Annotated in this window: 57 protein-coding genes and 2 tRNA genes (2 of these 59 cut by a window edge); 18 read left to right on the top strand and 41 right to left on the bottom strand. The window is 50.9% G+C overall.

The genetic code is table 11. From position 1 onward, the window contains the following. The 6 genes from METLU_RS0117270 to adk all read right to left on the bottom strand — a co-directional run. Positions 1-2,397, bottom strand: partial view of a FimV/HubP family polar landmark protein gene (locus METLU_RS0117270; protein WP_231383636.1) — the 5' portion only. Its footprint begins 240 nt before the window's first position; only the first 2,397 of its 2,637 coding nucleotides appear in the window; it begins with the start codon at positions 2,395-2,397; the stop codon falls past the left edge of the window. Between the two features lie 68 nt (positions 2,398-2,465). Beyond that, the gene (locus METLU_RS0117265; protein ID WP_027159312.1) at positions 2,466-3,488 is read right to left on the bottom strand and encodes an aspartate-semialdehyde dehydrogenase; all 1,023 of its coding nucleotides are present in this window, start codon (positions 3,486-3,488) and stop codon (positions 2,466-2,468) included. Continuing rightward, the gene (gene leuB / locus METLU_RS0117260) at positions 3,489-4,574 is read right to left on the bottom strand and encodes a 3-isopropylmalate dehydrogenase (RefSeq protein WP_027159311.1); all 1,086 of its coding nucleotides are present in this window, start codon (positions 4,572-4,574) and stop codon (positions 3,489-3,491) included. Positions 4,575-4,624: 50 nt separating this feature from the next. Beyond that, positions 4,625-5,260, bottom strand: coding sequence for a 3-isopropylmalate dehydratase small subunit (gene leuD, locus METLU_RS0117255; RefSeq protein WP_027159310.1), 636 nt, complete (start codon positions 5,258-5,260; stop codon positions 4,625-4,627). 1 nt (position 5,261) lies between these two features. Then, positions 5,262-6,674, bottom strand: coding sequence for a 3-isopropylmalate dehydratase large subunit (gene leuC / locus METLU_RS0117250; RefSeq protein WP_027159309.1), 1,413 nt, complete (start codon positions 6,672-6,674; stop codon positions 5,262-5,264). A 61-nt stretch (positions 6,675-6,735) separates the two neighbouring features. Further along, positions 6,736-7,374 (bottom strand): adenylate kinase, encoded by a 639-nt coding sequence (gene adk, locus METLU_RS0117245; RefSeq protein ID WP_027159308.1) that lies wholly within the window; start codon positions 7,372-7,374, stop codon positions 6,736-6,738. A 158-nt stretch (positions 7,375-7,532) separates the two neighbouring features. Here adk and METLU_RS0117240 point away from each other — a divergent pair, with 158 nt between their 5' ends. Together METLU_RS0117240 and METLU_RS0117235 are read left to right on the top strand one after the other, a co-directional pair. Continuing rightward, positions 7,533-7,979 (top strand): CBS domain-containing protein, encoded by a 447-nt coding sequence (locus tag METLU_RS0117240; RefSeq protein WP_027159307.1) that lies wholly within the window; start codon positions 7,533-7,535, stop codon positions 7,977-7,979. 5 nt (positions 7,980-7,984) lie between these two features. Next, positions 7,985-8,545 carry a DUF1415 domain-containing protein gene (locus METLU_RS0117235; RefSeq protein WP_027159306.1) on the top strand — a complete coding sequence of 187 codons (561 nt, stop codon included), beginning with the start codon at positions 7,985-7,987 and terminating at the stop codon, positions 8,543-8,545. 76 nt (positions 8,546-8,621) lie between these two features. Here the strand turns inward: METLU_RS0117235 and METLU_RS0117230 are convergent, their stop codons facing one another. Next, entirely contained in the window at positions 8,622-9,401 is a 780-nt protein-coding gene (locus METLU_RS0117230) for a TPR end-of-group domain-containing protein (protein WP_027159305.1), read from the bottom strand. Positions 9,402-9,523: 122 nt separating this feature from the next. On the opposite strand from METLU_RS0117230, the gene METLU_RS0117225 reads away from it, so the two are divergent. Next, on the top strand, positions 9,524-9,820 hold the full coding sequence (locus tag METLU_RS0117225; RefSeq protein WP_027159304.1) for a DUF2288 domain-containing protein: 297 nt from the start codon (positions 9,524-9,526) through the stop codon (positions 9,818-9,820). 3 nt (positions 9,821-9,823) lie between these two features. Here METLU_RS0117225 and METLU_RS0117220 read toward each other — a convergent pair whose 3' ends face one another. From METLU_RS0117220 to METLU_RS25730, 3 genes are all read right to left on the bottom strand, one after another. After that, positions 9,824-11,128 (bottom strand): DEAD/DEAH box helicase, encoded by a 1,305-nt coding sequence (locus tag METLU_RS0117220; protein WP_027159303.1) that lies wholly within the window; start codon positions 11,126-11,128, stop codon positions 9,824-9,826. A gap of 63 nt (positions 11,129-11,191) precedes the next feature. Continuing rightward, on the bottom strand, positions 11,192-12,199 hold the full coding sequence (gene moaA / locus METLU_RS0117215; protein ID WP_027159302.1) for a GTP 3',8-cyclase MoaA: 1,008 nt from the start codon (positions 12,197-12,199) through the stop codon (positions 11,192-11,194). Between the two features lie 142 nt (positions 12,200-12,341). Further along, on the bottom strand, positions 12,342-13,670 hold the full coding sequence (locus METLU_RS25730) for a PepSY-associated TM helix domain-containing protein (RefSeq protein ID WP_036243229.1): 1,329 nt from the start codon (positions 13,668-13,670) through the stop codon (positions 12,342-12,344). A gap of 170 nt (positions 13,671-13,840) precedes the next feature. On the opposite strand from METLU_RS25730, the gene METLU_RS0117205 reads away from it, so the two are divergent. From METLU_RS0117205 to METLU_RS0117180, 6 genes are all read left to right on the top strand, one after another. After that, positions 13,841-14,809, top strand: a complete 969-nt coding sequence (locus METLU_RS0117205) for an ABC transporter substrate-binding protein (RefSeq protein WP_027159301.1) — start codon at positions 13,841-13,843, stop codon at positions 14,807-14,809. Between the two features lie 12 nt (positions 14,810-14,821). Beyond that, positions 14,822-15,568 (top strand): ABC transporter permease, encoded by a 747-nt coding sequence (locus tag METLU_RS0117200; RefSeq protein ID WP_027159300.1) that lies wholly within the window; start codon positions 14,822-14,824, stop codon positions 15,566-15,568. Then, a complete protein-coding gene (locus tag METLU_RS0117195) occupies positions 15,565-16,305 on the top strand; it encodes an ABC transporter ATP-binding protein (protein ID WP_027159299.1) in 741 nt (246 codons plus the stop codon). Before METLU_RS0117200 ends, METLU_RS0117195 begins: the two co-directional genes overlap by 4 nt. 97 nt (positions 16,306-16,402) lie before the next feature. After that, on the top strand, positions 16,403-16,666 hold the full coding sequence (locus tag METLU_RS0117190) for a hypothetical protein (protein ID WP_027159298.1): 264 nt from the start codon (positions 16,403-16,405) through the stop codon (positions 16,664-16,666). 411 nt (positions 16,667-17,077) lie between these two features. Beyond that, a tRNA-Arg gene (locus METLU_RS0117185) sits at positions 17,078-17,154 on the top strand. Positions 17,155-17,324: 170 nt separating this feature from the next. After that, the gene (locus METLU_RS0117180) at positions 17,325-18,608 is read left to right on the top strand and encodes a DEAD/DEAH box helicase (protein WP_027159297.1); all 1,284 of its coding nucleotides are present in this window, start codon (positions 17,325-17,327) and stop codon (positions 18,606-18,608) included. Positions 18,609-18,657: 49 nt separating this feature from the next. Here the strand turns inward: METLU_RS0117180 and dbpA are convergent, their stop codons facing one another. From dbpA to ffh, 9 genes are all read right to left on the bottom strand, one after another. After that, positions 18,658-20,040 (bottom strand): ATP-dependent RNA helicase DbpA, encoded by a 1,383-nt coding sequence (dbpA, locus tag METLU_RS0117175; protein WP_027159296.1) that lies wholly within the window; start codon positions 20,038-20,040, stop codon positions 18,658-18,660. Between the two features lie 249 nt (positions 20,041-20,289). Then, positions 20,290-21,063, bottom strand: a complete 774-nt coding sequence (gene lpxA, locus METLU_RS0117170) for an acyl-ACP--UDP-N-acetylglucosamine O-acyltransferase (RefSeq protein WP_027159295.1) — start codon at positions 21,061-21,063, stop codon at positions 20,290-20,292. A 6-nt stretch (positions 21,064-21,069) separates the two neighbouring features. Then, positions 21,070-21,954, bottom strand: a complete 885-nt coding sequence (xerD, locus tag METLU_RS0117165; protein WP_027159294.1) for a site-specific tyrosine recombinase XerD — start codon at positions 21,952-21,954, stop codon at positions 21,070-21,072. Next, on the bottom strand, positions 21,951-22,460 hold the full coding sequence (locus tag METLU_RS0117160) for a methylated-DNA--[protein]-cysteine S-methyltransferase (RefSeq protein ID WP_027159293.1): 510 nt from the start codon (positions 22,458-22,460) through the stop codon (positions 21,951-21,953). The genes xerD and METLU_RS0117160 overlap by 4 nt, the downstream gene beginning before the upstream one ends. 134 nt (positions 22,461-22,594) lie before the next feature. Next, complete coding sequence (gene rplS, locus METLU_RS0117155) at positions 22,595-22,936, bottom strand: 50S ribosomal protein L19 (RefSeq protein ID WP_027159292.1); 342 nt, start codon at positions 22,934-22,936, stop codon at positions 22,595-22,597. A 9-nt stretch (positions 22,937-22,945) separates the two neighbouring features. Continuing rightward, positions 22,946-23,689: a tRNA (guanosine(37)-N1)-methyltransferase TrmD gene (gene trmD, locus METLU_RS0117150; protein ID WP_027159291.1), complete on the bottom strand. Its 744-nt coding sequence runs from the start codon at positions 23,687-23,689 to the stop codon at positions 22,946-22,948. Between the two features lie 9 nt (positions 23,690-23,698). Further along, on the bottom strand, positions 23,699-24,205 hold the full coding sequence (gene rimM, locus METLU_RS0117145; RefSeq protein ID WP_027159290.1) for a ribosome maturation factor RimM: 507 nt from the start codon (positions 24,203-24,205) through the stop codon (positions 23,699-23,701). Between the two features lie 5 nt (positions 24,206-24,210). Then, entirely contained in the window at positions 24,211-24,462 is a 252-nt protein-coding gene (rpsP, locus tag METLU_RS0117140) for a 30S ribosomal protein S16 (protein WP_027159289.1), read from the bottom strand. A gap of 185 nt (positions 24,463-24,647) precedes the next feature. Continuing rightward, positions 24,648-26,003 (bottom strand): signal recognition particle protein, encoded by a 1,356-nt coding sequence (gene ffh / locus METLU_RS0117135; protein ID WP_027159288.1) that lies wholly within the window; start codon positions 26,001-26,003, stop codon positions 24,648-24,650. A gap of 403 nt (positions 26,004-26,406) precedes the next feature. Between ffh and METLU_RS0117130 the strand changes: the two genes are divergently transcribed. Next, entirely contained in the window at positions 26,407-27,204 is a 798-nt protein-coding gene (locus METLU_RS0117130) for a cytochrome C assembly family protein (protein WP_027159287.1), read from the top strand. Between the two features lie 99 nt (positions 27,205-27,303). Here METLU_RS0117130 and soxB read toward each other — a convergent pair whose 3' ends face one another. From soxB to dnaB, 4 genes are all read right to left on the bottom strand, one after another. Next, positions 27,304-28,974, bottom strand: a complete 1,671-nt coding sequence (gene soxB, locus METLU_RS0117125; RefSeq protein WP_027159286.1) for a thiosulfohydrolase SoxB — start codon at positions 28,972-28,974, stop codon at positions 27,304-27,306. A 9-nt stretch (positions 28,975-28,983) separates the two neighbouring features. Further along, complete coding sequence (locus METLU_RS0117120; RefSeq protein ID WP_027159285.1) at positions 28,984-30,402, bottom strand: MBL fold metallo-hydrolase RNA specificity domain-containing protein; 1,419 nt, start codon at positions 30,400-30,402, stop codon at positions 28,984-28,986. Positions 30,403-30,609: 207 nt separating this feature from the next. After that, a complete protein-coding gene (gene alr, locus METLU_RS0117115) occupies positions 30,610-31,707 on the bottom strand; it encodes an alanine racemase (protein ID WP_027159284.1) in 1,098 nt (365 codons plus the stop codon). A 33-nt stretch (positions 31,708-31,740) separates the two neighbouring features. After that, complete coding sequence (gene dnaB, locus METLU_RS0117110) at positions 31,741-33,132, bottom strand: replicative DNA helicase (RefSeq protein ID WP_027159283.1); 1,392 nt, start codon at positions 33,130-33,132, stop codon at positions 31,741-31,743. 348 nt (positions 33,133-33,480) lie between these two features. Between dnaB and METLU_RS26880 the strand changes: the two genes are divergently transcribed. The 3 genes from METLU_RS26880 (at position 33,481) to METLU_RS0117095 (ending at position 36,448) form a co-directional block, all read left to right on the top strand. Then, positions 33,481-35,535, top strand: coding sequence for a Clp1/GlmU family protein (locus METLU_RS26880; protein WP_231383635.1), 2,055 nt, complete (start codon positions 33,481-33,483; stop codon positions 35,533-35,535). Between the two features lie 96 nt (positions 35,536-35,631). After that, positions 35,632-36,207, top strand: a complete 576-nt coding sequence (locus METLU_RS25720; RefSeq protein WP_036243225.1) for a DUF2452 domain-containing protein — start codon at positions 35,632-35,634, stop codon at positions 36,205-36,207. Positions 36,208-36,259: 52 nt separating this feature from the next. Beyond that, positions 36,260-36,448, top strand: coding sequence for a hypothetical protein (locus METLU_RS0117095; protein WP_027159281.1), 189 nt, complete (start codon positions 36,260-36,262; stop codon positions 36,446-36,448). A gap of 251 nt (positions 36,449-36,699) precedes the next feature. Here the strand turns inward: METLU_RS0117095 and METLU_RS28450 are convergent, their stop codons facing one another. From METLU_RS28450 to METLU_RS0117070, 5 genes are all read right to left on the bottom strand, one after another. After that, positions 36,700-37,029, bottom strand: coding sequence for a hypothetical protein (locus tag METLU_RS28450; RefSeq protein ID WP_196806557.1), 330 nt, complete (start codon positions 37,027-37,029; stop codon positions 36,700-36,702). A gap of 680 nt (positions 37,030-37,709) precedes the next feature. Beyond that, a tRNA-Ser gene (locus METLU_RS0117085) sits at positions 37,710-37,797 on the bottom strand. Positions 37,798-37,867: 70 nt separating this feature from the next. Further along, on the bottom strand, positions 37,868-39,772 hold the full coding sequence (locus tag METLU_RS0117080; protein ID WP_027159279.1) for an ATP-binding cassette domain-containing protein: 1,905 nt from the start codon (positions 39,770-39,772) through the stop codon (positions 37,868-37,870). A 1-nt stretch (position 39,773) separates the two neighbouring features. Beyond that, positions 39,774-41,000, bottom strand: a complete 1,227-nt coding sequence (locus METLU_RS0117075) for a competence/damage-inducible protein A (RefSeq protein WP_027159278.1) — start codon at positions 40,998-41,000, stop codon at positions 39,774-39,776. A 9-nt stretch (positions 41,001-41,009) separates the two neighbouring features. Continuing rightward, positions 41,010-41,933: an AEC family transporter gene (locus METLU_RS0117070; protein ID WP_027159277.1), complete on the bottom strand. Its 924-nt coding sequence runs from the start codon at positions 41,931-41,933 to the stop codon at positions 41,010-41,012. 139 nt (positions 41,934-42,072) lie between these two features. Here METLU_RS0117070 and pyrF point away from each other — a divergent pair, with 139 nt between their 5' ends. The 4 genes from pyrF to METLU_RS0117055 all read left to right on the top strand — a co-directional run bounded on the left by pyrF (position 42,073) and on the right by METLU_RS0117055 (position 44,680). Next, positions 42,073-42,804 (top strand): orotidine-5'-phosphate decarboxylase, encoded by a 732-nt coding sequence (gene pyrF / locus METLU_RS0117065; RefSeq protein WP_027159276.1) that lies wholly within the window; start codon positions 42,073-42,075, stop codon positions 42,802-42,804. Between the two features lie 179 nt (positions 42,805-42,983). Beyond that, positions 42,984-43,175 (top strand): urease accessory protein UreH domain-containing protein, encoded by a 192-nt coding sequence (locus METLU_RS29215; RefSeq protein WP_407939095.1) that lies wholly within the window; start codon positions 42,984-42,986, stop codon positions 43,173-43,175. Further along, the gene (locus METLU_RS25715) at positions 43,169-43,714 is read left to right on the top strand and encodes a sulfite exporter TauE/SafE family protein (RefSeq protein ID WP_407939117.1); all 546 of its coding nucleotides are present in this window, start codon (positions 43,169-43,171) and stop codon (positions 43,712-43,714) included. The genes METLU_RS29215 and METLU_RS25715 overlap by 7 nt, the downstream gene beginning before the upstream one ends. Positions 43,715-43,723: 9 nt before the next feature. Next, positions 43,724-44,680, top strand: a complete 957-nt coding sequence (locus METLU_RS0117055) for a sigma-54 interaction domain-containing protein (RefSeq protein WP_027159275.1) — start codon at positions 43,724-43,726, stop codon at positions 44,678-44,680. Positions 44,681-44,768: 88 nt separating this feature from the next. On the opposite strand, the gene METLU_RS0117050 is transcribed toward METLU_RS0117055, so the two are convergent. The 12 genes from METLU_RS0117050 to rpoE all read right to left on the bottom strand — a co-directional run bounded on the left by METLU_RS0117050 (position 44,769) and on the right by rpoE (position 55,525). Then, positions 44,769-45,503 (bottom strand): PP2C family protein-serine/threonine phosphatase, encoded by a 735-nt coding sequence (locus METLU_RS0117050; protein ID WP_027159274.1) that lies wholly within the window; start codon positions 45,501-45,503, stop codon positions 44,769-44,771. Then, positions 45,504-46,262: a pyridoxine 5'-phosphate synthase gene (pdxJ, locus tag METLU_RS0117045; RefSeq protein ID WP_027159273.1), complete on the bottom strand. Its 759-nt coding sequence runs from the start codon at positions 46,260-46,262 to the stop codon at positions 45,504-45,506. Beyond that, entirely contained in the window at positions 46,255-46,968 is a 714-nt protein-coding gene (recO, locus tag METLU_RS0117040; protein WP_027159272.1) for a DNA repair protein RecO, read from the bottom strand. Before recO ends, pdxJ begins: the two co-directional genes overlap by 8 nt. Continuing rightward, positions 46,961-47,842 carry a GTPase Era gene (gene era / locus METLU_RS0117035; RefSeq protein WP_027159271.1) on the bottom strand — a complete coding sequence of 294 codons (882 nt, stop codon included), beginning with the start codon at positions 47,840-47,842 and terminating at the stop codon, positions 46,961-46,963. Before era ends, recO begins: the two co-directional genes overlap by 8 nt. After that, complete coding sequence (gene rnc / locus METLU_RS0117030) at positions 47,839-48,522, bottom strand: ribonuclease III (RefSeq protein WP_027159270.1); 684 nt, start codon at positions 48,520-48,522, stop codon at positions 47,839-47,841. The genes era and rnc overlap by 4 nt, the downstream gene beginning before the upstream one ends. Then, positions 48,519-48,896: a DUF4845 domain-containing protein gene (locus tag METLU_RS0117025; protein WP_027159269.1), complete on the bottom strand. Its 378-nt coding sequence runs from the start codon at positions 48,894-48,896 to the stop codon at positions 48,519-48,521. Before METLU_RS0117025 ends, rnc begins: the two co-directional genes overlap by 4 nt. A 43-nt stretch (positions 48,897-48,939) precedes the next feature. Continuing rightward, entirely contained in the window at positions 48,940-49,716 is a 777-nt protein-coding gene (gene lepB, locus METLU_RS0117020; RefSeq protein ID WP_027159268.1) for a signal peptidase I, read from the bottom strand. A gap of 33 nt (positions 49,717-49,749) precedes the next feature. After that, entirely contained in the window at positions 49,750-51,549 is a 1,800-nt protein-coding gene (gene lepA, locus METLU_RS0117015) for a translation elongation factor 4 (protein WP_027159267.1), read from the bottom strand. A gap of 3 nt (positions 51,550-51,552) precedes the next feature. Beyond that, the gene (locus METLU_RS0117010) at positions 51,553-52,953 is read right to left on the bottom strand and encodes a DegQ family serine endoprotease (RefSeq protein WP_027159266.1); all 1,401 of its coding nucleotides are present in this window, start codon (positions 52,951-52,953) and stop codon (positions 51,553-51,555) included. 472 nt (positions 52,954-53,425) lie between these two features. Next, complete coding sequence (locus tag METLU_RS0117005; RefSeq protein WP_231383634.1) at positions 53,426-54,373, bottom strand: MucB/RseB C-terminal domain-containing protein; 948 nt, start codon at positions 54,371-54,373, stop codon at positions 53,426-53,428. A 5-nt stretch (positions 54,374-54,378) separates the two neighbouring features. Further along, on the bottom strand, positions 54,379-54,921 hold the full coding sequence (locus METLU_RS0117000) for a sigma-E factor negative regulatory protein (RefSeq protein ID WP_081679130.1): 543 nt from the start codon (positions 54,919-54,921) through the stop codon (positions 54,379-54,381). Positions 54,922-54,934: 13 nt separating this feature from the next. Continuing rightward, a complete protein-coding gene (gene rpoE / locus METLU_RS0116995) occupies positions 54,935-55,525 on the bottom strand; it encodes an RNA polymerase sigma factor RpoE (protein WP_027159263.1) in 591 nt (196 codons plus the stop codon). 179 nt (positions 55,526-55,704) lie between these two features. Between rpoE and nadB the strand changes: the two genes are divergently transcribed. Beyond that, positions 55,705-57,312, top strand: a complete 1,608-nt coding sequence (gene nadB / locus METLU_RS0116990) for an L-aspartate oxidase (protein ID WP_027159262.1) — start codon at positions 55,705-55,707, stop codon at positions 57,310-57,312. A gap of 25 nt (positions 57,313-57,337) precedes the next feature. Here the strand turns inward: nadB and METLU_RS0116985 are convergent, their stop codons facing one another. After that, positions 57,338-57,671, bottom strand: the 3' portion of a protein-coding gene (locus METLU_RS0116985; RefSeq protein ID WP_231383633.1) for a hypothetical protein. It continues 101 nt past the right edge of the window; only the last 334 of its 435 coding nucleotides appear in the window; its start codon lies off the right edge, out of view — the gene reads right to left on this strand; it ends in the stop codon at positions 57,338-57,340.

Genomic DNA, 57,671 nt, shown 5'->3' with positions numbered 1-57,671 from the left:
AAAGGCCTCTTTGTCCGAACCTGATAAATTACTGGCAGAAAGGTCAAAATCTTCAAAATTTCCCGTCGCATCGTCCAAAGCGCTTAGATCAAATTCAAGACTGTCATTATTCTTCTGATCGTCTTCAACTTCAAAAGCGATCATGTCAAAATCAGACCTGGAATCCTTGAGGTCTTCCGTTTTCTGATCCGACGATGTTTCAAAAGCGGTCAAATCAAAATCCAGTACAGCATCCTTGGGTTCTTCCGCTTTCTGATCCGACGATGTTTCGTAAGCGACCAAATCAAAATCCAGTACAGCATCCTTGGGCTCGGCCATTTCCTGATCAGAGGAGGCTTCAAAAGCCGCTATATCAAAGTTCGATACGTTTTCTTCCGGCTCGGCAGCTTCCTGGGCTGATGCTGACTCAAACGCAAACGTGTCAAAATCCATCGCACCAGCATTGTCCGCTTCCACGACAGTATTGTCATCATGTGTTAAATCGACATGACTATTTTTTTCAACGGCTGTGCTTTCATTTGAAGCAGATTCGGAAGAAAATAGCGCGGAATCAGGACAGATTTCACTACCCATCTCAACAACTTTTGCCCAGAAATCAGGCTCGTCTTTTTTGCCTGCCGCGGCTAATTCACCGGCATAAGTCTCAAAAGCCTGTTTGTTTTCATTAGCGTAGAAAATTTCCAGCAATTTCAGCATGCATTCATCACGGTCCGGCTGATCTTTAATAGCATGCCGCATGAGCTCTTCCGCTTGTTGGTATCTGCCATAGGCCAGATAAACATCGGCTTCGGAAATCGGATCAATTTCACTCTGATCTGTGTCGAATGCTCCAAAATCGCTAGGGGTAAATTCACTTAAGAAAGAACTTTCGCCGACTGTGCCGACATTATAGGACGTGCTTTCGTCAACAACCGGCACAGCGAGATTTTCAACAGCCTCCGTTCTGTTCCTCCAACTGGACGACGCGAACATACTCTCCGCATTCAATTCCTCATCAGCCTTGCGTTTGCGCCACCATAGCCAGCCCAGCAAGGATAAAATGCCAGCACCCGCGCCACCGACACCCAGGTAATATAAATCATCGGACTCAGATTCCGTTTGAGCAACTGGATTAGGCTTAGGCGATGCTTTGGCCGTCTCAGCGGCCGCTGGTGGCTGCGCGGGCTGTTGCTGTGCAATCGGGCTGGCTGGCTGATTCTGCAAGGAGGCCAGCTGCTCATCTTTTAGAGCCAGCAGTCTTTCCATTGTAGCCAGCTTATTTTCAAGCTCCGCCAATCTTTGTTGCGTCGCCGCATCCGCAGCTCCCGCATCATCCGTACCTGCAGGAGCAGCCGCTGCTTCAACCTTTGTCTGCTGTGCATCGGTTGATGGCTTATCAGCTGTGGGTTGATCGCTCTTTGCAGCTATTGCCACATTTTCAGTCACTGTTGCCTCGGTCGGCGCAACCAGTTTTAAGTGATTATCGCCAGCGGTTTCCTTAGCAACTTCTGCCGCGACAGGAGCTGGCTTCTCAACAGAAGCAGCCTTCTCCACAGGTGCAGGTTTTTCAACAGGTGCAGGCTTCTCAACAGAAGCGACCTTCTCGACAGGAGCTGGCGCATCGGCGCGATTTTTCCAGGCCTCTTTTTGCTGATTGAATTCAGCCAATGCCTCTTTTTTGGATAATTTCAGAATGGCCTCTTTTTCCGGAATTTTCAGCTTCTTTCCGGCGATCAGAGCATTTACATTCTGTTTATAGAATGCATCAGGATTTTGTTGATACATTGCCATCATCATCTGTTCCATAGACACACCGCGATGACTGTTCACGCGCTTGGCCACATTCCAGAGCGAGTCATTTCTATTGACAATGACATACCCTCTCTCAACGCCCGCAGCACGCCGGGGACTTGCCTGCGGCCTCGGCGCCTGTTGACGTTGAGGGGTAAAATCCTGCTCCTGCTCCGGCTCGTAAGGCTCGTAGCTTTCGACGCGGGTAGAAACAGGGATCGTGGCTTGGCTATATGCGGCAGGAGGATCCACCAGAACGGTAAATTCCCGGTATAGATTGCCTTTAGGCCAGCTTACTTCGAGCAGCAGATCCAGAACGGGTTCTTTTAATGCTTCTCTTGAACTGAGCTTGATAACAACCGAACCGTTAGGGCCAACAGTCGGTTCAAACTTGATTTTCGACAGGAAATACGACCACGGCACGCCCGCTTCGTCAAATTTGTCAGGTGGCGCCAAATTTACTTTGATATCAGCAGCATTTTCGCCTGCCGAAACAACCAAGGGAATCTCAGCATTCAGATTCTGATTAAGGGCTGAGTGCAATTTAATATCGCCAATCCCCAACGGATGAGCACTAGCTGGTGCCAGTAACGATACAACCGCTAAAGTTCTAGTTAAATTGCGCACATTGCCTCCTCCACAAATATTTACCACAGTCTCTTACCGTGAACAGTCAAATTACAGATAAGCTTAGTCTAGATGTAATTTTTTACCAGCACTTCGGCTATTTGTACGCTATTTAATGCGGCACCTTTGCGGACATTGTCGCCAACGACCCATAAATCGATTCCTTGAGGGTGTGAGATGTCTTCTCTGATGCGCCCGACGAAGACATCATCGTGGCCAGATGATTCGGTCACGGCCGTCGGATAGCCGCCATCCTTGCGCTCATCGATCACTTTGACGCCTGGCGCTTTTTCAAGCAGCGCCCTGACTGTCGCGATATCGATTTTCTTGTGCGTTTCAATATGCACGGCCTCGGAATGACCGTAGAAAACCGGTACCCGTACCGCCGTGGCGTTAACTTTGACACTGTCATCACCGAGGATCTTGCGCGTTTCCCACACCATTTTCATCTCTTCCTTGGTGTAGCCATTGTCCTGGAAGACATCGATTTGCGGCAATACATTGAAAGCGATCTGTTTCGGATAAACGCTGGATTCAGCAGGCTTGCCATTCAACAGTTGCGCTGTCTGCCTGGCCAGTTCCTCGATAGCGTCCTTGCCGGTACCGGAAACGGCCTGGTAAGTGCAGACGTTGATCCGGTCGATGCCGGCTGCATCATAAATCGGCTTCAACGCCACCAGCATCTGGATCGTCGAGCAGTTCGGGTTCGCGATGATGCCGCGGTTCTTGTACTCGGCGATTTTTTCAGGGTTGACTTCGGGCACGACCAGCGGAATATCGTCGTCGTAACGGAACTGCGATGTGTTATCGATCACGATACAGCCGGCAGCCGCCGCTTTCGGCGCATATTCGGCCGATACCGAGGCGCCAGGCGAAAACAGGCCGATCTGCGCCTTGGAGAAATCAAACTCGGCCAGATCCTGCACTTTCAAAGTGCCGCCTTTGAATGGAATGCGCTTGCCGACTGAATTGCTGCTTGCCAAGGCATATACCTCGCCGACCGGAAAATTGCGTTCTTCCAGAATGGACAGCATCGCCTCACCGACCGCACCGGTCGCGCCGACGACTGCCACGTTATAAAGCTTGCTCATTTATACCCCCGCTCTTAAAGCTGAAACCACGGCATCGCCCATCTGCGCCGTGCTGACTTTGTTCATACCGTCGGAATAGATATCGGCGGTACGAACCCTGGCATCCAGCGCCGCATTGACCGCTTTTTCGATGCGGTCGGCCGCTTCGGCCTGATTGAAGGTGTAACGCAACATCATGCCTGCCGACAAAATGGTCGCCAGCGGATTGGCGATGCCTTTGCCGGCGATATCAGGCGCCGACCCGTGAATCGGCTCGTACATGCCTTTGCCGTTGGCATCGAGCGAAGCGGATGGCAGCATGCCAATTGAACCAGTCAGCATGGATGCCGCATCGGACAGGATATCGCCGAACATGTTGGTCGTCACAAGCACGTCGAACTGCTTGGGCGCGCGCACCAGTTGCATGGCCGCGTTATCGACATACATATGGCTGAGCTCGACATCCGGGTATTGCTTGCCGACCTCGATCACGACTTCGCGCCATAACTCGGTGCACTCGAGCACGTTGGCCTTATCGACCGAGCACAGACGACGGTTGCGTTTTTGCGCGATACGGAACGCGGAATGGGCAATACGACGGATTTCGGACTCGCTATAGACCAGCGTGTTAAAACCCTGCCGTTCGCCGTTTTCAAGGATTCTGATGCCGCGCGGCTGGCCGAAATAAATGCCGCCGGTCAGCTCGCGCACAATCATGATATCGAGACCCGCCACAACTTCCGGCTTCAAGGTGGAGGCATCGGCCAGCTGCGGATACAGAATGGCCGGACGCAGGTTCGAGAACAGTTCCAGTTCCGAACGCAATCCGAGCAGGCCTTTCTCGGGGCGCACCGAAATATCCAGCGACTCCCATTTCGGGCCGCCGACCGCGCCGAGCAGCACGGCATCAGCCTGTTTGGCCAGACCGAGCGTCTGTTGCGGGAACGGCGTGCCATGCACATCATAAGCGGCGCCGCCGATCAGACCATTTTCAAAAACCAGACCCAGATTCATCTCGGCGTTCAGGCACTCCAGCACTTTAATCGCTTCCGCGACAATCTCAGGACCGATGCCGTCACCGGGCAACACTGCAATTTTCTTTGTCATTAACTTTAAAACCTTCTTTTTAGATTATGAATACGTTTAAATTGCCGGCATTATTCGGCAAACAGCCAGGGCGCCCTTTTCGCACGCACCGCTTCGTAGGCTTTAATCTCATCAGCATGCTGTAACGTTAAGCCGATGTCATCGAGGCCGTTCAACAAGCGGTATTTGCGGTTTTCATCGACGTCAAACCCGATTTCCCGGCCGGATGGCGTGGTGATTTTTTGCGCGGCCAGATCAATGGTCAATTGATAGCCTTCCGTCAATTCCTTAAACAGACTGTCGACCACGTCGGCCGGCAAGGCAATCGGCAGCAAGCCGTTCTTGAAGCAGTTGTTATAGAAGATATCGGCGAAGCTGGGCGCGATGATGGCTCTGAAACCGAAATCCTCCAGCGCCCAGGGCGCATGCTCGCGCGAGGAGCCGCAGCCGAAATTCTCGCGCGTCAGCAAAATCTCGGCACCCTGGTATTCGGGTTTGTTCAGGATGAAATCCTTGTTAAGCGGACGATGCGAGCAGTCCATGTCCGGCTCGCCGTGATCCAGATAGCGCCATTCATCGAACAGATACGGGCCGAAGCCGGCGCGGCGTATTGATTTCAGGAATTGTTTCGGAATAATCGCATCAGTATCGACATTGGCACGATCCAGCGGCGCGACTAAAGCCGTGATTTTAGTAAAGGCTTTCATATTACTGACCCTCCCAGGTGCTGACATCGACAAAATGGCCGGCAATCGCTGCCGCGGCGGCCATCGCGGGGCTGACCAGATGCGTGCGGCCGCCATAGCCCTGCCTGCCTTCAAAATTGCGGTTCGAAGTCGACGCGCAACGCTCGCCCGGTTCCAACCGGTCGGCATTCATGGCCAGGCACATGGAACAGCCCGGATCGCGCCATTCGAAGCCGGCCTCGATAAAGATTTTGTCCAGACCCTCCGATTCCGCCTGACTTTTTATCAGGCCGGAACCCGGCACCACCAACGCCTGCTTGATGTTGCCCGCGACTTTTCTGCCTTTGGCGATGGCCGCGGCGGCGCGCAGGTCTTCAATGCGCGAGTTGGTGCAGGAGCCGATAAAGACCTTGTCGAGCCTGATATCGGTAATTGCCTGGCCGGCCTTCAGGTCCATGTATTCGAGCGCGCGGGTCATGCTCTGCTGCTTGACCGGATCGGTTTCCAGCGCCGGATCGGGAATGTTTTCGTCGACGGCGACGACCAGTTCCGGCGAAGTGCCCCAGGTCACTTGCGGCTTGATAGTAGTTGCATCGATGTCGACCACTTTGTCGAACACGGCATCGGTATCGGAATGCAGTCGCTGCCACATGCGCTGGGCCATGAACCAATCCGAGCCTTTGGGCGAATAAGGCCGCCCGCGGTAGTAATCGATCGTGACATCATCGACGGCAATCAGACCGGCGCGGGCGCCGGCTTCTATCGCCATATTGCAGACCGTCATGCGGCCTTCCATCGACAGCGCCCGTATGGCACTGCCTGCGAATTCGATCGTATAACCGGTGCCGCCGGCCGTGCCGATCTTGCCGATAATCGCCAGTACGATATCTTTGGCCGTCACGCCGAGGCCGGTTTGACCATTCACGTTGATCAGCATGTTTTTGGCTTTTTTCTGCATCAGGCATTGCGTGGCCAACACATGCTCGACCTCGGATGTGCCGATGCCGAAAGCCAGCGCGCCGGAGGCGCCATGCGTAGAGGTGTGCGAATCGCCGCAAACGACCGTCATGCCGGGCAAAGTCGCGCCCTGCTCGGGACCGACCACATGCACGATACCCTGACGTACATCAGCCATATCAAATTCGGTGATGCCGAACTCGGCGCAGTTTTGATCCAGTGTTTCCACTTGCAGACGCGAAACCGGATCGGCGATGCCTTGATCGCGGTCGGTCGTCGGCACGTTATGGTCGGCCACGGCGAGATTGCGGGATTGCCGCCAAGGCTTTCTGCCTGCCAACCGCAAACCTTCAAAAGCCTGAGGCGAGGTGACCTCATGCACTAAATGGCGATCGATATAGATCAGCGAAGAACCGTCATCTTCGGTATAAACGACGTGGTCTTCCCATAATTTGTCATATAAAGTTTTACCTGACATAGCTCTCTGGTAGGGTTAAGCCGCCCCGGGCGGCTACATTAATGTGAATTGTCCTGATTGTTCAGCCTAAAATCTCGAAAACCTGGGCCGTGATGTCCTCGACCGATCCGACGCCGCTGATCGATGCGAATTTAACGGGGCGTCCTTCGGCGGAATAATAACCGACCAGCGGTTTGGTTTGTTCGTGATAGACGCTGAGGCGCTTGCGCACGGTTTCTTCTTTGTCATCGTCGCGCTGGATCAAGGCTTCGCCGGTAACATCATCGACGTTATCGGCTTTGGGCGGATTGAATTCGATATGATAGGTGCGGCCTGAAGCCAAGTGCACGCGTCGGCCGGCCATGCGTTTGACGATTTCCTCATCAGCGACGACGATTTCGATGACGGTATCGATCGTCACGCCCATCGCTTCCAATCCTTCGGCCTGGGCAATCGTGCGCGGAAAGCCGTCCAGCAAAAAGCCATTGACGCAGTCGGGTTGGGCTATGCGCTCCTTGATCAGTCCTAGGATGATGTCGTCGGACACCAGGCCGCCGGCATCCATGACTTTTTTAGCTTCCACACCCAGCGGCGTGCCCATCCGTACCGCCGCCCTGAGCATATCGCCGGTGGAAATCTGCGGAATGCCGTATTTTTCAGTGATAAACTGAGCTTGAGTGCCCTTACCTGAACCGGGGCTCCCTAAAAGGATGATGCGCATAAAATACTCCAAGTGTGCCGCCATGAAACCTGTCACTGGTTTTGTGGCCAAATAATATTAGAACCGCCTATTTTATAACACAACCTACTAAATCTCTTGTAAAAATGCGGCTGAATCCCTATTCTTGGCCGTAATCCTTAACTTCAGGGAGAAATTCGATGCGTGTTGAAGAATTGATGACCTCAAAAGTATTTACCGTCGAACAACAGGACCTGATTGACCGGGCTTTTTTCTTGATTCACTACGAAAAAATTCGCCACTTGCCGGTCGTTAAAAAAGGCAAAGTGATCGGCATCGTCTCCGACCGGGACCTGTACAAGGCACTCGGCCCCAAAAACAACTCCAACGCCATTGAAGCAGGGGCCACCGAGTTGCATGTGATTCCGAAGAAAATACAAAACATCATGCGCCGCGGCGTACTGACCGTTAACCCGGACACCTATGCTTCGGAAGCCGCCGCTATAATGGCCGATAACAAAGTTGGCGCGCTGCCTGTCGTCAATAAGGACAATAAACTGGTAGGCATACTGTCCGCTACCGACGTTCTGCGGTTTTTCTCAAAAATCGAGAAAAACCGCGAAAAAACCATGAGCGGCAATGAATAATGTCCATGCAGCAACTTACCGATCAACAAATCATCAGCGCCACACAAGCCTGGATAGACTCGTTCATCATCGGCTACAACATTTGCCCTTTCGCAAAACGCGAACGGGACCGCGGCAGCATTTATTACACCGTCAACCGCACTGCGGATATTGAGTATTTTTTGGAGCATCTGATACAGGAATGCGAACGGCTGGATAGCGATGACGGCATTGAAACCACACTGCTGATTTACCCGGATGCTTTTACAGCTTTCGCTGATTACCTGGATTACCTGGATATCGCCGAGCGTCTGTTGATCGAGCAGGGCTATGAAGGCATTTATCAACTGGCGAGCTTCCATCCCGGCTACTGTTTTGAAGGCGCGGCGTCGGATGACCCAGCCAATTATACAAACCGCTCGCCGTATCCGCTGCTCCACCTGATACGGGAAGAGAGCATTGAGCGGGCCGTGGCCGCCTACCCGCATCCTGAAAATATCCCCGAGCGCAATATTGAACTGACGCGACGTTTAGGCCTGGCCAAAATGCAGGCCTTATTGTCAGCTTGTTATCAGACGGATCAGTAGCACAAGCAGCAGGCCAATAAAAGGCTGCGCATAAGGTGTAAGCGATACCTTACACCTTATGCCGGATCTGGAACGATTATTTGGCTTCTTCGCCAGTAGAAGGAGATTCTTCCTTGCTTGCTTCCTCTTCGGCAGGCGTCTCTTCCTTGGCAGGAGGCTCATGGCCCTCCATGCGAACCTCTTCTTCAACCGGAGGCTCTTCGCTAGCTTTAGTTTCAGGCGTAGCGGGTTCTTCAGGCACGGCTTCTTTTTTCGCCTTCACCGCTTCCATAAACTCAACAAACCAGCCCTGCCCTCTGACTGCCGCCATGTCCGGATCATTCGTAACATCCTCGGCATTAGGCAAACTGCCCCTGTCCCTGGAATCCTCCAGCGCGCTCAGGCAAGCGGTTTCATCGCCGCGCAAGGCATAAATGCAGGCCAGATTATAGGCAGCCGACCCAGCCTGAATGGCATTGGCTTTTTCAAACTGCTCCTCGGCCATGTCATACAAGTGATCCTCGGGCTTGACGCCTTTAACCCGGGCCAGATCCATATAAGCCACGCCACCGTCTATGGCCGCGCCCAGATAATGGGGCTCAAGCGTCAGGCAAAAAGCGAATTTCGAGATGGCTTCCTGATAAAGAGCCACAGCTTCTTCGCCGGACTTCAGTTTCGCATGGTGCAATAAAGCAAATCCCCAGTTATACAAGGCCTCGGCAAGCATGGGATGATCGCTTACGACTTCGGCATAACCTTGATAGACTCTTTTAAACAATTGATCAGCCTTACCGGCTTCGCTTTTACGCGCCTCAGCTGTTTGTTTAATGGCTGAATTCAGTTTAGCTCTTTTTGCAAACGCCCCGAATAACGACATGCGCCTATCTCCTCATCTTGTGGGTTATAATTATGTTGTTGATACAGCAACCTCGCATTCTAATGCTCCGATTCAATGTGTCAATAAACACATGACCGAAAGACAACCAAGAGAACGCTTTAATGAATCACGCTGAAATCGATCTGACCCGGGAGAAAGTCAACCTGGAAACCTCGCAAATAGCCTGGAAAGAGCTGCAACGCTTCTTCGCCAACGGTACGGCCGTCTATGTGGCGCCTGACCTGGATCTGGTTGAAGTCGCCTATCAGTTTTCGATCGACAACAAGCCCCAGGTCGAGCAATGGATGCAAAACGGCCAACTGGGCCTGGTATCGGATCAGCAGGCCATCAGCTGGCTTGAAGCGGACGCCCAGGTCTGGGCCGTAGTGGTCAAGCCCTGGATACTGGTACAGGGCTAGCGCTTATCGTGCGCCTCGGGTCCTGCCTCTTGAGCCTGTTTTGACTTCTTTGCCTGCGCTGCTGCCGGGTTTAGCCCGGCGCCTGTCGGTGCTTTTCTTATGCCGATAATCCTTTTTGCCGGTATTTGTATTCGGCGCGCTCTTTTTAGGCATATCCACGACCTTTAGCGACACAGGCTCATAACCGGTGTCGGCAACGCGCGGGATCTGGCGTTTCAGGAATTTTTCTATTTCCGCCAGCAGATAGGCTTCTTCGGGGCAGACCAGCGATAGCGCCTCGCCGCTTGAACCGGCACGACCTGTGCGGCCGATGCGGTGCACGTAATCCTCGGCCACCTGCGGCAAATCGTAATTAACCACATGCGGCAACTGGTCGATATCCAGGCCTCGTGCGGCAATGTCGGTCGCGACCAGCACAGCGATTTTGCCGGTTTTAAAATACTCCAGCACCTTGTTGCGTGCGCCTTGCGTCTTATCGCCATGCAAGGCGCCGGCCCGAATGCCGTCCTGCTGCAGCTGTTTTTCCAGCCGGTCCGCGCCATGCTTGGTCCGCACAAAAACCAGAACCTGCTTCCAGTTGCCGCTGCCGATCAGATAAGACAGCAATTCTCGCTTGTACTCGCGATTGATGCCGTAAACTCGCTCAGTTATGGTGTCCGCCGTCGCATTCTGCCTCGCGACTTCAACTTCGACAGGATCACGCAGCACGGACGTAGCCAGCGCCCTGATTTCGCTCGAATACGTGGCCGAAAACAGGAGATTCTGACGCTCTGCGGGCATCCACGAAATGATCTTGCGGATATCGGGCATGAACCCCATATCGAGCATGCGATCGGCCTCGTCGAGCACCAGTATCTCCACTTTGGACAGGTCGACGTTTTTCTGCAGTACATGATCGATCAGGCGGCCCGGCGTAGCGATGATGATATCGCAACCCTTGCGCAAATTGCGTATCTGCGCATTGATATTGACGCCGCCGTATATCGCTTCGGCATAAAGCGGCAAATATTTGCCGTAGGTTTTGACGCTCTCATGGACCTGAACGGCCAGTTCGCGCGTCGGCGCCAGAATCAGCGCTCGCACGGGACGCGGTTTTTGCGGCCGCGTCGAATTGGCTGCCAAGCGCTGTAGCAAAGGCAGGGTAAAACCGGCCGTTTTTCCGGTGCCGGTCTGAGCGCCGGCCAGCACATCGCGGCCTTCCAGAATCAGGGGAATGGCCTGCTGCTGAACAGGGGTAGGCGTGGTATAGCCTTGATCGGCAACAGCTTTAAGGAGTTCCTCGGTTAAACCGAGCTGTTCAAAAGACATGGAAAAACCTCTGACAAGAGAAATCGTTTAGAAAAGAAAAGGAAGATGCGTAACGGGGGACCGTTATCCGCCCGTTACGCTCATGTGCCGCAAGATGATCGGCTGCTCGTGAATATTGAATTCGTGCTTTTCTGGCTTGATCGACATCGCATCGATAATAGCCTGTTTCAGAACTTTGCTATCGCCGGGATGCGCCCGGAGGACTTTTTTCAAATCGACCGAATGCTCATTGCCAAGACACAGCAGCAAGCGGCCTTCCACAGTCAAACGCACGCGGTTGCAAGTGCTGCAAAAGTTCTCACTGTGCGGCGAAATGAAACCGACACGGGTTCGGCTGCCGGCCACCTTGAAATAACGTGAGGGACCGCCGGTTTTCTCGGTCGAGGCGATCAATGAAAACTCGCGCGCCAGATCGGTCTTGATCAGATCGCTGGCATAATAGGCTTCCGAGCGGTCATGCTGACTGATGACGCCCAGCGGCATTTCCTCGATAAAGCTGATGTCGATGTCGTTATCGACGGCAAACCGCACCAGATCGCAGACTTCCAGATGATTCCGGTTTTTCAGGATGACCGCATTGATCTTCAGTCGCTCAAACCCTGCCGCCTTGGCGGCCTGAATGCCTTTCAGAACTTGCTGAAGATCACCGGTCCGCGTTATGGCCTTGAACTTGTCGGCATTGAGCGTATCGAGGCTGATATTGATGCGCTTTACGCCGGCCTTCTTCAACGGGGCCGCCATCGACGCCAAATGAGAACCGTTAGTCGTGATGACCAGCTCATCCAGGCTTTCAATTTTACCGATATCCTCCAGTAAGCCCAGCACGCCGTTTCTGACCAGCGGCTCGCCGCCCGTCACGCGGATTTTCCTGACGCCCAGTTCGGCAAACGCCTTGGCCAGGGTATAAATCTCTTCCAGCGTCAGAATCTGCGCGCGCGGCAAAAACGTCATGTCTTCCGCCATGCAATAGACGCAGCGGAAATCACAGCGGTCGGTAATGGAAATTCTCAGGTAATCGACTTTTCTGCCGAAGCGATCGATCAATTGAGTGGAATCAGACGATTGACTCATATAACTTAGGGTAAGCAAATCCAAGGCGACTATATTACCATATTGTCTCTGCAAACGTTGCCGGCCGTTTTATAAAAAACAACGCTACATTAGAGCCAACATGCAGCCGGTCTATCCAGTTATCTGTGCATTTACGCGAATTTTAATGGCCTATGCGCCTCTGCCGATTCGCCATGGCGGCGCGCAATCTGTCAAACTGCTGCAATAGCAGGGCAACTCCGATTGCAACGAATGGCCTGGCCTTCTGCGCCAACAAGACAAGGTAGCGGAAAAGCATCAAGCCGATGCGATGACTATTATGGGCCAGCCGGTCAAGAAACGGTCGCAGCGTAGCAAAATCAACCTTTCTGTCACGGATCTTGCCGCGCCGATACAACCAGTGCAGCAGGCCGCTGACATAGAGAACGAAAAGGCTCTGGCCGGCCAGGAACCAGAGGAACCGGCCTGTGCCATTCAATGCCTCGCCGGTGTGTAGCGGCCATACCCAGCTCGCCAATGTCTCGCCTGCTGAAAAATCAGCGGGATTGCGCACTTCTTTGATCTGGCCGCTCCAGCGGTCTACCCAGACTGTGGTATACGGATGCCGCTGATTGATTTCGCCGGGCTGGCGCAAATTGACGCGGTAGATGCCGCTATCGCCGACCGGCGTCGTGATACGCCTGAGTTCGGCGTGCGGAAACGGCCCCTGGGCCATGAATGTCGCCGCCGCCAGACCGGTGGGGTGATTGTTGGGAACCGCCGTGCTGATGATATTGCGGCCAGTTTCGCCATGCGCCATGCCCGATGCGCCGGCCAGGGATTCCAGCACCGCCGGATAACTCAGCAGAATGCCCGTGAATGCCAGCACCAGCAAGGCAGCAGCACTAAACAGTCCAATAAAGCGGTGCAGATCGAAAGCCAGTCGGACCATGCCGGCATCATGGCGAATCGTAAACGCTTGCCGAAGCTGCCGCGTATCCGGCCACCATAAATACAGTCCGGTGCCGATCGAAACCATCAGCAGCAACCCCATAATACCCACCGTATTCCAGCCGAAACGATCGAGCCGAAGCTGGGTATGCAGATCCAGCAGCCAGGTCGTCACGGTCTGCCCCCAGAAACGGCTGCCGACGACTTCCGCCGTATAGGGATTGACCGACACCATCAGCGGTGCATGCAACTCGAAGAACGTCTCCCTCGGTTTATCGTACCAGGCCGTCGCCATGCCGTACGGCGACCTTGGCATTTCCAGCGTCCAGGCCCCGTGCCGGTCCGGGTGCGCCTGCCGCACCGAGGCCATGATCCGGTCCAGCGACTGATACTTACCCTGGGGCAGCTCGATGACCAGTTGCGGATTCAGCAGTTCGTCCAGTTCTTCACGGTATACGCTGATGCTGCCGGTCAGGCCCATCAGGGCGAAAAAAAATCCTGCGATCAGCGCCAGATAAAGATGAATTTTAAGCCAGGTTTGCCGAGTCAGTGTGCGTTGCATGGGATGATAATGGCCATGGAAGAAATAAGGGCATTATCCCACAGGCGCCAGGTATTGTCCCGGCAGGTTAGGCGGGCCAACTAAATTCGCTCGCCGCGCTAAATCCTCGCACGAAAATCCGCATACAGATAGAATATAAGGCTTTGCAAACTCATATCGGGAGAGACGCCATGAAATTCAAAGCCTTGTTTATCGGCCTGTGCATGTTGGTATCCTGCAACGGATTCGCTGCGGAAAAAACCAAGATTCGCATCGGCGTGCTTGCGTTTGGCACTGTCGACTGGGAATTGTCGGCTATACAAAATGACCCGGCAACCGCATCGGCGGATTTTCAACTGGACATCCAGCGCCTGGCCAATCCCGAAGCCGGCAAGATCGCGCTGCAATCGGGCTCCGTCGATATGATCGTCTCCGACTGGATCTGGGTGTCGAAACTGCGCGCAACGGGCTCCGATTTCACATTCTACCCTTATTCAACAACGTCTGGCGCGCTGGTCGTAGCTGATGCGAGCCCTATCCGTACACTGAAGGATCTGAAAGGCAAACGCCTGGGCATTGCCGGCGGCGAACTGGACAAAAACTGGCTGTTGCTGCAGGCCCTGGCCAAAAAGGATCAGCTTGATCTGAATTCGGATGTAGACAAGGTCTTCGGCGCGCCTCCTCTGCTGAACGAGCAGATCAGGCAAAACCGCATCGATGCCGTGCTCAATTACTGGCATTTCGCGGCCCGGTTGGAAGCGGAGGGCTACCGGCAGATCATCGATGGCAAAGGCATCGTCAACGCGCTGGGTATTAATGAAGACGTGCCCACCCTCGGCTACGTGTTCAAGCACAGCTGGGCTATGAACCATAAAAACGCCGTCAACGCTTTCCTGAAGGCCAGCCAGCACGCCAAAGACCAAATTTGCACGTCCGATGCGGTCTGGCAACAAGTCATCCCGCTGACTCAGACGAAAGATACATCAACCCAAAACAAACTGCGGCAGCGCTATTGTGAAGGGCAAATCAAGCATTGGGGCGAGCAGGAACAGCAGGCGGCCGGCCGTATTTATGCCATGCTGCGCACGCTGAGCAACAAACAACTGACAGGTGATTCGGAAACCCTGCAGCCCGGCACCTTCTGGTCGATTGAGCAATAAAGGTCCGAGCATTTGAGTAGTCGTCAAAAACTTTTGCCCGCCTTGTCACTGCTCGCCTTTCTGGCGCTCTGGCAGGGCCTGGCCGTTTATTTAAGCAGCAGTGCGCTGCCGACGCCCGAAATGGTGGCCCATGTTTTCTGGCGCGAAACCATATCGGGACAACTGCCCTATCACCTGGGCGTTACCTTGCTCCGACTCGTAGTCAGCTTTGCCATCGCCATGCTGCTCGGCTGCGCGATTGGCATCGTTCTGGGCAGGCATAAAAAGCTTGATGCATTCTTCGACAACTGGCTGGTCATTTTTCTGAACATTCCGGCACTGGTCACGATTATCCTGTGCTATGTCTGGTTCGGCCTGATCGAATCGGCCGCGATACTGGCTGTAGTCATCAACAAGCTGCCTAACGTCGTCGTGACGATCCGCGAAGGCACGCGGGCGCTGGATCAGGATTTGCTGGAAATGGCCCGCTGCTATCATTTCGGCCGGCGCAAAACGCTGGCGCATGTGATCTGGCCGCAATTGCACCCGTTCATCATGAGCGCGACGCGCTCGGGTCTGGCATTGATCTGGAAAATCATTCTGGTGGTCGAATTACTGGGCCGCGGCAACGGCATGGGTTATCAGCTGCATTTGTTTTTCCAGCTGTTCGATGTGGCCGGCATTCTGGCTTATACGATTGCCTTCGTGGCCGTCATCCAACTGATAGAACTGATGATCCTGAAACCTCTGGATAGAAAATCGCAGCGGTGGCGCCGATGACCGACATTCGAATCCGCATCGACAGCAAGACCTATCCGGCCATAGGCCAGGCGGGCCAGTATCAGGCCATCGCCAATCTCGATCTGTCACTGAAAGCCGGCGAGTTCGTCTGCCTGGTCGGTCCTTCCGGCTGCGGCAAGACCACGCTGTTAAACATTATTGCCGACCTGGACCATGATTACGATGGCGAGATTCTGCTGGGCTCGCAGCACATGCATCCCAGGATCGGCTATGTATTCCAGAATCCGCGCCTCCTGCCATGGCGGACGGTCAGGGAAAACATTGAGCTGGCTCTGGACAGCCATCAATCTCCGGAGCTGATCGATCCGCTGCTGGAATCCATGCAGCTGACCCGGGCGCAGCATGTTTATCCTGAACGCCTGTCGCTGGGAATGAGCCGCCGCGCAGCCATCATTCGCGCGTTTGCCGTTGATCCTGACGTGTTGTTGATGGACGAGCCTTTTGTCTCGCTCGATGCGCCGACGGCCAGGCAGGTCCGGGATCTGTTGCTGAAACTGTGGCGGCAACGTCCGCATACGGTTTTGTTTGTCACGCACGATCTGCGCGAGGCCATTACGCTGGCAGACCGGCTGATTTTCCTGTCCGCATCCCCCATGCACGTGCTGAGTGAAATCACCGTACCCATTGCCAGGGAAGAACGCCATAATGAGACGCTGATCGAATCCTACAGACAGGCATTGATGAAGGATTACCCTGAAATAAGACAGCTTTTGTAGTTGGCATCAACCTTGAAATCAACGGTCAAATATCCGATACTTAGGTTTTTTAAGCCTTAGCCGGGCTTGCCATATACCCAATGGGAGCTAACGAAGCATGAACAAAAAAATTATCCTGGGATGGGCAATTGCTGCAATTGCCTTAAGTCCATTAACCGCATCGGCAACCAGCGGCGACGAGCAATACCCTGCCGCCAATTTCCAGCCTAAGGTTATCTATCTCGATAAAGAGGCTGCCAAGAAAGAGCCCTGCGAGAAACCATCAGCGAAACCTGAAAGAAAGAAAGCCGAGTTCGACCCTAAATACCCGGCGGCGAATTTCGAACCCAAAGTCATATTCCCCGCTCCAGCAGCAGAATAAGCTTTCCCGGACAGCCGGGGTTTGATCAGGATTGTTTTATCAATCCTGATCAAACCCCGGCTTTATCAGGCGCCGGACTAACCGGCAACTGAACCTGACTGATATCTCCGCCTGTCAAAGCCACTTACCGAACGAACAAATCGACGCCAGCACCGACCTCTTGGCCCGCCATATAAAATATTCGTTGCATATTTTGAAGAGCAGGTCCCGGATTTCTATGTCCTATAGCCCGATAGTTCAAACTGGAGCGACAATTTTATCCGTTCCGTGATTTCAGTATCATCTTTATAAATGCGCTTGCGGGAATTCTGCCAGCCTGTCGCCGGTAAGGACTGAAGAGTCACATTTCCGCTCGAAAAGAAAACAAAAAAGAATTAAATCCCCGGCTTATGGTAAAATTGTTTTTATTATGCCCCGATAGCTCAGCAGGATAGAGCGGTCCCCTCCTAAGGGACAGGCCGGTGGTTCAAATCCGCCTCGGGGCGCCATTAACTCCAATAACTATCGTCGTAGCGATACTCCACTAACCCCATCACTAAAAACGTCGATAAACACCTGACTGTAATCATCATTTTCTTGACGCGTTTTTATTAAAATTATTTCTTTACCCAGCGCTGTAAGACTTACGTCGACATCAGCTTTTATTGAGACCTTTATTATGCCATTCTCCACTCTCGGTTTATCCGACCCACTCTTGCGCGCCATTGCCGATGCAGGCTATACCAAGCCCTCGCCGATTCAGTCGCAGGCTATTCCTGCCGTGCTGGAAGGCCGCGATCTTCTGGCCGCCGCACAAACCGGCACCGGAAAAACCGCAGGATTTACGTTACCCATCCTGCATCGCCTGTCACAAAAGTCTTACAGTACCAATCGCCCGATAAGAGTATTAATACTGACCCCCACCCGTGAGCTTGCCGCCCAGGTCGGCGAATCGGTTACCAAATACGGTGCGCACCTGCATCCGCGCCTAAAGTCGGAAGTCGTTTTTGGCGGTGTCAAAATCAATCCGCAAATGATGCGCTTAAGAGGCGGAGTGGATGTGCTGGTGGCAACGCCGGGCCGCCTGCTGGACCTGGTCAGCCAGAATGCGGTTAAGCTCGACAAAGTGGAAACACTGGTACTCGATGAAGCCGACCGCATGCTGGACATGGGCTTTATCCGCGACATCCGTAAAGTTATCGCCCTGCTGCCGAAAAAGCGGCAAAATCTGCTGTTTTCGGCGACCTTTTCCGACGACATTCGCAAACTCACGACCGGCCTGCTGGTCAATCCCGTGAAAATCGAAGTGGCCCCGCGCAATACCGCCGCCGAACTGGTTGAGCAGATTGTCTACACCGTCAACAAAACCCAGAAAGCCGAACTGCTTTGCCACCTGGTAAAGGAAAATGACTGGCGGCAGGTATTGGTGTTTACCAGCACCAAGCATGGCGCCAACCGGCTCACTGAAAAACTCAACAAAGTTGATATCAAGGCCGCCGCTATTCATGGCAACAAGAGCCAGGGAGCCAGAACCAGCGCCCTCGCAGGCTTTAAAGCCGGTGAACTGCGCGTACTGGTTGCGACCGATGTAGCGGCGCGCGGCATCGATATCGCGCAGCTGCCGCATGTAATCAATTTTGAACTGCCCCGCTCGCCGGCCGATTATGTTCACAGAATCGGCCGTACCGGGCGCGCCGGCGAAGAAGGACAAGCCATATCATTAGTCTCGCATGACGAATACAGCGCTCTGCGACTCATTGAGAAGTTGATCGGTAAGTCCATTAAACGCGAGCAGATCAATGGCTTTGAAGCGTCTGAAGTCGCGCCGCCAGAACCACCTGCCCAACCACGCGGACCGCGTCCCGGCAGAAATTCAAACCAGCCGCGCAGAAACTCAAGCCAGCCCCGCAGACCTTCAGGCGCTCAGCCAAAAAGTCCATCCCGGGCCAGAAGCTATGCCTGATTAAAAATGCGGTGGTCGAAGCGCCTACTTTGGGTAGGCGCCCGTACGTTTAGCTGGCTTTGCGCACTTTAAAGCTGCGCCCTTTTATCTTTCCCGCCTTTAATCTCGCCAGCGCTCTTTCAACACTGCCACGCTGGACAGCAACGAAAGATTGCAGATCAAAAATATCAATCTTTCCCACTTCGCTGCCGGCCAGACCTGCTTCGCCGGTTAATGCCCCCAGAATATCGCCCGGGCGCACTTTATGCTTACGTCCACCGTCAATATGCAAAGTCACCATAGGCGGCGCGAACCGATGTTCATGCTTCATCTGAAAAGGCGCTACTTCATCCCAAATCGCGGGCTTATTTTGATAGTCTTCAATGGCTTTTACCCGACTGGTTTCCTGCTGCGCGCATAAACTGAGCGCCAAACCTTTTTTCCCGGCGCGCCCCGTTCGGCCGATCCGGTGCACATACACTTCAGGGTCCCAGGGCAATTCATAATTGATCACCGCTTGCAGATCCTTAATATCCAGGCCTCGGGCGGCCACGTCAGTGGCCACCAGAATCGAGCAGCTTTTATTGGCAAAGCGCACCAACACCTTGTCCCGATCCTTTTGTTCCAAATCGCCATGAAGGCACTGAACGGAAAAACCGCTTGATTCAAGTTCGTTCGCCAGATTTTGGCAGTCTTTTTTGGTATTGCAGAAAACCACTGTCGATTCAGGCCGATGGTAGGCCAAAAGATAGCCCAGCGCATTGGCTCTGCCCGCTTTCTCTATCTGATAAAAGCGTTGCTCGATATCGCTGTCATGATGATGGGCCTCGATGCTGACTGTAACCGGCTTATACTGATAATGCCGGCTCATTTCCCGTATCGGGTCGGAATAAGTTGCGGAAAACAACAAGGTTTGCCGATGATTCGGCGCATACGAGATCACATCGGATATGGCGTCTTCAAAGCCCATGTCCAGCATCCGGTCCGCCTCATCCAGCACCAGTACCTTGAGATTGCTCAAGCGCAAACTGCCTTTGCGCAGATGTTCCTGTAATCGTCCGGGCGTGCCGACAACAATATGCACACCATGCTCCAACGAACCGACTTGAGGACCAAACGGCACACCGCCGCACAAGGCTTGCACCTTGATATTTTGGGTAAAGCGAGCCAGCCTGCGAATTTCCTTGCAAACCTGATCGGCCAGTTCCCGGGTAGGGCAAACAACCAAGGCTTGAACCCTGAAACTGCTCAAATCCAATCGAGATAACAGGCCAATGCCAAAGGCAGCAGTCTTGCCGCTGCCTGTCTTAGCCTGCGCGATGACGTCCTTGCCTTCGAGAATATGCGGCAGGCTTTCGGCCTGGATGGGTGTCAATTTGCTGTAGCCTAGGGATTCGATATTATCAAGTAAGGCGGGTTTTAAGGGTAAAGCTGAAAATTCGGCAGTGTTCACAAGGACTCTTTATAACGCGAATGACGACGGAAATGCCGCCATTGAATTGACTATGGTAACAGATCCGAGGATGCCAGACCTGATAAGGTTAGTTATGTGCTTTGAAATAACTCAAATGCGCCTTATTGTTACTGGGCGGGAAGGCATTCATCTGACTTGAAAAATACCATCCCGTCCAATATAACGGCGCAGAATTATCTGCTGTTGATAGACCAACTTACGGAGCCGATCTTAATGAGGCTAATTCAATTAAATCGAAATATCGACAAACCCATGCACGCCGCGTTTGGATTTAACCGCCAGCCATTCCTTCAGTTGCTTCAGTTCTTCGGTTTCTTCCAACGAATCCAGGCTTTGCTTGTTTTTTAACAGGCGGAATGCCGCTGAAAGTACGTTATAGCGGTCGCCGGTAATACCGGCTCGCCGTAAACCCACCGTGTTCAATTTATAATGCCGGGCAGGACGTCCGCCGATCAGCATAAAAGGCATGACATCCATATTAAGTCCCGTTGTGCCCTGCACAATCGCGTACGAACCGATCCGGCAGAACTGGTGCGCAACTACGGCCCCACCCATGAAAACCCGGTCACCGACTTCAACATGGCCGCCAATGGCAACATTGTTAGCGAAAATCGTATTGTTGCCGATCTTGCAATCGTGCGCGACATGGCTGTTATTCATAAAGAAACAACCCGAGCCTATGCGCGTTTCGCCGTTTTCCTTCGAAGCGCGATGCGCCGTAAAGCCTTCCCTGAACACATTGTTGTCGCCGATTTTAAGCCAGGAAACCGTTTCGGGTTTAAAGCTGACATCCTGCGGCAATCCGCCCAGAACGGCATGGGGATGTAAAATATTGCCGTCACCCATTTTCACATACTGCTGCACGACGGCATGGGCGCCAATCTGACATGCCCGCCCCATCTCAACACCCGATTCAATAACGGCAAAAGGGCCTATCGTCACGTCTTCTGGTAATGATACATCCGGTGCTATATAGGCAGTCGGGTGAATATTTTGTGCCATGTTTAGTTATCCTCTAGGATGATATTTTGAATGTAAATCTTTTAGTCTTTCGCGGGCTATATGCGTGTAGATCTGCGTAGTGGATAAATCGGAATGCCCCAGCAATAATTGCACTACGCGTAAATCCGCGCCATGATTCAGCAGATGCGTTGCGAAGGCGTGCCTGAGCGTATGCGGTGACAGCTCTTTTTTAATGCCGGCTTTTTTGGCATGGCGCTTGATAATATGCCAGAAGGCCTGCCGCGTCATACCGGTGGCGCGATTGGTCACGAACAGATAATCGCATTGCCGTTCACCCAGAAGGGTCTTCCGGGCCTCACTCATGTAGTTTTCCAGCCAGCTCATCGCTTCTTCGCCGACCGGCACCAGCCGCTCCTTATTACCTTTGCCGGTGATTCTGACCACGCCCTGTCTGAAACTGACCTGCTCAAACTTCAAACCGACCAGCTCCGATACCCTAAGTCCTGTAGCATAAAGCATTTCCAGCATGGTTTTATCCCTGAATCCGAGCGCATGCGTTATTTCGGGCGCACCTAGCAATAATTCAACATCGTTTTCGGACAGGGATACCGGCAATGGTCGACCGATATGCGGCGATTCAATCAGCGCAGTCGGGTCAATCGTTATACTATTTTCTCTGAGATAATAACCATAAAATCGCCGCAAGCTGGACAGAATACGCGCCGACGATCTATTGCCTATGCCGTCTTTAAAACGACTCGCCAGAAACCTTGATATATCGCTACCGTCGACGTCCAGCATGGATTTCCCGGCCAGCCATTGGGCAAAAATCCGCAAATCACTGCCATAGGCCGACAGCGTATTTTCGCTCAAGCCCTGTTCTACCCAGGCCGCATCCAGAAATTGATCTATGAAACCCGTTGAATTCATTTCTTATGGGCGGCTTCAAATGCCAGCAACTTGGATTTTATCGCCATGAAATCCCCTTCTGTCTGACCGGAGTAACCACCCATACCAGAAACGGACACCACCCGGTGGCAAGGAATGATTAGCGGAAAAGGGTTATCCCGACAGGCATTACCGACAGCCCGCGCAGCCGATCCTATTCTGCGGGCCAGCGCCGAATAAGTAATCGTTTCTCCGAACGGTATGCGGCACAGTTCAGCCCAGACTTTATTTCTAAAATCACTACCCTGCTTTAACAGCTTCAGGTGAATGGGCTTTTCCGGAGTTAACCAATACTCACCTAATTGTCGCTGTATGTCATGTTCACCAGCGACTTGAATAGTTTGAGCCGGACTACTCGCAAATTCCCAGTCAGCCTGAAACAACACATCGCCATGAACAAATAAAATCAGATTGCCGACAGGTGTTTGAACGTTTAACACCTCCTCAGGTCCTGAACCGGTTTCAACCCAGTGAATGACGAATGACATAGTGAAACCTACATTGGTTAAATGGTGCTTAGGCCGAATGAATTCGGCCCTACACATGGGTAGAAGCTTGATATCTCAGGCATAAAAAAGGCAGCCCAAAGCTGCCTTTTTTATAATGTGCACTAAAAAACCGATTACAGTTTTTCTTTGATACGAGCCGCTTTACCGGTCAGATCACGCAGATAATACAATTTGGCACGACGAACATCACCGCGACGTTTAACATTGATTTCGCTGATCATAGGACTGTGAGTTTGAAAAACACGCTCAACGCCTGTACCGTGAGAAATCTTTCTTACTGTGAAAGCAGAGTTTAAACCGCGATTACGTTTCGCAATCACTATGCCTTCAAAAGCCTGAATTCTTTCACGTTCGCCTTCTTTTACTTTAACCTGTACAACAACTGTGTCGCCTGGACCAAAGTCAGGAATCTGTTTCAGCTGTTCTGCTTCCAATACATCAATAATATTGCTCATTGCCACACCCTATTTAACATCAACTTCAATTTTAAACTCGTTCAGCAGTTTTTCCTGCTCTGCATTTAAATTCTTTTTTTTCAATAAATCCGGCCGTCTCAGCCAGGTTCTTCCTAAAGCCTGCTTCATACGCCAGCGGTTTATGTCCGCGTGATTGCCGCCCAATAAAACCTCCGGCACCGAATGTCCCTCAAGCTGCTCCGGCCGCGTAAAATGCGGATAATCAAGCAAGCCGTTCATATGGGAGTCCTGCAGGGCGGAGTCCTCGTCCCCGAGCACACCGGGCAATAAACGGGTCACTGCATCTACCACTATCAGTGCCGCCAGTTCACCGCCGCTGATGACATAGTCTCCAATAGACCATTCATCATCGCAATCCAGCTCGACAAAGCGCTCATCAATTCCCTCATAGCGCCCTGCCACTAAAATCAATTGAGAAACATGGCAAGCTTCTGACAGCAAAGCCTGTGTAATCGGTTTGCCTTGCGGGCTCAAATAAACTACCTTGGTAGTCCCACCGCCTGCCTGTTTAGCATTACAAACAGCATCATGCAGCGGCTGGTATTTCATGACCATGCCGGGACCGCCACCATAAGGCCGGTCATCGACCGTTTTGTGCCTGTCGTGCGTGTAATCGCGCGGATTCCATACAAATAGATCAACTATGCCGCGATCAATAGCCCGACCTGTCACACCATAACCGGCAGCCGCTGTCACCATGTCCGGAAATAACGTTACGACATCAAATCGCATACTACATAATTAAAATTCTGGATCCCAATCGACAATAATACTGCCGGCATCCAAATCAATATTAATTATGGTCTGTCCCTGTAAAAACGGAATCGCCCGCTCTCGTCCACCCTGAACGACTAGCACATCATTTGCTCCGGTCTCCAGCAGGCTATCGACCACACCTAACTGGACACCCTCAACGGTTTCAACTTTCAATCCGATCAGATCGGACCAGTAATATTCACCTTCGGTCGTTTCCGGCAACTGGGCATGGGTTATAAAAATATCCCATCCAATTAGTCCGGCAGCCTGGTCTCTATCATTGACACCATCAAGCAGAGCGATTACGGCCTTACCATGAAGGCTTCCGTCAATGACATCAAGTTGCCTGGCTTCACTACCTTTTTTCAGCAGCCATGGAGAATAACTTAAAATATTCTCTCTCGGATCGGTAAAAGAAAAGACCTTAAGCCACCCTTTTACACCAAAAACGCCGGAAATCCTGCCAACGTTTATATCTTTCTGCGCTGACAAACAGATTACGCAGCCGATTTCTGTGCGTCTTTAATTAATTTTGCAACGCGGTCAGAAGGCTGTGCGCCATTGGCTGTCCAATATTCAACACGAGCGCAATCCAGACGTAATTTTTCTTCATTGCCGCGAGCTATCGGATTGAAAAAACCAAGACGCTCAATATAACGGCCATCACGGCTGTTTCTGCTGTCAGTCACAATCACATGATAAAAAGGACGATTTTTTGCGCCGCTTCTAGCAAGACGAATGGTTACCATTTAAGTTCCTCAAAAAACATTTAGTCAAAATTTAATCTGCCTATTTTACGCGATTTTCCATATAAGTGAAGAATAAATTCATCCATTGTTTTCGATATCGCTTAAAAGGCTATAAAAATATACAGCAAGCCATGGCTATCAACGACAAAAATACAGTCATTTCAAGTACCGATGGCTAGCATAAATTACATTCTCATACCGCGAAGATTGCTTTTCATGCCGCGTATCATATTGGCCATATTGCCTTTCTTGAAACGCTTCATCATTTTTTCCATCAACTTGAATTGCTTCAGAATCCGATTAACGTCGTGTAACTGTTGTCCGCAGCCCTCTGCAATACGTTTTTTCCGATTGCCTTTAATCAAATCAGGGAAACGGCGCTCCTGCATCGTCATGGAACTAATTACGGCGATCTGGCGTGCCAATTCCTTATCATTGACCTTATCTTTCATTTCCTGTGGAACACTGCTCATGCCGGGCAATTTGTCCAGCATGGAACCTACCCCACCCATGCTGTGCATCTGTTGCAGCTGCTCGCGAAAATCTTCCAGGTCAAAGCCCTTGCCCTTCTGTATCTTCCTGACCAGTTTTTCAGCTTTTTCCTTGTCAACCTTCTGCTCGATCTCTTCAATCAAGCCCAGCATGTCGCCCATGCCTAAAATGCGGGAAGCCAAACGATCGGGATAAAACGGTTCTAAAGCGCTGGTTTTTTCGCCTACGCCGATAAACTTAATAGGCTTGCCGGTAATATGGCGTATGGACAATGCCGCACCACCGCGCGCATCGCCATCGGCTTTGGTCAGAATCACACCAGTCAGCGGCAATGCATCATTAAAGGCTTTGGCCGTGTTTGCCGCGTCCTGGCCAGTCATGCTGTCGACAACAAACAAGGTTTCGACAGGATTGATTGCGGCATGCAATTCTTTAATCTCACCCATCATCTCGTCATCGATATGCAGACGACCAGCGGTATCGATGATAATGACATCAAGGAATTTTTTCTTCGCCGCTTCGATCGCATTTTTTGCGATATCCACCGGTTTCTGGGAAATATCACTTTCAAAGAAATCCAGGGAAAGGTCATCGGCCAGCGTCTGCAGCTGTTTAATAGCGGCAGGACGATAGACGTCGGCACTGACGACGCCGACTTTTTTCTTCTGATTTTCTTTCAGCCAGCGGCCTAATTTGGCAACCGTCGTGGTTTTACCAGCACCCTGGAGACCTGCCATCAAAATAATGGCCGGCGGGACGGCTTTCAGATTAAGCTCCTCATTCGCCTCACCCATCACCTTGACCAGTTCAGCCTGAACCAGTTTAACCAGTGACTGTCCCGGCGAAAGACTGGTCTGCACTTCCTGACCCAACGCGCCTTCTTTAACGCGTTCAATAAAATCCGTAACAACCGGCAAAGCCACGTCCGCCTCAAGCAATGCCATGCGCACTTCGCGCATTGTTTCCTTGATATTGCTTTCAGTCAGCCGCCCCTGGCCTCTAACTTTCTTAAGAGTATTACTTAATCGATCGGTTAAATTATCAAACATATCTGCGTCTTTATTCTGTAATCAAGGAAACGTAATTATTCAGATTCTCTATGCGCAGGAAGATCTTCAACCGTAGCCGAAGCCCATCCCGTCAGATCAAAATTATGCCGGGGCTGAATATTTACATGGAAACCACCATCTAACGCAAATGCGTTAGAACTATTTAGCCGGTTATATTAACATACCCATTGAGACCTTTGCACCACCCGCTGTCATGTCGCGGACGACACAATAAAACCACGATCATTGGCTTTTAATGTATTGATTAAATTAAACATTAGCAATTCAATTTCATTTAATTGACCGATCTCAAACCAATAGCCATAAATTTTAATTTGGCCAGGAACGCTTTAGCCGTGACAATGATAACAAGGCCCTACTCAATAAAAGAAAACACAGCCAAATGAACGCCACTATCTTTGCCGCTCTTTCAATCTGCGCCTATTTAGGGAGCGCCCTGCTTATTATCCGTAAATTTCATCGCGGCGATGACAATCGAGCCCCGCTTTATCTGGCTTGGGCCGCCGCATGCGCTCATTTCGCCTATATCGCCATTAACTTCCATAATGAGAATGGCTTTAATTTCAGCTTTGTCAGTACCGCCTCCCTGATTTCGCTGATTGTCGTCTTGTTGTTATTAATAGCAATCCTCAGCAAACCTATCGAAAAGCTGGGTATCGCGATATTTCCCGTTGCCGCCATCATGCTTGGACTGGAACTGAGCTTTCCGGAGCAACTACGCCCTCTTCACAACCACAACTGGCAGATGAGCATTCACGTTTTGACTTCCATCATTGCCTTCAGTCTCTTAAACATCGCGGCCCTCCAATCCATATTACTGGCGGTTCAAGACCAGCAGCTCAAAAGCCATCCGCCCAAACGCTTTATTCTGTCATTGCCGCCGCTACAGACGATGGAATCGCTGCTATTTCAAATGCTCGGCACCGGAGTTGGCTTCCTGACGATTTCATTGATCAGCGGCTTTATATTCATAGAGGATTTATTTGCACAGCATCTGGTGCATAAAACCGTGCTATCGATACTGGCATGGGTTATCTTTTCAGGCCTGCTAATCGGCCGTAGCCGTTATGGCTGGCGGGGCCGGACCGCGATAAAGTGGACATTGATCGGTTTTGTATCGCTGCTTCTGGCTTATTTCGGCAGCAAACTGGTTTTGGAACTGATCCTGAACAGGACCTGAGATTATCAATTACAGCGCCGGATAAGTTTGTACGGCGCTTTTATTCCGCGGGATCTTCTTTAGCTCATTCCTAAGATAACGCCCCTAAAGCCATCCCAATCAAACCCTGACCGTTTTTCTATCGAGCAAATAGTCGGCAACCACATCCCAGATCGGCCTTCCCGTATCAACCTGCCTTACGCTGGCCCAGCCGGCAACCTTGTATGGCTTGTCCGCTTCAAAACTATCTCCGTTTGATAACCGCATGCGACTGATACGCCGCCCGAATTCCGCCTCGGGATCGCAGACGAAGGCCATGCCGCCCACCCTGACCATATCGCCGCCCTGTTGATAGTAAGGATCTTTATTAAACAAGTTATCGGCGACATCCTCCATGACCGCCTTCAACTCACGTCCTGTCATGGTCCTGACATAGGTTTCAGGATAGGTAATCGCGGTCTGATTCATGACATCTTCGAAAGTGATGGTTTGTCCTGGCAGCAGCGATGCGCCCCAGCGAAAACCCGGCGATAGGGCGATTTGCGCATCATTGACGGCTAGCTGGGCATCCAGAATCAGCTGATCGAACGTTCCGTTAAAGGTGTCGCGCCGATAAAGCAGTTCATCAGTGACTGCCAGCGGCCGTTGCAATTGTTTCAAATAAGGCTGCCTGATGGTCTCGATCAGCGCCTGCATGTCCTGATCCGGCGCCAACAGGTTCGAAAATACCGGCAGCAGGCGGTAGCGCAGTTCCCTGAGCCGTCCCGGCTCAATGTCCAGGTCCAGCACAGCCAGAAATTTGCCGTGGCTGCCGGCGTTCGTGACCCAGGTTGTCCCTCCTGCACTCTTGACCGGTATGGGCTTTGGCAGCGCATCATGAGTATGGCCACCGAGAATCACATCCAGCCCCGACACGCGTGATGCCAGTTTCAGATCGACAGGCGTGCCGTTATGGGACAGCAGCACGATCACATCGGCCTCATGGCTGGTCTTGATGTGGTCAATGGTCTGCTGTAGCCTTTGCTCCTGAATGCCGAACTGCCAGTCCGGCGTGAGCCGCATTGGATTGGCGATCGGCGTATAAGGAAAAGCCTGGCCGATGACGGCGACCCTGCCCTGCTTGAAAGCCTTGATGACATACGGCTTAAATAAAGCATCAGTTTCGGTATCGCCGGCAAACTGCGCTTCCTCGGTCAGGGTGATATTCTGCGCGATAAATTCGCCCCGGAACCGGGCAATATTGTCCAGCACCTGCCGGCTGCCGTAGGTGAATTCCCAATGCCCCGTCATGATATCGACACCGAGCAAATTTGAGGCTTCAAGCATATCCTGCCCCTTTGTCCATAGGGCCGTGGCCGAACCCTGCCAGTTGTCGCCGCCATCCAGCAACAGGGTATTTTCATAACCGCGCGACTGTCGAATCTGCTTAATTAACGTCGACAGATGCGCAAAACCGCCCATTTTTCCGTATACAGAGGCCGCTTCGGCGAAGCCCAGATGCGTGAAGGCATAAGCTTCAGCGCTGCCGGGCTTGAAACCGTAAAAATCGAGAAATTGCTGGCCGGTCAGGTACGGCGGCCTGCCCCTGTTTTTACCGACGCCGATATTGACCGCAGGCTCCCTGAAATAAACCGGCAGCAGTTGAGCATGGCAGTCGGTAAAGTGCAGCAGCGTCGCATTGCCGAATTCCGGCAAATCATACAGCCCGGCAGATCGCCCGGAGCAGCCCGGCAGTGCTCTTGATGACAATCCAAGCAGGGCCAGGCATTGAAGAAAATGGCGGCGATTCATGCGCTTATGTTAAGGGATGATGACACGGCAGTCAGGCACTTTCTGCTGCAACAGGCGCTGCAAGGTTTGCTTGGCCTCTGGCTCACCATGCACGAGCCTGATTTCGCGCGGCTTTTTGCGCATGCGCGTGACAAAGCGGACCAGCGAATCCTGGTCCGCATGCGCAGAGTAGCCATTCAAGGTATAAACGCCGGCATTGATCGTATAAAGCCGTCCGTCCAGCTCGACCTGGCCATGCGCCGGCCCGCGTTGCTGAATCATTCTGCCGGGCGTGCCTTCGGCCTGATAGCCGGCAAACAGGATATCCGTTCGAGGGTCTTCAATCAGGGCTTTCAGATAATTGACCATGCGTCCGCCGCTGCACATGCCGCTGGCCGCCAATACGACGCATGGGTTGGCCGTGCGCTTTAAATAAGCGAGCGCACTCAGATGGTCCTGATGGCTGTTGATCGTCGTTAATTGTTCAAATGACAGTGGATGACGGCCGGCGTTGATCTTGACGCGAGCCTCGGCATCCCAGAAGGATTTCAGCTTCCTATAAGCCTTCGTGAATTTGTTGGCCAGCGGCGAATCGACAATGATTTCGATCTCGTTCCAGACCAATCCCTTCGCCACAGGCTCATTCCGGCTGTGATGAATGATGTCTTCAAGCTCATACAGCAGTTCCTGTGTGCGCTCGATGCTGAAGGCCGGTATCAGGATAACGCCGCTGTTTTTCAGGCAGCGCTTGATGTGCTGCTTCAACAAGGCTTTTCGCTGGCGGCGATTGACGAGGTTTCTGTCGCCATAAGTACTTTCCAACACCAGCACATCGGCCTGATAAGGCGACTTCGGCGCTGCCAGTAAAGGGGTATAAGGGTTGCCCAGATCGCCGGAAAAAACAAGGCGCTGCCGGGCGGATGCCGTTTCGACGTCGCATTCAATATAAGCCGAGCCCAGAATATGCCCGGCCGGTTTGAATTTGACCCGGAGCCTGGCGCTGCCATTCCCCACTAACGGAACCGTCTGCCAGCTTTCATACGGAACGGCAACGACCTGGGTCTTCAGCACGTCCAGAAACTGGCGCACCAGTTCTTTATCGAGCAACAAACCGACGTTCACGGCATCTTTCATCACCAGCGGCAATAACTCGGCCGTCAATTCGGAGCAATAAATCGGCCCTTGAAAGCCCGCCGCCATCAGATAGGGAATTCGCCCGACATGATCGACATGGCAATGCGTGACCAGCAACGCCCGTACGGACGCAATCGGAAAATCGATGGCCGATCGGTTGTAATTGGCACCGCCCGGCGAAGCTTCCAGGCCCTGGAATAAACCGCAGTCGATCAGCACGGAATTGGCCTGGTCGATCTGCAACTCATGACAGGAGCCCGTCACGCCGGTGACGGCGCCATGATGCAGAATTAACGGGTAGGATGAAGAATTCATGCGCTGGCTTCCGCGTCCTTGATCTTAAGAAGCGACATTATGCAGGAATCAATTTTTCGGCGATATAGCGAACTTCTCCAATCCGGGCCACGCTTCAGCTTGATGCAACCTCAATGACAAAACTCAAAACCACCTGGCCGCATGATGCTCTTGTAGGATCGAATTCACTTGTGCCCTTTAGGGTATTCGACCCGAAGCTGAGCAGCATCAGTTATCTTTATGGACCGGCACGCCTTCAATAATCTGCACGCGCGGCGTGATGCCGCACACCAGCGTATAAGGAATGGTATCGGCGCATCGGGCGATTTCCTCAACGGCCAGCCCCTCGCCCCACAGAGTCACCGCATCGCCGGGTTTTGCGTCCGGTTGAGTGGCCAGATCAACCGTAATCATGTCCATGGATACCCGGCCGATCAACGGTACGCGCTTGCCGTTGACCAGCACCGGCGTTCCGGTTTTGGCATAGCGCGGATAACCGTCGCCATAGCCGATCGCCACCACGCCCAGTGTCGTGCTTTTCCTGCACATCCAGCTGCCGCCATAACCGACGGTTTCTCCTTCCAGGACAGGCTTGACTGCGATCAGCCGCGAATGCAGGCTCATGACCGGCTTGAGCCCCAACTCCTGCCCCGTGCTGTCGGGGAACGGTGAAATACCGTAGAGCATGACACCCGGCCGCACCCAGTCCGCCAATGATTCCCGCCAGCTCAATATGCCGGCCGAGTTGGCGATGCTGCGCTGGCCGGGAAAGGCTGCCACGGTCTCATTGAACAGGCTGATCTGTTTCAGCGTCATGTTGTCGTTTTTATCGTCGGCACTGGCCAAATGCGTCATCAGGTTGACCGGCTGTCTGACGATGGCGCAATTTTTCAAGCGCTCGTAAACGGCGCTGAAATCCTTAGCCTTAAAACCCAGTCGGTTCATGCCGGTATCGATTTTCAGCCAGGCCGTCAGCGCTTCCCGCTCTTTCCGGTCCTCGAGGATGGCGAGCTGGGAAGAGGAATGCAGCAATGGCTCCAGTTGATACGCCAGCAGATCATCCACTTCCTCGGCGCAGGTAAAGCCTTCCAGAACGGCGATCCTGTTGCTGATGCCGGCCTTGCGCAAGCGAATACCCTCATCGACACGCGCCACGGCAAAGGCATCGGCATCTTGCAGGGCTTCGGCGATACGCAGCACGCCATGGCCATACCCGTTCGCCTTGACGACCGCCATGACTCTGGCGCCTGGCGCGCAGCCACGCACTTTCGCCAGATTATGCTGAAACGCATCCAAATCAAGTACCGCGTAGGCTGCCGCTATCATTCACACCCTCCCGGGCATAAGTCATTTTTATAATTATTCATAATCATCCGCATACGGATTGCCGGCGAAGTTTTCAAAACGCGTGTACTGCCCAAGGAAGGTCAGCCTGACTGTGCCGATAGGCCCGTTACGCTGCTTGCCGATAATGATTTCGGCGATGCCTTTGTCCGGGCTGTCCGGATTGTAGACTTCATCGCGGTAAACGAACACGATCAAGTCGGCGTCCTGCTCGATACCGCCCGACTCACGTAAATCCGACATGACCGGGCGCTTGTTCGGGCGCTGTTCCAGGTTACGGTTGAGCTGGGACAAGGCGATAACCGGCACCTCCAGTTCCTTGGCCAAGGCCTTGAGCCCCCGGGAAATATCGGAAATCTGCTGCACGCGGTTGTCGCCGCTGGCGGGCGATTGCATGAGCTGCAGGTAATCGATCACAATCAGTCCCAGGGAGCCATGCTCGCGCACGAGCCGTCTGGCACGGGAACGCACTTCGGTTGGCGTCAGGGCCGGCGTATCGTCGATGAACAATTTGGTTTCGGCCAGCAGGTTGATCGCGGAAGTCAGGCGCGGCCATTCGTCGTCATCGAGTTTGCCGGTTCTGACCTTGTGCTGATCGATGCGGCCCAGAGACGACATCATACGCATGGCCAGCGAATCGCCGGGCATTTCCATGCTGAACACGGCCACGGGCTTGTCGCCCTTGATCGCGATGTTCTCAGCCATGTTCATGGCGATCGTGGTCTTGCCCATCGATGGCCGGCCGGCCACGATAATCAGATCGGACGGCTGAAGGCCCGACGTCATCTCATCAAAATCGGCAAACCCGGTACTGGCGCCGGTGATGTTGCCTTCCTGTTCGAACAGCGTTTCAATCTTGTCGACCGCGGTCGCCAGCAACGATTTGATCGGCATAAAACCACCCTGCCCGCGCTGTTTTTGCTCGGCGATTTCAAAAACCTGGCGCTCGGCATTTTCGAGCAGTTCGGCCGTATCGCGGCCTTCCGGATTAAACGCCGAATCGGAAATATTGGTACCGACATGAATCAACTGCCGCAGTACCGACCGGTCCCTGACGATATTGGCGTAAGCGACAATATTGGCGGCGCTGGGCGTGTCCCTGGCCAGCATGCCCAGATAAGCCAGACCGCCGACATTCTCCAGTTCGCCGATCGCTTCCAGCGCTTCGGACAGTGTAATAACGTCAAAAGGAATCTGTTTTTCGGCCAGTTGCGCGATGGCCCTGAAAATCAGCCGGTGATCCTTCCTGTAAAAATCAGTCTCTACTATTTTATCCGCGACTGAATCCCAGGTTTGATTGTCCAGCATCAAACCGCCCAGCACCGACTGCTCGGCCTGGATGGAATTAGGCGGGACTTTCAGGGCATCCAGCGCGTAATCGCGATCATAAGAATAATTTTCTGGCATAATCCACAGCGCTAAAAATGTTAATCAAGGGTGCTTACTCAAGGACAGGCAAGTCTAATAACTTAAGGCAAAACGCGGAAAAAATATAAAGAATGGCAAAAATAAGGACATGGTAGCGAGAGGGGCTGACTGCCCGCAATAACCAGTTCCATACCACTAAATTTTGACATTTCCTTCTTTGAAGAGGGGTCATTATAGACCAGTTTGACTTCATACACTTACCAAATTCTTTCCAGACAACACCCTGTTTCCTGTGATCAACATCGACCTTCAAGCCAGTTCGCCAACGAACGCACAGAGTCTAAGGACTATTGCTTAAGATAGTTTTAATCCATTAAGAGTCATACCATGAAAACTGGCGTCGAGGTTGCCGCCCGAACGGACATCGCTCGCCACTGTCAATATTTTCAGATAGATCGTGCCCAGGTAGCCGCCATGCCCCATCCATTGCCGTTACTGCCCTATGAGCCTTCAAACCTCGCCAGCCGGCTATTGGCTGGCGGACAGCGGGTTTTGCTGTGCGGCGAAATGGGCATTGGCAAATCCACACTGACAGCCGAACTGGCGCGCATCATCCTCTCCCGGGGCCGGGCCTGTCTCGGCATTACCGCCGATCCCGGATCGCCCGATTTCGGCCTCCCCGGGACCGTATCGCTGGGACAGTGGCGGGAGCCCGGCTGGCAAGTGCTGGCATTTGAAGCCCTTTGCACACTCGATGCCGGTCGTTTTCGCCTGCCGCTGGTAACGGCCGTAAACAGGCTGATCAGTCAAGCGCCGCCCGGTTTGCTGCTGATCGATGCGCCGGGCGTGGTCCGGGGGATTGCCGGCTCGGAGCTGCTGACCGGCATGGTCGAATTACTGAATATTGATACCGTTCTGATGCTGGTCCGGCAGTCGAAACCGGTGCCGTTGCGGAACGAACTGCTGGCGCTGCCGAGCCGTGTCCTGGCCGTTCATGCCCATCCCGAGGCCCGCCGCTCAGGCAAAAAGGCCCGGGCCAGAAAAAGAACCGAACGCTGGCAAGCCTATCTCGGCGCCGCGCATGAAGTAATGTTAAACCTGTCCGACATCAGGCTGATCGGCACGCCGCCGCCTGTTGACGTGCCCGACGCCTGGCCAGGCCGTCAATGCGCCTTCATCGACGCCGGCCGCACCGTGTCCATCGGCGAGATCATCGCTTTGCAGGGCGGAAAGCTAAGCGCCCGCCTGCCTGCAGCCTCGGAGACAACCGACGTTTTGCTGTTGCGCGATGCCCGCACCGAAAAAAACGGCCTGCTCGGCAGCGCCGAACCGTTTGCATCCAGTGCGCTGCAATATCTGCCTCCGACCGACGTCATGCCTTATCCGAGGGCCGACTACAGCGGCGGTCCGCGCCCGGTGGCCAAGCTGAACGGTGCCTTCGCGGCCCTGGTCAATGGCGTCTTCGACGATCCGCTGCTGCATCTGCGGTTGCGCCAGCAGCAACGGAGCCTGCTGTTCGACCTGGGCGATTCGGGCAGATTGCCGGCCCGCATTGCTCATCAAGTCAGCGATGTATTCATTAGTCATGCCCATATCGACCATATTGGCGGCTTTCTCTGGCTGTTGCGTTCCCGCGTCGGCGGCTTTCCCGCCTGCCGGCTGTTCGGACCGCCCGGCTTGATCGGTCATATCCAAGGGCTGATCAACGGCTTCCTTTGGGATCGTATCGGTATTACCGGACCGCGCTTTGAAATCGCCGAAGTGCATGGCGACCGGCTATTACGGGCTCGCATTCAGGCCGGTTTACAAAACCGTGAAGACTTGCCGGAAGTCCGCATGACCGATGGTCTGCTCGTGAACGACCCGCTGTTCAGCGTCCGCACGATCACACTCGATCACGGCACGCCGGTGCAGGCCTATGCCTTTGAGAGCAGGGCCAAGCTCAACGTGGATCAGACCGCGCTGAAAGCTCATGGCCTGAGCGCCGGCCCCTGGCTTAACCAACTCAAGCAATGCCTGGTCGAAGGCGACAGGGAAGCGCTGATCCGATTGCCCGACAACACAAGCCGAAGGGCGACGGAACTCGGCGTCCGGCTCGTGACCGTCACGCCCGGCGAAAAACTGGTCTATGCGACCGATCTGGCCGACACAGCAGCCAATCGAAACGCCCTGACTGCCTTGGCCCGCAACGCCGATATCTTTTTCTGCGAATCCTGTTTTCTCGAAGCCGACAGCGAACAGGCGCGCAGAACCGGTCATCTGACGGCACAGGCCTGCGGCCAGATCGCAACCGCCGCCGATGTCCGGCAACTGGTGCCGTTCCACTTTTCCAGGCGTTACGAAACCAGCCCCGAAGCCGTTTACCTGGAATTAACCGCTGCCTGTTCGCGCGTCGTCATGCCTCCGAAAGACAGCCTGCAGGGCTGCCGCAAGGAAACGTGACAAAGTTTAATATTTTTTCTTCGTGCTCTTCGTAACCTTCATGGTAAAAATTCTCAATTTATTGCTTAACATCAGTGAGTAACTGCTCTATAACCCATGACTTCTAAATCCCCGAATCCCCAGGGCAAAGGCCTCGTTCCCGTTCTGGAAAACCTGCTGCAGACCAGAAAAAACCTAGCCGTGCCCGCCAAGGACATCCTGCAGATAGCCAACGAACTGTTCACCTCGCTTTTCGTGCTGAACAGCCAGATCAAATTCAGGCCAATCATCGGCCGCACTTACTGGCTTTACCGAAAGAATGGAATTTATGGACTTTCCCTGATAGCGCCTGAAGAATGGTCTTCTTCAAAATACGGCCAGTTTATCGGCGCCTGTGAATTGCGGCCGGACCTGACTTGGACACTGGAACTCTCAAAGCAATGCCGGGACGACCGGGAACTCATGGCGGAAATCACGCGGCAACGGGAACGCTTCGATCAAAAACTGAAAACAGCCGGGCACGTCGACGACATACTGCCTGTTTATATAGCAACATTGCCTTTCTATTCGCGCGTGCTGGCTTCGGCCCTGGCCCATTCCCTGGGACAATCCATGCAAAAAGGCGGAATTAGTGGACTGAGTTTTAATCAGGCGCGAAGGAAAATGTTGCCCGCCGAAACACAATCACTCTGATGATTATCGGCTGTTTTTGAATTATTACTTCAGGGATTCGAAACATTCGGGCATGAAGCTTGAGACCGCTGTGCGTGAACAATGGCACACCTGGCAAGCCCATTGCGATCTTTTTCAACGGGTGTTTCTGGACGAAACAGGGCTATCCACCGACATGATCCGCCGCTATGGACGTGCGTTAGACGGCGCTCATTGTGTGGATGCCGCGCTGGCTGGCATTGGCGCCAATCCGCCCTTATAAAATAATACAAGTCCAGGACATTATTGAAGCGCAAAGTGCAACGATTAAATACCTGGCAGTCCTGACCTGAACCCGATCGGACAGGTGTTTGCCAAGCTTAAAGGACTTCTGTACGAGGCGGCCAAGCGCGCTTACGATAAGCTTCGGCGAATCATCGGTACGCTACCGGATCATGTTCATGCCGACGAATGCCTGAAATTATTGCGCCCGGTTGTACACTGAGCGGGCTTTCCGCCTTAACATTAAGTTTTTTAATCGGGCGTATCAGCATCAGGCGTATTTACGTCGGTGATATCAGGTGCGCCGGGCGTATCAACGTCAGGCGTATCAACATCATTTATATCGGGTGTATCAGGCGTATCAACGTCAGGTATATCAGGCGTATCGGGCGTATCAACGTCAGGTATATCGGGTGTATCGGGCGTATCAACGTCAGGCGTATCAACCTCAGCCATCTTTATGTCAGGCGTATCAATACCAGTCGGCTCGTTGGCTTGATAGGTAGAGATTAACGAAGCACTTACGCCGCCAGCCATGCTGCTCATTATTACCGCTACTACCAGTTTGGCTCGAAAATTCATTTGTTGCCCTCACAGTTTTATTAATTAAACCACTACCCAAACGAATTGGACGAAGCATGAAATCATGCCAGGAAAACAATTCTCTAGATTATGCGCTAACCGAAAATCCTCTATAAACGAGCCATAACCCATTGCAATTGAATCAATAACCATTGACCGCCACGTGCGATTTTGATTCCGAACCGGTTCAATCGCATAGCGCTGGGTCAAATTACGTGCCTTCATACCGCAATAACGACTGATTACTGCGACGCCGAGAGGGAGTATTAGTAGGGGCAGGCACAGGCACAGCCGCAACAGGTAAGGCGCTATAACGCTATTTTGAGACCTATGGGGTTGTTGCACCATTCAGCAACGCTATCAGTTCGGAATGGCTTGTGATGCATTTTTTTGCTTGTCCATATATCCAGCGAAGTTGCTTGAGATTTGCGGCAGGCTTTAAAGCTAAAGGTAAGCGCCGGCTTGATTTACGGTTTTCAGACTATGGATAACTTCCCTGGCTTCGAACGATTTTTGATGCTCAAGTGGGATAATACGCGCGGAAAAAAATCTTTTTCCGTCTGGCAAAGATAAGAAATTTTCGCCCCATCCATCTCTTTTTGTGTAACAGTCTTGTGTAGCAAAAACTGCTTAATTAGCGAGCCAGATGAGAATATTTTTATAAATCATAGGCTTATAATTGGCGGAGAGAAAGGGATTCGAACCCTTGATACGTTGCCGTATACACACTTTCCAGGCGTGCGCCTTCGACCGCTCGGCCATCTCTCCTGCTATCTTTTACCCAGAGGCTTGGGAAGCCGGCAAGGATAATCGAGATTGCATTTTGTTGCAATGACTTTTATCCGGCCAGTGCTTCCAGTTCATTCCATCTTTCGTAAACCTGCTCTAGCTGTGCCGTGGTTTTTTCCAGCTCAGTCAATGCCTTAGCAATGGTTTCCTTGTCGTTTTTATAAAAATTAGCGTCGTTGATTTGCTGATTCAATTCCGCCTGCTTTGCTTCCAGCTCGTCGATCATATCCGGCAATCTGTCCAGTTCCTGCTGCTCTTTGAAGCTGAGCTTTTTCTTCGTCGCGGTACGCTCGGCAGTATTCGTGGCCGGTTTTTCCTGCTTGACGGCCGTCGCCTTTCTGGCTACTTCGGCCTGTTTTGCCTGCTGGCAGTGGCTCATCCAGTCGGTATAGCCGCCGACGAATTCATCGACGCGGCCTGTGCCGTCGAGTACAAACACGCTGGTCACGACGTTGTCGAGAAACGCCCGGTCATGGCTGACCAACAGCAGGGTGCCATCATAGTTGACCAGCTTTTCCTCCAGCAATTCCAGTGTTTCCAGATCCAGGTCGTTGGTCGGCTCGTCCATGACGATCAGGTTGGCGGGCTTCGTGAACAGGCGTGCCAGCAACAGACGGTTTTTTTCGCCGCCCGACAGGCTCTTGACCGGCGAACGCGCTCTGGCCGGCGCAAACAGGAAATCGGCCAGATATGACATGACATGCCGTTTGCTGCCGGCAATCTCGACAAAATCATTGCCGTCGGCGACCGTATCGGCAACGGTCATCTCGGGATCGAGCTGATCGCGGAGTTGGTCAAAGTAGGCGATTTCGAGCCGGGCACCCTGCTCGACGGTGCCGCTGTCGGGCTCCAGCTGTTTTAACAACAATTTCAGTAAGGTGGATTTACCGGCGCCGTTGGGGCCGATCAAACCTATTTTGTCGCCGCGCTGAATCAGCGTGGAAAAGTGCGAGATGATCTGTCTGTCCTGGTAAGCGAAACTGATGTCGTTGACTTCAATCACTTTTTTGCCGGACGCATCGCCGCGCTCCAGCGCCAGCTTGCTGGTACCCTGCGCGTTACGGCGCTGGGCGCGTTCGTTGCGCAAGCGCTCCAATGCCCTGACCCGGCCTTCATTGCGTGTGCGCCGGGCTTTGATGCCCTGTCTGATCCAGACTTCTTCCTCGGCCAGCTTTTTATCGAATTCGGCATTCTGGTTGGCCTCGTCTTCCAGCGCGGCTGCCTTGCGGCGCAGGTAATCGTCGTAATTGCCCTGCCAGGAGACCAAGTTGCCTCGGTCCAGATCGATGATGCGGGTCGCCAGTTTTTGCAGGAAAGACCGGTCGTGCGTGACGAATAGTACGGCGCCCTGAAAATTCAGGATTTGTTCTTCCAGCCAGGTGATGCTTTCAAAGTCCAGATGGTTGGTCGGCTCATCCAGCAACAACACTTCGGGTTCTATGACCAATGCACGGGCCAAAGCGACGCGCCGTTTCCAGCCGCCGGACAGGCCGTTGATTTTCAGCTCGCCGGGCAAGTCCAGCTTGCTTAAAGTGGTTTCGACGCGCTGTTGAAAATGCCAACCGTTATGCGCCTCCAGCTTATGCTGGAGATCGCCCAGTTCCTGCAACGCTTTGTCATCGTCATGGGCCATCGATGACGACAGCGTATGGTAACGCGTGATCCACTGCCCCAGTTCACCCAGACCGCCGGCTACGGCATCGTAGATTGTCGCATCGTCGGGCAGCTCGGGCGCCTGCTCCAGCCAGGCCAGTTTTAATTCGGGCTGCCGCCAGATGTCGCCGTGATCGGCATGGACGTTACCGGCGATGATTTTCATCAACGTGGACTTGCCTTCTCCGTTGCGGCCTAACAGCCCCACTCTTTCTCCGGCATCCAGCTGGAAATCGGCGTTCTGTAACAAGGCGTGGGTGCCGTAGGCGATGGAAATATTGGTTAATCGTAATAAAGGCATGTTAAATTTCTTTGTGTTGTAAATAGCGTCGTAATAAATCCAGCGCCAGTAACGCGGCTTGGTTTTGTTTGCGCTTGATGGGACCGGCTACGGTCTGTGTCGATTGATAAAATCCGTCTTCGGTCAGCAGTACATTATATAGAACAATGGGCTGATCCTTATCGTGAAATGTGTCGTCATCGCCGGTATAAAGCTGGACCAGCGCAAAATCGCTCCCACCCGACTTTCTCATGGCGTCGGCAATTTCCTTTGCCGACGCCATGAGATCATCATGATGGACAGGCACCGCAAATCGTTGCCCCAGGCTGTCCAGCGACCGGTCAAAGAGCGTACCAAGCAACCATGGCATACCGATACATTTCGCTGCCAGCAATCCCTGGCTGGCTGTTTCTATCACAGTCAATGTATGCTTGCCTGCCTGCATCAGCCGGTCTATGACGGCAACCAGATCGCCTGCGGCTTCACTGAGGCCATCAATACCGAAAACCGCATTGCCTAATTGTTCAATAACATTGGACACTAATGAGGCCATTGCAGTTTCAGAGTAACCATAAGGAAACAATAATTTGGTTTGGACGTCGTCGATGCCGGCACGAAAGCCCAGCTGAACCTGCTCAGGGATGGTGATCGTAGCTATCCGTTGCTGAATATCCGATTCGCCGATGCCCACTGTTCTTATCGTAACGAGCCGGCCGGGCTGCAATGAAAAACAGCTTGCCAATGTCGGCCTGATCTTTTCCAGAAACAAATGGCGCATTTCGAACGGCACGCCGGGTATGAAGGCAAACCAGCAGCGTCCATGCTTTAACGAGAAGCCTGGTGCCGTACCCCATTCGTTGTCGATGCGTTCAGACCCTTCTGGCAGCATGGCCTGCTTTCGGTTCGATTCGGGCATGGGTCGGTTTCTGTTGTCAAAAAACCGTTTGATTTGCGCAAAGGCAATCTCGTCAAATTCCAGCATCAGGCCAAACGCTCTGGCTACTGCTTCAGCGGTCAAATCATCACTGGTGGGTCCGAGTCCTCCGGTGCAAATACAGCAGTCCGCGCGCCGCGCGATTTCGCGCAGCAGCTCGGTCAGGTCGTTGAGGTTATCGCCTACGGCCGTGTGCCGCGCTACGGTAAAGCCCATCTGCACGGCCTGTTGAGCCAGCCAGGCCGCATTGGTATCGACCGTCTGCCCGGTCACGATTTCTTCGCCTTGCGAGAAGATTTCCAGCGTTGGATTCATATCTCTCCCTTAACCGGTTGTCAGCAGACTATGCCAGAACGGCAGCGTCACCAAACTCAAGGCCGTCGTCACCGTGACGGCCATTGCATACAGCGAACTGTCCAGATGATAGCGGTCGCAGAATACGATGCCCAGCACCATGCTCGGCATGGCCATTTCCAGGATCGCAGGCGCTTTATACCGCTCTTCCATATTCAAATAACTAATAAGTGCGACCGCAAACAGCGGCATCAATGCCATTTTTATCAGTATCACCGGCGTCACATAAGGAAGATTGCGCACTGTCACGGCTCTCCAGCTTAATGCCAGACCCAGCGAGAACAGCATCAGCGGCACGACTGCAGCGGACAATTTTTGCAGCGCGCCGGTCAGCCAGACCGGCGCCACCATGCCGTTGAGATTCAGACCGACAGCAACGGCAGCGGCCCAGAACGGCGGGGCATTTAGAAAGGACAAGATCGACTTTTGGCTTTCGGCATGATCTTCTCCATAATGGCGCACAATCATGATCCCTACGGTAAACAGTATCGGCGCCGTTGCGAACAGATCAACCTGTATCGCGACCGATCGCGCCCAACTGCCGAAAGTCTGTTCCAGCACCGGCAGGCCCAGATACGTCACATTCGGAAAAGCCGTTGCCAGTATCATCGCTCCCAAACGCTTGTCCTCGAATTTAAACACGCGCCCCACCAGCCAGATACTGACCATGGCAAAAGCAATGCAGCCAGCTCCTAACAGCGTATATTGCAGCGAATGCACGCCGATATCGGCCGACCACAGCACTTCCAGCACCATGGCCGGCAGCAATAAATAGTAAACAACCGTGGTCAGCGCCAGCCTGACCTGCTCTGCCAACAGCCCGGCAGGCTTTAGGATGCGCCATCCGGCTCCGCAGGCGATCAGCAAGGTCATTTGTATCAGTGTTGAGTTCATAGTCCGTCAATTATTATGTTTTGCCAATTTTAACATTCCCCGCCAAAACAAGTTCCGGTAATATAGGCCGACTAACTGGCCGGCCGACCAATCAGTCGCCTCTTTATAATACCTTGCGCCTTTTACGAGTTCTGAACCTATGACCACATTCCTTTCAACCAAACCTATCCCTGTCCGCGAACGTCTGATTATGGCGCTAGACCTGCCCAGCATTCCCGAAGCTCAGGCTATCGTCGAAGAACTCGGTGATTCGGTGATTTTTTACAAGGTCGGAATGGAACTGTTCATGTCCGGCGATTATTTTGGATTTATCGAGTGGCTGAAACAGCGCAATAAGAAAGTGTTCGTTGATCTGAAATTCTTCGATGTACCGGCTACGGTCGGACGCGCTATCAAGGCTTTAAGCAGCAAGGGTGTGGATCTGGCAACCATTCACGGCAACGATGCCATCATGGAGGCGGCCGCCAAGGAAAAAGGCGATCTCAAGGTGCTGGCGGTCACGGCCTTGACCAGTCTGGACCGGGGCGATCTGGATGATCTGGGTTTTAAATGCGATGTCAGGGATCTGGTGTTGTCACGCGCCAGACGGGCTTTGCAGATCGGTTGTGACGGCATTGTTTCATCAGGACTGGAAGCGCCCATGCTCAGAACAGAGCTGGATCATCGCTTGCTAATTATTACGCCCGGCATCCGGCCGGTCGATAATCGGGTTGAAGACGACCAGAAACGCGTAGTCAGTGTCGAAGACGCGTTCCAGAACGGAGCCGATTATATCGTTGTCGGTCGCCCCATACGCGATGCCGAGAACCGCAAAGCCATGGCCGAGAAGATTCAAGAGCAAATCCTTGCGCAGTTTCAGCAACCTCAATAGCTTTCACTTCAACGATGCGCTTCAATAAGAAAGGTAAAAAGCTCGGCAGAGCCTCTCGTCAGTCTGGACCTGGTTCAAATCGATCCGTTGACTGGTATTTAAATTAACCGATTTATACAAAACAACTTTTAATGCTGACTATTTGTATATATTCATCTCTGTGGTATCGTTGATCGGTTATGGAATTTGATCTTGCTTTTAATGCTTCTTATTTAGTCGCTTTTACGATGGGCCTGTTCAGCAGTATGCACTGCATAGGCATGTGCGGCTCAATTATCGGCACACTAACATTAAGCCTCAGCCCTGAAATCCGTAACAAAAAACTCGCCTTTTTCCGTTTGTATTTAATTACAACCTCGGGCGCATCATAAGTTACGCAATAGCTGGGGCATTAGCGGGCATTATCGAGTTAATACTCACCATGCCGCTCAGTCATGATGGCCAAGGGCATAGATTGTTGCAATTATTGTCTGCGGCAGTCATGACCGGCGCAGGCCTTTACATTGCAGGTTGGTTCCCGCGTTTCGCTTATATTGAAAAAGCCGGAACCCATATCTGGAAAAAAATTGAACCGTTTGGCCGCAAGCTCATTCCGGTAAAGAACTGCACCCAAGCCTTTTTTTTCGGCATAGTTTGGGGCTGGTTGCCTTGTGGTTTGGTCTATTCCGGTCTTACGCTGGCAGCAACGACCGGTGATATTGTTAAAAGTTCCCTGACAATGCTGAGTTTCGGATTGGGAACTTTACCTGCCGTCATGGGAGTGGGTATAATGACCGGAATATTAGCAAGGTTATCCAGAATGCAATATTTCAAGCAGACTGTCGGTCTGTTGATGATTGCACTGGCGCTAATAGCTGCGATGCCATGGCTTAACCCCTATGCACTAACAATACATCTAAGAAATCATTAAGAGGCAACTATGGGTCATTTTAATTCTATCATTGGGCAATCTCCTGCATTAGATTCTTTAATTCGCAGCGCCAAAATGGTTGCTGCCACTGATGTAACGGTATTAATTAAAGGTGAAACCGGCACAGGCAAGGAAGTGTTGGCCACCGCGATCCAAAAATCCAGTCCTCGCGCCAGCAAAGCCTTTATTACATTGAATTGCGCCGCATTGCCCGAGAGCCTGATTGAATCGGAATTATTCGGCCATAAAAAAGGCTCGTTTACGGGTGCCACCGCCAACAAGCAAGGCCTGTTTCAGGTCGCTGATGGCGGCACCTTGTTTCTTGATGAAATCAATTCATTACCCGTCTCCATTCAAGCTAAACTGTTGCGTTTTCTGGAGTCTGGAGAATGCCTGTCGGTCGGTGATATTAAACCGTATAAAGTCGATGTCCGCGTTATTGCGGCGACCAATGCCGACCTGAACAAACAGATCGATGCCGGCGAGTTTAGACAGGATTTGTACTTCCGGTTAAATGTCGTGCCTCTGGAATTGCCTCCGCTGGCACAACGTACCGAGGATATTGAGCATCTCATAAAGCATTTTCTGACTTTTTTCGCAGACATACACTATATAACAGCGCCCAAATTCAGCAAGCAGGCATTGAAAATTCTGAAAGGTTACCAGTGGCCCGGCAATATCCGTGAACTGCGTAACTTATGCGAAAGACTCAGCATTTTATTGGCCGGCAAGACTATCGAACCGGAAAATCTGCCGCATGAATTTAGCGTCTATAGCCGCAATGCCAAAGCCACTCCGTTCACGCTGCCTGAAGTTGGCCTGCAACTGGATGCCTTGGAAGCCGACTTGATCCATCAGGCACTAAGCCGAACTCAAGGCAACCGCAGCAAATCGGCAAAATTGCTGGGCATTTCCAGAGATACACTGCTCTACCGCATGCAAAAGCATGGTTATGCCTCACACTAAAACAAATCTGCATAATTTCGATGAGAATCGCTACAGACGAAATGCGCCGACTCTGTTTAATACCGCTTAGTTTTCAATCCTGGCTTCATCAATAGCATCTTATCCACTGCGCGGTAACATTATCGCTTTTGCCATTCCCGCGCAGTATCGTTAACCGTACCATCTTGCTCAATTCAGCTTTGCCAATGCCTGGCTGAGCCAGTTGCAATAGCTCGTGTTGTTTTATATTTCCCCAAAAACCATCGCTGCATAGAATAAAAGTTTCCCCTTTTTCCATGGCCGGATATAAGCAAATCTCCGCATCATGCGCTCTTAACGCACTTATACTGCGCGTCAATTGATTCTGACAGGGATGCCGCGCCATTTGCTCCTCTGAAAGCTCGCCTTGATTTACCAGTTGCTGTATAACTGAATGGTCCTGTGTATGCCACAAAATCTGTTGCGGATTTATTCTATAAATTCGCGTATCACCGCAATGGGCCGTCAGTACAAACCGCTTATTAATATAAAGAATGGCGCACGTTGTGCATGCTTGCTCAACAGATCTATCTTGGCCGAATAACCGTTTCATTTCATTAACAGCATCGGCTATCCAGACCGAAATCATTGCGGATGGATTGCGTGCAATCAGCTTGCTGTAAGCCTCAGCAAATCGCAGCATGCTTTGACAAAAATAACGGGAAGCTTTTTCTCCGGCAGAATGACCTCCCAGACCGTCGGCGACTATAAACAGCGCATAAGAATCATTGACGATATGCGCCATAAAATCCTGATTGATCTCTCGATCGCCTGCCGAAGTTAATTGATAGAATTCCAGGTTCACTTACTTTTCGCAATAAGGACTCGCCAGCCTTGCATTTCTCATAACTCGCTTCAAATCCCTAACCGTTTGGGACAAGCCCGAGAATATTGCCTGAGCGATAATCGAATGCCCGATATTCAGCTCAATCAGTTCAGGTATCGCGCATATCGCTTCAACATTATGAAAATGCAGACCATGTCCGGCATTGACTTGCAATCCCGCACTATGCGCATATCTCGCGGCCCGCCTGATGCGCTCCAGTTCGTCGATGTGCTGCACAGAATTCTTAGCCTCGGCATAGCGCCCGGTATGTAATTCCACAACCGGTGCCCTGGCTTTTACGGCAGCGTCAATCTGGGCTTCATCAGGATCAATGAAAAGAGATACCTCGACATCGACCCCTGCCAATTGCTCACAAGCCCATTGCATGCGAGACAGATTGCCGGCCACATCCAGGCCGCCTTCAGTGGTCAATTCTTCGCGTTTTTCAGGTACGAGACAACAGGCATAAGGTTTGACTTGTCTCGCAATGCCGATCATCTCATCGGTCACCGCCATTTCCATATTCAGCCGGGTATGAATCATGTCTTTCAACAAAAAAATATCCCTATCCTGAATATGGCGGCGATCCTCGCGCAAATGCGCGGTAATCCCGTCGGCGCCGGCCTGCTCCGCTATTAATGCGGCCTGAACCGGTTCCGGATACATCGTTCGTCGCGCTTGCCTTAAGGTAGCGACATGGTCGATATTGACACCTAATAAAATTAAGTTCTTATTCATTTTTTAATATGCCTGATATTTTATTGATAACCGCTCGGCTTTTAAGCGGCTTACCCTGTAGATGAGAATCTATGACTGTTCTCATCAGTATTTTTGCTTCGACTAAGACCAAGGGATCGGCGAACTCCCTGGACTTTATCGCCAGCAGAACCTTTCCGGAAAAGCGTCCATCCACGGATTCAACTACCCCCTGCTGCGCATCAAGTACGTAATGCTTTAACGGATTCACCGGGGCGCCATTTACATCACGTTCCAGTTGCATCCCGTAGCCGACATGGTCCATAAGATTTAATTCAAATAATCGCAATGTTGCCTCTATGTTCTCGCCGCTCGATAAGCGCAATAAACAGGCTGCGTAATCGTCGAATACTTCAGGGTGCGGATCGAATCTATGCAGAAAGCGAGTGGCCAGCTCATTAATGTAAAAGCCGCAGTAAAAAGCAAGCCCTTCCAGTTGCACTAACGGTTGAGCGATTTCAACATTCGTCAGCGTTTTTAGCTCTGCCTTGCCGATATAGGAAATAAGTAACGGAATAAAAGGCTGCAACACCCCGGCAGTTTTGGACTTTGATTTTCTTACGCCTTTTGCCACCAGAGAAAGCCTGCCGAAATCTCTGGTTAACACATCAATGATCAGGCTGGTTTCCCGGTATTTGCAGTGCTGTAAAATAAAAGCAGGTTGTAGATAAACCGCTGATTCAGTCATTAAACCCTAAATTTTGCAGCGCGCGCTCATTATCCGACCAACCTTTTTTAACCTTAGCCCAAAGCTGCAAATAAACTTTCTGGCCAATCAATTTCTCGATATCGTGCCGGGCATCCGTACCAACTTTCTTCAACATTTCACCTTCCTTGCCAATAACGATATTTTTCTGGGTCGGCCGCTCCACCCAAATGATGGCGTAGATCTTGGTAATCTCAGGCTTCTCTTCATAACGCTCAATCTCGACCGTCAATGCATAGGGCAGCTCGTCACCCAATCTTCGGGTCAGCTTTTCCCTGACGATTTCCGCGCATAGAAAACGCTCGGGGCGGTCTGTGATCTGGTCTTCAGGATAAATCAACTCCCCCTCGGGCAGCAGTTGCATAACCGCATTTTCAAGCTGATCAAGGTTAGTGCCTTTCAATGCAGAGATGGGAATCAAATGCTCAAACGGAAACCGGTGCTGCGCTTCGGCAAAGAAAGCCAGAATCGCGTCCTTGTCTTTGACTTTGTCGACTTTATTGACGGCTAAAATAACCGGCAAACCGGCCTGCTCCAGTTTTTTGAAGATAACTTCATCGTACTCATGCCAGGATAAACCGTCGATCAGCCAGACAACCACATCGACTCCCAGGAGAGTCGTATCGGCCGTCCTGTTCAAATAACGGTTCAGTGCTCTCTTTTCACTGTCGTGCATGCCCGGCGTATCCATATAGATAGCCTGACCTGCCTCTGTCGTATTGATGCCGAGAATTCGATGCCGGGTAGTTTGTGGCTTACGGGATGTGATGCTGATTTTTTGTTTCAGCAAATGGTTCATCAATGTGGATTTACCGACATTGGGGCGCCCGATCAGCGCTACGTAACCGCAATTCATTTATTGTTTTCACTCAGTAATTTGAGCATTTGTTCAGCCGCCGCCTGTTCTGCTCTTTTTCGGGAAATCCCTGTACCGATGCAAGTTTCGGATATCAGAGAGATTGTGCATTTGACTTTAAACGTTTGCTCATGCGCGAGTCCGGACGTAGTCATTAAAATATATTCGGGCAATTCCATTTTCTTTGACTGCATCAACTCCTGCAATTGGGTTTTAGGATCTTTCTGCCAGTTATTCAAAGATAAGTTCGCCAGTTTCTCCGCGAATAACTCCAATATCCACCGCTGACAACTTTCTATGCCCTGATCTATGAACAATGCGCCCATAATAGCTTCCAAAGCATCGGATAAAATGGAATCCCGGCGGAAACCACCACTCTTTAGTTCCCCTGAACCCAGCAGCAAATAGTCGCCGACTTGATGTTTTCTGGCCAAGTCCGCCAATGAACTTTGATTGACCAGGCTGGCTCTCAACCGGCTTAACACGCCTTCGCTGGCATCAGGAAATAAATCGTACAACTTCTGGGCAATGACAAAACCCAATATTGAATCACCTAAAAACTCCAAACGCTCGTTATTATGAGCGCCTGCACTTCGATGGGTTAAAGCCCTGGTAAAAAGCTGTGGATTGTTAAATACCAATCCAAGCTTTTTACATAATACGGTAGGCTTTCTTATCACTCCTGACCAACCTCAATAAAATCATAGAATTCGGCTAACACACTGAGGTTACCGAAAATTTTCACCACAGTCTCGTATTCAATTTCCACTTTTATATAATTGCCACGCTTGGTGACCTTTATATCATCCTTGGTCACATCATAGACATAATTCATAGTGAAGCGTTTATTAAGAATGGATCTGGCTTCTTGTTCGCTTTTGGTTTGAATGTCAACAGTCTCTTCAAGGGCGGCCAATGCATTAACGACTTTGCTGTGATCTATGTATATCGGTGCAATTTTCAACACCAATAAAACAAAGAAAGCGATCAGTCCCAGAATAAAAGCTATTGAGATCAAAGTGAGCCCTTGCTGGCGTTTAGGCGATAAATTCATATTTCCTCCGAACAATTTAAATAAATACCTACATAAGTGTAGTTTATTTCAGCACGGTGCCAATACGATCGAGGCCTACGCCTTTATGCTGCCAATCCCAGCTCATCCAGATAAAAAATGCCTTGCCCACCAGATTCTCTTCAGGAACGACGCCCCAATAGCGGCTGTCATTACTGTTATCCCGGTTATCGCCCATCACAAAATAGCTTCCTGCCGGCACGACAAAAACACCTTCAACCGTAGGTGATCCGTTTCTGATCAGAATGCTGTGTTCGATGCCGGTCAAATCTTCTATCCGGTGTTCAGCTCCAGTCATTTCCTGGCCTTGGCCTATACCCTGATAAGCTCCTAATGGAACCTGATTAACAGGCACGTCGTTGATATATAGTTTTTTATTGTAATAAGCAACTTTGTCTCCCGGCAAGCCCACCACGCGCTTTATATAATCAACGGAAGGATCTTTAGGATAGCGGAACACGACGATATCGCCCCGCTGTGGCTCATTCAGTTCAATGATTTTTTTATTTATAACTGGCAGGCGTATACCGTAAGTGAACTTATTGACCAGTATAAAATCACCGATCAGCAATGTCGGCATCATGGAGCCTGAAGGAATACGAAAAGGCTCGGCCAAAAATGAGCGAAGCAACAAAACGATCAGTACGATAGGAAAAAAAGAACGCGCATACTCTACAATTAAAGGCTCTTTTTTGTCGACGAAAATACCTGCGTCGGGTTTGCGCATTAACAGGTAACCACCCCAGATTACACCAGTAATAACAGTGGCGATCAAAAGAAAGAAGGAAAAATCAAAGTCCATAATATAGTGTGTAATGAAGGTGAAAATTTTGAGTTATTCTTTGTTGAGCTGCAAAACAGCCAGGAATGCCTCTTGAGGAATCTCAATATTGCCCACCTGTTTCATCCGTTTCTTACCTGCTTTTTGTTTTTCCAACAGTTTTTTCTTACGAGTAATGTCGCCGCCATAACATTTGGCCGTGACATTTTTTCGCATGGCTTTAACGGTCGATCTGGCGATAATTTTGGAACCGATGGCAGCCTGTATCGCAACTTCATACATCTGCCGCGGAATCAGGTCTTTCATTTTTTCGACCAGATCGCGCCCTCGGTTCTGGCTTTGATCGCGATGAACTATGATCGACAAGGCATCGACCTTATCCGCGTTAATCAGTACATCCAGCTTAACCAGTGCGGCTTCCTGAAAGCGTAAAAATTCATAATCAAACGAGGCAAACCCTCTGCTCACTGACTTCAGACGATCGAAGAAATCCAGCACAACTTCACTCAGCGGCATCTCATAATGTATGGATACCTGCCTGCCGACATATTGCATATCTTTTTGTACGCCGCGCTTTTCTATACATAATGTGATGACGGCGCCGAGATAATCTTGCGGAACCAGAATATTGGCTCGAATAATCGGCTCCCTGATTTCCTTAATGGTTCCGATATCAGGCAATTTAGCCGGATTATCGACCATGAGAACTTGCCCACCATGAGTAACAACCTCATAAACCACGGTAGGCGCTGTAGTAATCAGATCGACATCGTATTCCCTTTCCAGACGCTCCTGTACAATTTCCATATGGAGCATGCCAAGAAACCCGCAGCGAAAACCGAAACCTAACGCTTGTGATGTTTCCGGTTCAAACTGCAACGCTGCATCATTCAAATTCAATTTAGTCAGTGCTTCGCGCAGATCTTCGTAATGATCGGAACTGACCGGATAGAGGCCTGCAAAAACTCGCGGTTGAACGCGCTGAAAGCCTGTCAACTGTTCAGTCGCAGGCTTATCGGCCCAGGTGATCGTATCGCCGACCGGCGCCCCGAAAATGTCTTTGATGCCTGCAACAACAAAACCTACCTCACCGGTATTTAAAAGTTCTTTTTCGAAACGTTTGGGCGTAAACACACCGACTTTTTCGACGATAAAGGACTTGCCGGTCGACATGATAGTGATCTTCTGCTTTCTTCGAATACTGCCATGAACGATTCTGACCAAAGACACCACGCCCAGATAACTGTCAAACCAGGAGTCAATAATCAGAGCCTGCAGAGGGCCATCCGGATTACCTTCAGGAGCAGGAATTTTAGCCACCAATTGCTCGAGGACTTCCCCCACACCCAAGCCTGTTTTAGCGCTGATCTTTGGCGCGTCATCGGCCGGGATACCAATAACATCCTCTATTTCCGTGATTACCCGCTCAGGCTCGGCGGAAGGCAAATCTATCTTGTTCAGAACAGGGAGCACTTCCAGTCCCTGTTCTATCGCCGTATAACAGTTGGCAACGCTCTGGGCTTCAACGCCCTGTGCCGCATCAACAACCAACAGCGCACCTTCGCAAGCAGCTAGTGACCTGGAGACTTCATAGGAAAAATCAACATGCCCTGGCGTATCAATGAAGTTAAGCTGATACGTTTCACCATCTTTCGCTTTAAAGTCGAGCGTAACACTCTGCGCTTTAATGGTAATCCCACGTTCCTTCTCAATATCCATAGAATCGAGCACTTGCGCTGACATCTCCCTGTTAGTAAGGCCTCCACATATCTGAATGAAGCGATCCGCAAGTGTCGATTTACCATGATCAATATGCGCAATAATGGAAAAGTTTCTTATATGCTTTAAATCCACGTGTTATTTTTCTATTTTAAGTGCCAAAAAGACCGGACTGCCTTGACGCTGAATCAGAACAGCGATTGATTTGCCGACCGGAAGATTTTTGACTATTTTATCAAAATCAGCCACATCACGAATGATATTATTCTGAATTCGTAAAATCACATCACCACGCTGGATGCCTGCATCCCTGCCAGGACCTTTTGCGATATTTTGCACTAGGACACCGTTTTGAATAACCTGCAGCTGCTCTCTTTGCTCATTGGTCAAATCTGTAACATTAATACCTAAACGATTGTCAGGTTTCGCTTCCACTTTAGCTTCGTCTACTTTTTCAACTTCTTCCGGTAAAAGCCCGACTGTCACAGTCAACGTTTTAGTCTCACCTTGCCGAATGATTTTAACTGTTGCCTTATCACCAATAGGCGTCATGCCTACCATAGGCGGTAATTCACCGGAAGTTTCAATCTGCTGGCCGTTAAACTCCGTGATAATATCGCCAATCTGTATACCGGCTTTCTCTGAAGGGCTGCCAGCAATTATCTTGGATACCAAAGCTCCCTGAGTTTTTTTCATACCAAATGATTCGGCCAATTCACGGGTCACATCCTGAATCTGCACGCCCAACCAGCCACGAGCAACTTTACCGCTGGATTTTATCTGATCGACAACATTCATAACGATGTCCATTGGAATGGCGAATGAGAGCCCCATGAAACCACCGGTACGGCTATAAATCTGTGAATTGATACCAACAACTTTGCCATCCATATTGAACAACGGACCGCCGGAATTTCCCGGGTTGATCGCCACGTCCGTTTGTATGAACGGCACATAATTGCCCCCAGGCAAACTGCGGCCTTTTGCGCTGACAATGCCGGCTGTCACTGACTGCTCGAATCCGAAAGGCGAACCGATGGCTAAAACCCATTCGCCAACCTGCAATTGATTGGGATTACCAATATCAACCACCGGTAAATCAGTAGCATCAACTTTCAATACGGCAACATCGGTACGCGCATCGGAACCTATCAGCTTAGCCAGTAATTCACGACGGTCAGACAACTTAACTACGATCTCATCCGCATCCTTCACTACATGATGATTGGTTAACACATAACCGTCTTGGGAAATAATAAAGCCCGACCCTAAAGACTTAGTCTCTCTCGGTATATATCCACCTCCCTGACCATTGAAAAAATGTTTGAACAGCTCCTCCATCTCGGGAGGAATACCTTCAGGTAATTGTGGCTCTTGCGCCAGATCATCTGCTTCCGGAGGCGCTTTCTGAGTGGTACTGATATTAACCACAGCCACACCATTTCTTTTTACCATCTCAGTAAAATCCGGTAATTGCGCAAAAGCATTTTGATTACACAGAAGAACCAGAAAAAAAGACCATATAAGCTTATTGAGCATAAAAACTCCATTTCCAATCATTAATAATGAATAACTTATAATTTAAGAAACCAATAACTTTTACAAAATACTTCATTAACAAAGACCTTGCATCTATTAAAATCAGTTGTGTCAACGAGAGAAGGGGAAGTCTGCCGCACGCTTGCATTCGAACTTACAAAGCGAGTATTAAAATTGCCTAGCTATCGGATATATGCAAATAAAGTAAAGCCAGAATATTATTTACTGAGATTTTAATCACAACATCTCTCCGCCCCATTTATTCCGCAGCCGCATAGACTCCTGCTTCATTGACGAATGAAGAAACGAGCGTCATGCAGATTTCTTAAAATATGTTCCGGAGCAACTAAATGAATATCGGACTTATAGATCGCCGCAGGATGCCGTTCTATTTATGGACATGAAAATATCGATGATATTCAGAACATGGTTGCCATTTATCGTTGTCATACAACCATAATTTATTAATCTTCTAATGCCGCAGCTTAATACCCTCGGCAATAAATTTAACTGTTTTTGCCGGCACCTCGCCCATTACCGTAAGCTGCCAATCATCTATTGTCCGGCTAAAAGAATTCACTGCGCCTACCGACTGCAGTCCTTGCTGCATAGCTGTATTTTTATTTTCCATATAAACTGAAACCGCAGCAAAACCGTCACTTAATAGCAGATGGTCAACCGGCTGATTAGAATTATGCATAGGTCGGCGAGTAAAAAATATTTCTTCGAAACCAAGTGGCAGATTATTTACAATAAAAGCCGCTTGATTCGATGCCTGAGCCTGTAATTGATGGATATGCTTCACGGCTCCCGTTGTTTCTCCGAACTTGGCCTCGACAAAGGGCAATGTTTCTTTAACCTCCAAATCCGTAAAAACAACCTGTTCCAAAACCGTGCCTGACAGATCATATACGGCTACTTTAAGCGGCAAAAACTGCTGCTGTTCTATCCATATTTTTCTGACATACCTAAAATCATCTTTAGGCTGAATGGTAATAACATGGGTCGGCAACATAGCCACATTTTCCTCGCCGACAACTTTGAAATCGTAAACAGCGCTCATCTCATCTAAGTTTTGAGGCAAATCGATTAAGAAAGAGCGTCCTACGGGTCGATGGTCAACCACAACTTGTTGGGTGGACTTGAATAAACAACTGACTTTATCAGCATCCCTGATAATTTCGCGTAGCGGGGAATTTAGTGATAACAGGCGTTCTTGCTCAATACCTTTTTCGGCTGCATGAAAATATTTCATGGTCTCCAGCTTGCCGTTTCTTAAAAACGCAACAGTACCTTGATAATTTAGGGCTCGCATGGCGTGAGTCATTTTTGTTAATGCCTGCCGAGCATTCAGTTCAAGATCTGCCGCAAAAACCGTTCTTGTTGATAAAAGCAACACAAGAAAAAAACGTTTTACCACTTTAATTATTCCTGATTGTAAACAGTAACACTGGCAAAGGACTGAAAGTTGACCTCGCCATTGGTATAAACACTGCTGTTGTGTGCCTGAAGATAATCATTAAACCGTGTATTTACTGGATACTGTTTGGTTTGATCCATATAGACAATCGAATCAGAGCGCTGTTCCGGCAATTGTGGCTGAGCCACTTCAATCAGTGAAGCTTGGTATTGTTCAGCATGATAATTCATGCTTTGGCTCGCTATCACGGCGATAATAGCGATAGACGCCGCCAAGGCGCTAATTTTATGGCTACGCTTAAATTTATTGCGTTGAGGCAACATATAAACGGGTTCATATTGGATTTCCTGGCTAATCCGTTCAACAAAATCAGATTTCGGCGACAAAAACAGATCAGTTTTCAGAGCATGACTCACCGCCGCATAGCGGTTCATCTTGTCTCTTAACTCAGCGTTTTGCTGTATTTTTTGTAATAAACTTAAAGATTCGTTAGTACTAAGCTCATTATCAAGGAATTGAGAGATTTTTTGATTCAAATCTTCATGCATCGAAAATCACCATTTAATCGAGCAAGGGGTTTAATTTATTATCGATTGCCTCACGCGCTCTAAAAATGCGCGATCGCACCGTACCAACCGGACAATCCATTGCCACAGCAATTTCTTCATAACTCATTCCCTCGAACTCCCGCAACATGATTGCTGTGCGCATTTCCTCAGGCAACTTATCAATTGCTGCTTTAATGACCTCAACTATTTCCTGATTTAATAAAAGTCTTTCCGGCGTTTCCATGCCCTGTAGTTGAGGTACATTTTCAATTTGTTCCGCATCCTGTATATCTACCTGATAATCAAAGCTTCTTCTTGACCGGGACACCAGGTAATTTTTTGCTGTATTAATAGCAATGCGGTATAACCAAGTGTAGAAAGCGCTATCGCCCCTAAAATTTCCTAATGCGCGATAAGCTTTAATAAAAGCTTCCTGAGCCACATCTTGAGCTTCGCTTGGATCTTTGACATAACGATTCACCAACTGAATAATCTTATGTTGATATTTAACCACCAAAAGATCATAAGCTGACTTATCGCCGTGCTGCACTCGCAACACCAACTCTTTATCTAGTTGTTCGCTTGTCCTTGTTTGATTATTCACTACGGCTCTTTAATTATTGAAATAGACAGAATTAAACCGCATAAGTTCTTTGGATACAAAAAAAATTGCTATCACCCTAAAAAGCTTTATTATCCATAAATACTGACCAGTGACCTAATTTACCGTAACATCAGCACAGCAAAACATTTTTCCTTATTGATTTAATGACAGCTTCTTTTATGCCTTATTCCACAAATTATGATGTCCTTGTTATTGGTAGCGGTGGTGCAGGTCTAAGTTTAGCGCTTAGATTGGCCGAACATCCCATGCGAATTGCTGTCCTTTCAAAACTTGCCTTGACATCCGGCAGTACTTATTATGCCCAAGGGGGCATTTCCGCAGTTTTTGATGCCGAAGATTCTATTGAATCCCATATTGAAGACACGCTGGATGCAGGCGCGGGACTCTGCAATCCTGAAATTGTAAGACTTACCGTTACGCACGGGAAAAGCTCTATAGATTGGCTGCGTCAGCAGGGCGTGCTTTTTACTGAAGAACAAACGCAATCCGGCGAAACAAAACTGCATTTAAACCGGGAAGGCGGCCATTCTCACCGGCGTATTGTACATACCAATGATGCAACAGGTAAAGCAGTGTCGCTGTCATTGATTGAGCGCGCAAAAGAACACGCTAATATCAAATTGTTTGAACATCATAATGTTGTCGATTTAATCACGGCACCAGACTCCGCCGACTCTGTCAAGCGTGTAATAGGCGCCTATGTACTGAACACCCAGACGCATCAGGTCAAGACCATTGCCGCGCGAGTTGTCGTTCTGGCAACAGGCGGCGCCAATAAGGTTTATCTTTATAGCACAAACCCGCAAAGCTCAACCGGCGACGGCATTGCCTTAGCCTGGCGGGCGGGCTGCCGTGTCAGCAACATGGAGTTTATGCAGTTTCATCCTACCTGTCTCTATCATCCTCACCCCCAAGCACGCTCTTTCCTCATCAGTGAAGCAGTTAGAGGCGAAGGCGGCAAGCTGATTCTGCCGGACGGCTCGTCTTTTATGCAGAATTTCGATCCCAGAGGCGAACTGGCGCCCCGCGATATTGTTGCCAGAGCTATAGACCATGAAATAAAAAAGCGGGGCATTAACTGCGTTTACCTGGACATCAGCCATAAATCGGAACAATTTATACGGGAGCACTTCCCTACGATTTATCAGCAATGTCTTGAATTCGGTATTGATATCACAAAAGAACCCATTCCCGTCGTACCTGCCGCGCATTACACCTGCGGCGGCGTTTTAACAGACAGCCATGCGCGTACCGATATCGCCAATCTCTACGCCATAGGGGAAGTCGCCTGCACAGGTCTACACGGTGCCAATCGCATGGCCAGCAATTCGTTACTGGAATGTCTGGTTTTTGCCGATCGCGCCAGCGAAGATATTTTGCAGAAACTTTCCACCATTCCTGCCTGCCCAGATATTCCCGATTGGGATGAATCACAAGTCGGCGATTCGGATGAAGAAGTTGTAGTGTCACATAACTGGGACGAACTGCGTCATTTTATGTGGGATTATGTAGGTATCGTAAGAACCGATAAACGTTTGAACAGGGCTATGAATCGTGTGGAATTGCTTAAAAAAGAAATTGCCGAATACTATGGAAATTTTCGCGTTACCAGCGATTTACTGGAGTTGCGCAATTTGGTCATAGTCGCCGAACTGATCATTCGTTGCGCTCAACAGCGCAAGGAAAGCCGAGGCCTGCATTACACATTGGACCATCCAGAACCAGATGCCAGCAAACCGGCACAAAATACTATTCTGTCTCCCTGAAAGACTTAGACCTATTTTCCACAAATTAAAATTCCTTTAGCAGCGACTCGACTTGTCGAGCCGCCTGCTCGCAGTCTACGGCAGACTTCTCCACATAGTGACTTAACAAAAGCCCAATGTTTAGCCCTTCGCTGTTACGGACTGCATATTCATTGAGAGGAGCGCATATCTTATGCATATGCTGCTCAGCTCTGATTAAAGTCACATGGTTTTGCGGATCATTCTCAGTTTCCGTCAATATCATAACCTCGCTGGTCATGCTATTTTGTAAACGAAAAACATCTTCCACATAGCGTGCAAACTCTTCCCGTGACTGTCTGTTTGCCCCATATCCACTCGCAAAAGGTGTTGCGCATCCT

This window comes from Methylobacter luteus IMV-B-3098 (assembly GCF_000427625.1).
GTDB classification, from domain to species: domain Bacteria; phylum Pseudomonadota; class Gammaproteobacteria; order Methylococcales; family Methylomonadaceae; genus Methylobacter; species Methylobacter luteus.
The sequence above is the reverse complement of the archived record's forward strand: the minus strand, read 5'-3'. Positions and strand labels throughout refer to the sequence as shown.

Coding starts and splice junctions, on each gene's coding strand:
- METLU_RS0117265 (WP_027159312.1), bottom strand. CDS start 3,488: ATGAGCAAGCTTTATAACGTGGCAGTCGTCGGCGCGACCGGTGCGGTC.
- leuB (WP_027159311.1), bottom strand. CDS start 4,574: ATGACAAAGAAAATTGCAGTGTTGCCCGGTGACGGCATCGGTCCTGAG.
- leuD (WP_027159310.1), bottom strand. CDS start 5,260: ATGAAAGCCTTTACTAAAATCACGGCTTTAGTCGCGCCGCTGGATCGT.
- leuC (WP_027159309.1), bottom strand. CDS start 6,674: ATGTCAGGTAAAACTTTATATGACAAATTATGGGAAGACCACGTCGTT.
- adk (WP_027159308.1), bottom strand. CDS start 7,374: ATGCGCATCATCCTTTTAGGGAGCCCCGGTTCAGGTAAGGGCACTCAA.
- METLU_RS0117240 (WP_027159307.1), top strand. CDS start 7,533: ATGCGTGTTGAAGAATTGATGACCTCAAAAGTATTTACCGTCGAACAA.
- METLU_RS0117235 (WP_027159306.1), top strand. CDS start 7,985: ATGCAGCAACTTACCGATCAACAAATCATCAGCGCCACACAAGCCTGG.
- METLU_RS0117230 (WP_027159305.1), bottom strand. CDS start 9,401: ATGTCGTTATTCGGGGCGTTTGCAAAAAGAGCTAAACTGAATTCAGCC.
- METLU_RS0117225 (WP_027159304.1), top strand. CDS start 9,524: ATGAATCACGCTGAAATCGATCTGACCCGGGAGAAAGTCAACCTGGAA.
- METLU_RS0117220 (WP_027159303.1), bottom strand. CDS start 11,128: ATGTCTTTTGAACAGCTCGGTTTAACCGAGGAACTCCTTAAAGCTGTT.
- moaA (WP_027159302.1), bottom strand. CDS start 12,199: ATGAGTCAATCGTCTGATTCCACTCAATTGATCGATCGCTTCGGCAGA.
- METLU_RS25730 (WP_036243229.1), bottom strand. CDS start 13,670: ATGCAACGCACACTGACTCGGCAAACCTGGCTTAAAATTCATCTTTAT.
- METLU_RS0117205 (WP_027159301.1), top strand. CDS start 13,841: ATGAAATTCAAAGCCTTGTTTATCGGCCTGTGCATGTTGGTATCCTGC.
- METLU_RS0117195 (WP_027159299.1), top strand. CDS start 15,565: ATGACCGACATTCGAATCCGCATCGACAGCAAGACCTATCCGGCCATA.
- METLU_RS0117190 (WP_027159298.1), top strand. CDS start 16,403: ATGAACAAAAAAATTATCCTGGGATGGGCAATTGCTGCAATTGCCTTA.
- METLU_RS0117180 (WP_027159297.1), top strand. CDS start 17,325: ATGCCATTCTCCACTCTCGGTTTATCCGACCCACTCTTGCGCGCCATT.
- lpxA (WP_027159295.1), bottom strand. CDS start 21,063: ATGGCACAAAATATTCACCCGACTGCCTATATAGCACCGGATGTATCA.
- xerD (WP_027159294.1), bottom strand. CDS start 21,954: ATGAATTCAACGGGTTTCATAGATCAATTTCTGGATGCGGCCTGGGTA.
- METLU_RS0117160 (WP_027159293.1), bottom strand. CDS start 22,460: ATGTCATTCGTCATTCACTGGGTTGAAACCGGTTCAGGACCTGAGGAG.
- rplS (WP_027159292.1), bottom strand. CDS start 22,936: ATGAGCAATATTATTGATGTATTGGAAGCAGAACAGCTGAAACAGATT.
- trmD (WP_027159291.1), bottom strand. CDS start 23,689: ATGCGATTTGATGTCGTAACGTTATTTCCGGACATGGTGACAGCGGCT.
- rpsP (WP_027159289.1), bottom strand. CDS start 24,462: ATGGTAACCATTCGTCTTGCTAGAAGCGGCGCAAAAAATCGTCCTTTT.
- ffh (WP_027159288.1), bottom strand. CDS start 26,003: ATGTTTGATAATTTAACCGATCGATTAAGTAATACTCTTAAGAAAGTT.
- METLU_RS0117130 (WP_027159287.1), top strand. CDS start 26,407: ATGAACGCCACTATCTTTGCCGCTCTTTCAATCTGCGCCTATTTAGGG.
- soxB (WP_027159286.1), bottom strand. CDS start 28,974: ATGAATCGCCGCCATTTTCTTCAATGCCTGGCCCTGCTTGGATTGTCA.
- METLU_RS0117120 (WP_027159285.1), bottom strand. CDS start 30,402: ATGAATTCTTCATCCTACCCGTTAATTCTGCATCATGGCGCCGTCACC.
- alr (WP_027159284.1), bottom strand. CDS start 31,707: ATGATAGCGGCAGCCTACGCGGTACTTGATTTGGATGCGTTTCAGCAT.
- dnaB (WP_027159283.1), bottom strand. CDS start 33,132: ATGCCAGAAAATTATTCTTATGATCGCGATTACGCGCTGGATGCCCTG.
- METLU_RS26880 (WP_231383635.1), top strand. CDS start 33,481: ATGAAAACTGGCGTCGAGGTTGCCGCCCGAACGGACATCGCTCGCCAC.
- METLU_RS25720 (WP_036243225.1), top strand. CDS start 35,632: ATGACTTCTAAATCCCCGAATCCCCAGGGCAAAGGCCTCGTTCCCGTT.
- METLU_RS0117095 (WP_027159281.1), top strand. CDS start 36,260: ATGAAGCTTGAGACCGCTGTGCGTGAACAATGGCACACCTGGCAAGCC.
- METLU_RS28450 (WP_196806557.1), bottom strand. CDS start 37,029: ATGAATTTTCGAGCCAAACTGGTAGTAGCGGTAATAATGAGCAGCATG.
- METLU_RS0117080 (WP_027159279.1), bottom strand. CDS start 39,772: ATGCCTTTATTACGATTAACCAATATTTCCATCGCCTACGGCACCCAC.
- METLU_RS0117075 (WP_027159278.1), bottom strand. CDS start 41,000: ATGAATCCAACGCTGGAAATCTTCTCGCAAGGCGAAGAAATCGTGACC.
- METLU_RS0117070 (WP_027159277.1), bottom strand. CDS start 41,933: ATGAACTCAACACTGATACAAATGACCTTGCTGATCGCCTGCGGAGCC.
- pyrF (WP_027159276.1), top strand. CDS start 42,073: ATGACCACATTCCTTTCAACCAAACCTATCCCTGTCCGCGAACGTCTG.
- METLU_RS29215 (WP_407939095.1), top strand. CDS start 42,984: ATGGAATTTGATCTTGCTTTTAATGCTTCTTATTTAGTCGCTTTTACG.
- METLU_RS0117055 (WP_027159275.1), top strand. CDS start 43,724: ATGGGTCATTTTAATTCTATCATTGGGCAATCTCCTGCATTAGATTCT.
- pdxJ (WP_027159273.1), bottom strand. CDS start 46,262: ATGAATAAGAACTTAATTTTATTAGGTGTCAATATCGACCATGTCGCT.
- recO (WP_027159272.1), bottom strand. CDS start 46,968: ATGACTGAATCAGCGGTTTATCTACAACCTGCTTTTATTTTACAGCAC.
- era (WP_027159271.1), bottom strand. CDS start 47,842: ATGAATTGCGGTTACGTAGCGCTGATCGGGCGCCCCAATGTCGGTAAA.
- METLU_RS0117025 (WP_027159269.1), bottom strand. CDS start 48,896: ATGAATTTATCGCCTAAACGCCAGCAAGGGCTCACTTTGATCTCAATA.
- lepB (WP_027159268.1), bottom strand. CDS start 49,716: ATGGACTTTGATTTTTCCTTCTTTCTTTTGATCGCCACTGTTATTACT.
- METLU_RS0117010 (WP_027159266.1), bottom strand. CDS start 52,953: ATGCTCAATAAGCTTATATGGTCTTTTTTTCTGGTTCTTCTGTGTAAT.
- METLU_RS0117000 (WP_081679130.1), bottom strand. CDS start 54,921: ATGCATGAAGATTTGAATCAAAAAATCTCTCAATTCCTTGATAATGAG.
- nadB (WP_027159262.1), top strand. CDS start 55,705: ATGCCTTATTCCACAAATTATGATGTCCTTGTTATTGGTAGCGGTGGT.